A 56,246-nucleotide genomic window follows, 5' to 3' on the forward strand; every position below is an offset into this window, starting at 1 on the left:
GTTGTTAAAGGCCGCGGCCAGCTCGCCGATCTCGTCGCTGCTCGTGACGGGCACGCGCTTGGAAAAGCTGCCTTCGCCAAAGCTGCGGGCGGCGTCTGCCATGCTGCGCAGCGGGCGCACCATGTTGTAGGAAAACACCCACACCATACAGAAGCCTACCGCAAAGGCCGCACAGGCCGCAAACAGAAACATGCGGAAAATGTCCTTGCGGTTGTCCGTCAGGCTGCCCACGGCCACGCTGGCAAAGACCGCGCCAATGGTCTGCTGCCCGCTCGAAAGCGTGGCCTTTACCGGCACGCCCACCACGTAGTAGGGGGCCTCGTAAATGCCGCCAAGCAGCGTTTTGTCGTCATAGCTGCCGGCAAGCGCCTTTTGTATAGTGTCTTTGGGCACCTGGCGGTTCAGGTGCACAACGCCGTCTGTGCCCTGCCCGCAGATTAAGATTTTGCCCTGTTTGTCCGTAATTAAAATATCGCTTGAGTTGATGCGGCATACCGTGGGCAGAAACTGCTCCAGCGCCTCGCGGTCAATCTGCACGCTGCCGCTGCTGTCGGCGGCGGCGCCGCGCGCCACTACCTGTGAAACGCTCGTGGCGTTTTTGCTCAGGGCGGCGCGCTTCTCGTGTTTCCAGTTGCTGCTAAAAAACAGCAGCATCACTAAGCCCAAAATGGCAAAGCTCACCAAGATGGTCAAAAGCGTCATACGCAGATATTTTTTAAACAGGGATTTATGTTTCATTTTATTGCCCAAAGCACTCACTCATTCTCTTTTCAGGTTTTGTCCGCGTCGTCTTTTACTTCAAATTTATACCCAACGCCCCACACGGTTTTCAGTGACCACTGGTCCGACACGCCCTCTAGTTTTTCACGCAGGCGCTTGACGTGCACGTCCACGGTGCGGCTGTCGCCGTAGTAGTCAAAGCCCCACACCTCGTCCAGCAGCTGGTCGCGGGTAAAGACGCGGTTTGGGTTGCTTGCCAGGTGGTAAATCAGCTCCATTTCCTTTGGCGGGGTGTCTATCACCTTTCCGTTTACCTTCAGTTCGTAGTTTGTCAGGTTAATCGAAAGTTTATCGTAGTGCACTTCTTTTACGGCCTGGGTGTTGCTTTTGCCCATGCGCCGCAGCACCGCCTTTATGCGCGCAACCACTTCTTTTGCCTCAAAGGGCTTTACTACGTAGTCATCGGCGCCAAGCTCCAGCCCAAGCACCTTGTCAAAGGTCTCGCCTTTTGCCGTCAGCATAATAATGGGGCACTGGCTTTTTTTGCGGATTTCCCGGCAGACCTGCCAGCCGTCCAGCTCTGGCAGCATAATGTCCAGCATCACGAGGTCGGGGTTTTGTTCGTCAAAAAGCTTGAGTGCCTGCCGGCCGTCGTTTGCAATAACGACCTCAAACCCTTCCTTTTCAATATACAGCCGCAGCAGTTCACAGATATTCTGGTCGTCGTCTACCACCAGAATTTTTCCTTGCGCCATGTTATGACCCTCCTTTTCGATAGGTACATATATCATATTATAAAAGTAACAAATTTGCAAATGATGAATATTCTATGAAATTCCACATTTCAAGCGATATATTCGCTGTAAACGGCGAAGGAATCCCTCTTTTGAGCGGTAAAGAAACGGATATTTTCGCAGAAAGGGGAATTTTTGTGGCACAAAAGGAATCAATGATTTTTTATTATGATTGGATAGACTACTTAGAAATGCTGGGGCAGCCGGCCCTGGCGCTCTCTGTGCTGCAGGCGGTGGTGCGCTTTGCGCAAACCGGCGAAGCCGGGCATTTTGAGCAGCCCGCCGCAGAAATTGTCTTTCAGATGATGAGCAAGCAGACCGGGCGCGACGCCGAAAAGTACCGCCGCATCTGCAAAAAGCGCAGCGACTCTGCCCGCAAAAGCCACCAAAAGCTGCCGCCCGCTGCTTTTGCTGCACCTGCAGCTGACCCTGTACCTGAATCTGACCCTGTACCTAAATCTGACCCTGTACCTAAATCTGACCCTGTACCCGAATCTGTACCCGAATCTGTACCCGAATCTGTACCCGAATCTGACCCTCAGGCAGGCCCCGTGCAGGCGGGGCCAAGCTCCGGCGGGGCACAAAAGACCGCGCCGCTCTCCGCATACCGTGAGGCATTTTTACGGGCCTGTCCGTCGTTTCCGCAGCCGGCGAATACAAAGGAATGGAGCGCCGCCCGCAAGAAGCGCCTTTTAGAAAAGAAGCTGACGCCCGACAAAATGGAGGCGGTTTTTCGCCGTGCCGAGGCGTCGGACTTTCTTTCCGGCAGAAGCGGCAAATGGAGCGGCTGCTCACTCGACTGGCTGTTGTCCCCGCAAAATTGGCAGAAGCTTTTAGAGGGCAACTACGACAACCGCCGCCCCGTGCCTGCAGATAAGGACAAGCCCTCTTTTGACCTTGACGCTTACGAGCGCGACTCGCTGGCTTTTTGGCAGCGGCCCGCTTTCTGAAAAAGCGGCCGAACGCAGGGTAAGACAGCCAAATCCGTGGTTTTTCTTTGCCTTCTTTCTTTTTCCCTAAAAAGAAAGAAGGGGGGCCGCCAAAAGGCAGCCCCCGCAGCGCTCTGCGCTTATTCTTTTTTTCTGTTTTGCAGGCTGTTGAGCAGGCCGCCCGCATCGATAATGCTCTGAATGAACGGCGGAAACGGCTCGGCCTGAAACGATGCGCCGGTGGTCAGGTCCTTGATGACGCCGGTGGCAAAGTCAGCCTGCACTTCGTCGCCGTTTTGAATCGCCTTGGCCGCCGCCTCACACTCCAGAATCGGCAGGCCGATGTTGATAGAGTTACGGTAAAAAATACGCGCAAACGTGCTCGCAATCACGCACGAAACGCCGCTCGCCTGTATCGCGATGGGCGCGTGCTCGCGTGAAGAACCACAGCCAAAGTTTTTGTCGGCCACAATGATGTCGCCGGGCTGCACCGTCTTGACAAATTCTTTATCAATATCTTCCATGCAGTGCTGCGCCAGTTCCTCTTTCGAGGAAGTGTTCAGATACCGCGCAGGAATAATCACGTCGGTGTCGACGTTGTTTCCATATTTGTGTACTTTTCCTTTTACAATCATGTCTGCAGCCTCCTTTTACAGCTTTGCCGGGTCGGTCAGCACGCCGGTAATGGCGCTCGCCGCCGCCACAGCCGGGCTCGCCAGATAAACTTCGCTCTCCACATGGCCCATGCGGCCGACAAAGTTGCGGTTGGTGGTAGAGACCGCGCGCTCGCCCTTGCCCAAAATGCCCATGTAGCCACCCAGGCACGGCCCGCAGGTCGGTGTGCTGACCACGGCCCCCGCCTCGATAAAGGTCTCGATCAGGCCCTCGCGGATGCACTGCAGGTAAATCTTTTGTGTAGCCGGAATGACAATACAGCGAACACCATCGGCCACTTTGCGGCCCTTTAAAAGCGCCGCCGCAGCGCGCATGTCCTCCATGCGGCCGTTGGTGCACGAGCCGATGACCGCCTGGTCAATTTTTACGCCGGCCGCCTCGTCAATGGTGCGGGTGTTGTCCGGCAGGTGCGGAAAGCTGACCGTTGGCCGCAGCGTGGAAAGGTCGATTTCGACCGTGCGCTCGTACACGGCGTCGGGGTCTGCCTGATAAATTTTAATTTCGCGCCCAAAGCGCCCTTTTTCGTACGCCAGGGTCTTGTCATCTACCGGAAAAATGCCGTTTTTCGCGCCGGCCTCAATGGCCATGTTGGCCATACACAGGCGGTCTTCAATAGAGAGCGCCGACACGCCCTCGCCGGTAAACTCCAGCGATTTGTACAGCGCGCCGTCTACCCCGATAGTACCAATCAAGTGCAGAATGACGTCTTTACCACAGACAAAGCCGGTGGGTTTTCCTTTCAGTACGACCTTGATCGCCGCGGGCACTTTAAACCATGCCTTACCCGAAATCATGCCGGCGGCCATGTCGGTGCTGCCCACACCGGTAGAAAACGCGCCCAGCGCGCCATAGGTGCAGGTGTGGCTGTCCGCGCCGATAATGCAGTCGCCCGGGCCGACAAGGCCCTGCTCTGGCAGCAGGGCGTGCTCGATGCCCATTCTGCCCACGTCAAAGAAATTCTTGATATCGTACTTCCCAGCAAAGCCGCGGGTACGGCGGCACTGCTCGGCAGCCTTGATATCCTTATTCGGTACAAAATGGTCCAGCACCAATGCGATGCGTTTGTTGTCAAAGACGCTGTCAGCCCCACAGCCCTCAAACGCATTGATGGCGACCGGGCTGGTGATATCGTTGCCCAGCACCAGGTCCAGATTTGCCTCAATCAGCTGGCCGGGTTTCACGCTGTCAAGCCCGGCGTGCGCCGCCAAGATCTTTTGTGTCATGGTCATTCCCATACAAAATGCCTCCTTACCGAAATGCTTTTCCTGATTATCGCACAATTCGTTTACAAAGAATGTAAAGCGTGTTACAATTTAATGAAAGAATCCCCCGCGGCGCAAAGCCGCACAAACAGGAAACAAACGAAACGAGGTCTTCGCCATGAAATCAAACAGCCTGCATTTTTCCGCACCGGCGGCGGGGTGGTCCGTGCTGGCCAAAGGGCAGCCGCTGCGCACCGTACCGCGTGGGCGTATCATCTACCTGCAGGGGGAGGCCGGCCGCCGCTTCTACTATCTGCAAAAAGGGCGGGTGCGCATCTTTCTCATCTCTGACGAGGGCAGCGAAAAGACCGTGACCGAGCGCGAGCCGGGCAGCATTTTTGGCGAAGCCGCTTTCTTAGACGGCGAGCCGCGCACCACCTGCGCGCGCACCCTCACCGAATGCCAGCTGGCGGTGATTGGGCAGGAAGAGCTGACCGCCCTGTTTCAGCGCGAGCCTGCCTTTGCGCTGCAAATGCTGCAAACCCTGGCAAAGACCGTGCGTATGCTTTCGCAGGAGCTGGACACCATTTCCTTTCTGCCGGCAGACCGGCGCCTGGCCGAGACGCTGCTGGCGCTTGCGTCGCCCGCGGGCAGCGTGGCGAGCTCACAGGAAGACCTGGGCGCCCTTGCGGGGGTCACGCGCATTACAGTAAACCGCGTGCTGCACAGCTTTGCCCAAAAGGGCTGGGTCCGCCTAGGCTACCGCAGCGTGCAGCTGCTGGACCGCGCCGCGCTGGCTGCTTTTTCCCAAAGCGGCTGATGTATCGCTTTTTGTGTACAATCTATTTTATAAATCTTTTTTTACAAAGAATGCAAATACAGAAACGGGGCCCGCGCCGGCCGATTTGGCCGCGGAAAGCCCCGCTTTTTATTTGGCAGCCGCTGTCAGCTTCTGAAAAATCTGATAACTTTTGTCCCAATAGGTTTTATGTGTTTCGTACTTTTTATCGCCGCTTTTTTGCAGCAGGCGCATATTTGCCGTTAAGGTTGTGTTCTTTTGCAGCTGCATCGCCTTTGGCACCGTCATTTTGGCGTGTGAGGTATCCCAGCCGCCCTGCTCCTGAATGTAATTGTAGCCCGTGGTGTCACAGAAAAAGAGCATGTCGCTGTAGTCGCTGAAGTCGCCCATTAGGCGGGTTTCGTTTGCCGCGGCCACCTGCTGATTGGTGTCCGCCATCCCCACGGCGTAGTTGCTCACCTCAATCACGACCTTGCCGTCGCCGTTTTTGTCATCTGCGTACTTTGCAAGCGTAGTCTGCATCGTATTGATGGTTTCCTGGTCTACCTGATATTTTGTAATCAGGCCGATCTGATAATCCGGCTTTGTCTTGCCGAACAAGTCATACAGGAACAGTGACGCCAAAAGAATGGCGGCAATGGCAATCAGCACATGCCATTTGTGATAATACCAGAAATTGGCCCGCTTGTCCTTTGGGGTTTGTGGGTCCCGCTTCAAGTCTTCGCTGTGAATGGTCTCTTCCCCCTGGTGCAGCAGGTACTGTTCGCGCGCCATGGTACTCCCCCTTTTTCCGCTTTATAAAACGTGCATTCATTATAGCATACCAAAAAAGTGGTGTCTATCTGTAAAATGTGAACATTCATGCACAATTTTCCCCCGGCGGGGGTGCGCTTTCGCCGCTTTTTTGGGGGGGCGCTCCTGCGCAGCGCTTTTTCCGGCGTGTCAAACTATCTGCTGTCATCTTCATTCTGTATTTTTCCTGCAGAAAACACAAAAAGGCCCGCAGCCTGTTTTTTAGCCGCGAACCTTTTTGTGTTTTTCTCATTCTTCGTACAGTTCAATTTTCAGGCCGTCCGGGTCATATAGGAAAGCATACTGCTTGCCGGTGGCGCGGTCGAGCTTTGGTCCCTCTGTTTTGCAGCCGCCCGCCCGCATTGTCTTGAGCAGGCACGGCAGGTCCCGCACTAAAAAGGAAACATGCTCAAGCCCCGCGGGGGCCGGCTGGTCGGGCACGAAAAGCTCCAGCACATAGCGCCCGTTCAGGGCAAGCTCCAGCTTTTTTGCGTGCCGATTTTCCGAGTAAGAGGTGCGCATCACCTCCAGTCCCAGGCCCTTTGTGTAAAACGCCAGTGCGGCGGCCTCTTCTTTTGCGACCACGCACACATGGTGAAAGGCCGTAAGGCCAGAGTCGGCTCTGCGGTCCTGTTTTAAGTACGGAATGACTGCTGAAAGTGTCTCTGCGACCAAGTTGGCTTTCTCTGCGATCTGCGGGGCAGGCACGACCATGTCTGGCACGCAGATACACGCAGTGCCCGCGGCGTGCGCCGCCAAGACGCCCCACTCCGAGTCCTCCAGCACCAGCGCCTGCCGCGGGGGCGTGCCCGCTTTGCGGCAGGCGGTCAAAAAGATTTCGGGGTTGGGCTTGCCCGCCTTGATTTCGTCCCCGCACACGGAATCATCAAAGTACCCGCCAAGCCCTGTCATGGCAAGGATCCCGTTTACCCGCTGCCGGTCACTAGAGGTGGCCAGCACCGCTTTGTACCCTGCACTGCTAATATACGTCAAAAGTTCCAGCAGGCCGGGCTTTAGGGGGACGCCCTCGGTGAGAAAGCGCGTTTCCAGCAGGCCGAAAACCTCGGCAACGACCGCGTCAGTCGGAAACGCCGGCCCAAAATGTGCGGGCAGCTCGCGGCGGATAAGCGCCATGTTGTGCCCGATAAGGGTTTTGTAATACGACAGCTCCATGTTGTAGCCGCGCCGGCCGCAGGCCTTCGTGTACGCCTCATAGGTACAGCGCTCTGAGTCAATCATAAGGCCGTCCATATCGAAAATAATTGTTTTGATCATTGCAGGCTCCTGCCTTTGGGCGAGTCAGTCCCCGCCCTGCCGTTTTTCAATGGCGGTCAGTTTATCCAGCCGGCGCTGATGGCGCCCGCCCTCGTACGCGGTGTGCAGAAAAAGGTCTGTCATCATAATCGCCAGCCCCGGGCCGACTACGCGCCCGCCCATGCACAGGATATTGGCGTTGTTGTGTTGCCGCGTCAGCTTTGCGCTGAAGCAGTCAGAGCAGCAGGCTGCCCGCACGCCGTTTACTTTATTGGCCGCCATAGAGATGCCGACCCCCGTGCCGCACAGCAGAATCCCCTTTTCGTATTGGCCGCCGGCAACCGCATTTGCCACCGGCTCTGCAATATCCGGATAATCCACTGACTCTGGCGTATAGCACCCAAAGTCTTTGTACGCAATTTTCTGCTCTGTCAGCCACTTCATTAGTTCCTGTTTTAAGGCCCAGCCGCCGTGGTCACTGCCGATTGCTATCATTGCCGTACCTCCTGTCTACTACAAATCAAATTGTCTTTCCTATAGCTGTTCTAGCTGTTCCCCAGCGGGCGGCCCGCTCTCTGTGTGCCGCACGGTCTGCCAGCACTGTGTGCGAAACACCGCCGCCGCGGCCAGCGAAAGCACCGCCGGTATCAGCATTCCCGCCGCCACGCTGCAGCGCGCTATCAAAAAGCCGATGAGCAGCGGCGCCGCCATAAAGCCCGCGTAGTGCGCGATAAGCACCATAGAGCTGCCCAGCGAGGTCTTTTCCATGCTCCAGTGGCAGGCAATGTCGAGCGTCATGGGCAGAATGGTGCCCTCGGCAAAGCCGGAAACCCCCGTCATGGCCAGCATAACAAGACCGCTGCCAGAAAGTACGCCGGCCAAAACCGCCGCCCCCGCAATCAGGTGCCCCGCGAAAATGACCTGCCGCGGCAGCAGCCCCAGCCGCGGTACCACGAGCCGCGCGGCCGCCACGGTCACCCAAAAGACCGAAAGCGCCACTGCCCCGTACGCCGGGCTTTTCAGGTACTCTGAAAGATAGCGCGTAATCCAAGTGGTAATGCCGATTTGATGGGCGCCGTACAAAAAGGAACAAATCAAAAGCCCGCGCTTGCCCTTTTCCGAAACAAAGGCCCGTATATCCCCGCCGCGGATTTTTTTCTCGGCGGCCGGGCGGGCGCCGGCCCTGCCCGCACCCGAAAGCGCGTGCTCACCCCGCAGGTAGAGCACCGCCGCCACAAGCGACAGGCACCCCACTGCCAAAAGCCTTTGCTGCCAGGCGAGGCCCGCCTTTGCCAGCAGGCTGAGCAGGACCGGCCCCGCCAAGCCCCCAATTCCGTAAATGCCGTGCAATAGATTTACATAAAATGCGGATTTTTCCGGGTACAGGTCTACCATAATGGAAGAACCCAGAGAATCCATAAAGCCAAACAAAATGCCGTACACGCCGTAGCCCGCCAGCAAAAGCGCAAACAGGGGCCTGGTGCCAAAAAGGAAAAAGATAATCGGAATGCCCACGGCGGTCAAGACCAGCACGCGGCTTTTTTCCATGCGGCCCGCCAGCACGCCCGCCAAAAACAGCGCCGCCAGGCTGCCCGCACTTTGAAAGGAACTCATCAGTCCCTGCTGGTACGAGTACAGGTGGTAGTAGGCGATGTATTCACTGAGCAAGACCCCCTGCGTAGTGGCACACACGGCCCCGACAAACATCACGCTGAAAATGCCCAGTAAAAAGGCTCTGCCGTTTTTTCGCTTCATTTTATCCCCCAGTAGTACAAGGAATCCCTTACTTTACGCGGGCCTTGTATTCTTTGAGCAGCTGCTGCCCCAAAGCACCACCCGGGTGAGAGAGCGCAAAGTCCTCTTTTTTAAAGCCTTTCATCTCGCACACAATGGTTGCCAGCGCGTCGCCCACGGCCAGGGCCGAGGTCGAGCTTGTGGTCGGCGCCAGGCCCATGTGGTCAATTTCGCTGCCGGCGTCCACCTTAAGGGCGATGTCGGTGCCCTGTGCCAGGGGGGAGTCTTTGCTTTTGGTAATCGAGATCGTGGTCGGCCCAATGATTTTTAAAGACGGCAGCATATTTAAAATTTCCTTTGACTTGCCGCTGTTGGAAATCATGATCACCACGTCGTCTTTTGTAATCATGCCCATGTCGCCGTGCAGGGACTCACAGCTATGTACGAAAAACGCCGGTACGCCAAGGCTTGCAAAGGTGGCGGCTATTTTTTCGCCGATGTGCCCGGTCTTGCCAAGGCCCGTCACGATAAGCCGGCCCTTGCAGTTTAAAATTGCGTGAACAGCCTGTGCATAAGATTCGTCTACCTGCTGCGACACCTTTTCCAGGGCGTCGGCCTCGGCAGTAATCTTCTTTTTGGCCTGTTCCATCAATTCTTGATCTGAGTAGTTTTTCATGTCTGCCCCTCCTGCAGGTTTTTATTTGTTGACCATGTTGGGCTTTCTTTCTGTCGAAACCGCAACCGCAAAGATAACAACCAGGCCCTTGATTAAGAGCTGTACTTCTGAGGGCATGCCCCACAGCACCAGGCCGTTTGCCAAAATGCCAATGGTCAGGGCGCCTACCAAAGAGCCGCGCACGCCGCCAATACCGCCGCGCTGCGAGGTGCCGCCCAAAACAACCGCTGTGATAACATTCAGCTCATAGCTCTGCCCAACAGAGGGGGAGCCAGAGCCAATGCGCGCCGCCATCACCAAGCCGCCCAGTGCCGTAAACACACCGGCAAACAGAAACACCATGACTTTCAGCCGGTTTACGTTAATGCCGCTCAGGCGGGCCACGGTCTCGTCGCCGCCGACCAGGCGGGTGTATCTGCCAAACAGGGTGTATCTTTCAATAATATAAACAATGACAAACGCCGCCGCCGCGATAATCAGCATCCACGGGCGCTGCCCGAAAATCTGCTTAAAGGGGCTGTTAAAGTTAATCATGGTAATGGAGCCGCCGCTTATCATGGTGACCACTGCGCGGGCAATCGAGAGCATGCCCAGGGTGACTATAAAGGTCGGCACCATCAGCCGGGTGTGAATCAGGCCCATAAACAGGTAGCACACAAGCGAAACACCCAGTGCCGCCAAAATGGCAAACAGCAGGTTGCCTGTGGAAAGGTACACCTTTGCTGCCACCACGCCGCACAGGCTTATCATAGAGCCTACCGACAAGTCAATGCTGCCCAGCAGGATAATAAACGTGCCGCCCAGGGCGCAGATGAGCAGGTCGGTAGAAGAGCCCAGCACGCTGAGCATATTGCTGCCTGTCAAAAACTTGCCGTCGGTCGTAAATACAAACAGCACAAATAAAATAACCAGCGCTGCAAAAGAAACATTCTTTTTAATGAAGCTGACAAAGTCTTTTTGCTTTGTCTGTGTTATGGCTTGGGTTTTTCCCATATCTCAACATCCTTCCCAACAAACTAAACCATTTTGGTTGCCACAAGTTCTTCTGTAAAGGCGTTCCGTTTAAATTCACCAGAGACCATGCCCTTTTTAAAGCAGTAGACCCGGTCGCTCATACCCAAAAGCTCGGGCAGCTCGTCGGAAATGAGCAAAATTCCCTTGCCCTCGTTTTTCAGGTCCTCTAAAATCTTGTAAATCTCGTATTTGGCGCCCACGTCTACGCCGCGGGTCGGGGAGTTGACAATCAAAAACTCTGATTGGTTGACAACCCACTTGGAAATAGCCACTTTCTGCCGGTTGCCGCCGCTCAGGTCTGACACCGGGGTGCTCTCGGACGGGGTCTTAATCAAAAACTTCTGTATCGATTCTTTTGCGATGCCGCGCTCTTTTTTGTGGTCGATGATTCCATTTTTACTTACATTTTTCAGGTTTGCCGCCGAAATATTCATGACTAAATCATAAATCAGGAAAAGGCCCTCTTTGTCGCGGTCTTTGGGGATATAGCCAAAGCCCAGTTTCATGGCCTCCAGCGGGGACTTTACCTTTACCGGCCTACCTTTATAGATCACCTCGCCGCCGGTGGGCAGCTCGTAGCCAAACAGCGCCTTGCCAAAAGCATCAGAGCCGCAGCCGCCCAGGCCCGCAATGCCCACAATTTCGCCCGCGTGCACCTGGATATTGATATCAGAAAAGTCGCCCTCGCGGGTCAGGCTTTTGGTTTCAAGCATCACGTCGGCAATCGAGCTGCTGTCGTCGCTTCTGTACACGGCATCAGAAACATCGCGGCCCACCATGCTGCGGATAATCATGTCGGCGGTCACGTCGCTTACGTTCATGTTAGAAATCAGCTTGCCGTCACGCAGCACGCTGACTCGGTCACACAGGTCGTGCACCTCATCTATAAAGTGAGAAATATAGATAATGGCCATGCCCTTGTCGCGCTGCTCGCGCAAAAGCTTGTACAGGTTGTCTACCGAACTTTTTGAAATCGCCGCGCTGGTTTCATCGACCAGCAGCACCTTTGGGTTTTGTGAAAGGGCGCGGGCAATCTCTACCTGCTTGGTTTTTTCAAAGCCTAGGTCAGAGAGCACTTCTGTTGGTTTTATGTCGTCGTACTGAAAGCGGTGCAAAATCTCGGCGGCGGCGGCGTTCTGCCGTTTCCAGTCGATCAGGCCCGCCTTGTTTTTAAATTGCTTGTCGCAGCCCATAAAGATGTTTTCTGCGACTGTCAGGTTAAACGCGAAATTCGGCTGCTGCATGATAATGGAAATGCCCGCGTTTTCGGCGTCGTCTACATTTTTGGGGTCATAGGGTTTGCCAAAAAGCTCCATGCTGCCGCCGGTACTGTCGTAAATGCCCATGAGTATCTGAAACAGCGTAGACTTGCCGGCGCCGTTTTCCCCCACCAGGCCGTGTATCTCGCCTGCGTGGATTTCTACAACATCGTCATCGGCCCAATCCAGCGCCTTGGTGCCGGGAAAATACTTTTTCATGCCTTTCATTGTCAGCACGACCTTGCCCTTCGCATTCTCCAAGCTTATTCCTCCCATCATTGCGTAATAAAATGGAAAGTTCACCCCCGACAGCCTGATGACATGCCCAGGCCATCGGGAAATGAACTTTTTTTAATGGTCAAAGATCAGCCATCCTCGTTTGGTTTTTTAGTCAAGGGAAAGTTTAAAGGTATAGGTTGACTTCGGGTTCTTTGTCTTTGTAATATTCGTCCAGTCGATTGCCTGCTTGCCGTCGCCGTACTTGTTGCTAAACTTTGCGACGTTGGTCTGGTCTACGCACAGCAGGTCGAGCTGAATTTTCTTTTGGCCGGTGTACGAAATACCGCTTGCCACGTCATAGGCAATGACTGCGCCAAAGGCCGCCTGCAGGTAGTGCCCGCCGGTAGAGAACCATAGCTCTTTTGAGGTCATCGACTTCACAGCGGGGCTCAAAAGGTCCATGCCGCCCACTTTTACGCTGGAAATCTTCTTTTCTTCTTTCAGTACGTTAACAGAGGCCAGCGCAAGGGAGTCGTTGTAGCACCACACGCCGTCAAGGTCCGGGTGGGCCTGGTACAGGTTGCGGAAAGCTTTGTCGCCGTCGTCCCAGTTTTCGCCTGCATACATGTACTGCAGCAGCTTTACTTCGGGGTGCTCTTTCAGGGCCTTGTCCAAGCCGGCCTTGCGGCCTTCTGCAACAGAGGTGCCCTGGTAGCCGCCAATGCCAACCAGCTTTTTGCAGCCGCCCTTAATCAGGGAAGTCGCCATGTCGTAGCCTGCCTGCTGGTCGTTTGGTCCGATAAAGCAAACATAGTCGGTGCCGGCCTTCAGGTCGTCGCCGGGCCAGCGGTCAATGATGACCACCGGGATATTTTTGGCTTTGCAGCTGGCGGTAATGCCTGCGCAGACAGAGGCGTCCTGCGGGCCGAGCACCAGTGCATTGATACCGGAAGAAATCATGTTGTCAACGTCTGTTACCTGCTGTGCCTGGTCGTTGTTGCAGTCTTTTGCGTCTACCTTAAAGCCAATGGCAGTGGCTGCCTGGTTGACATAGGTCAGCGCATTTTTCCAGAATTCATTATTTGCAGTCGGGTACGAGAAACCCACTGTAATGCTGCCGCTCTTTGTGGTCGAGGCTGCTGTGCTGGCGGTGCTGTCTGTCGAGGCCGCCGCGCTGCCCGCCGCGCTGGAGCTGGAGCTGGTGCCGCAGGCTGCACATGCAAGAAGCATGCTGCAAGACAAAACGGCTGCTAAAATCCTTTTCAACGTTTTCATTTTTTCCTCCTTCAGAATCTATTATTCTGAAATACTTTAATGAATTTCGGGTGGGTTGTAGCCAGGTACAATGTAGTTTTCGGTCAGTGGCAGGTCTACCCAAGAGTTGGTCTTCATAGACAGGTAGGCACCTACCAGTACGTCGGTGACCAGTGCGCTCGCTTCTGGGGTAAGGGAGGGCGGCGTGTCGGTTTCGACGCAGTGCAGGAAGTGCTCTAGCATAGATTTGTAGGCCCAGCCGCGCTTCGGGTAAATGGGGACCCAGCGTTTTTGTACATAGCCGTTTGGCTGCATAATGTCCTCAGACCAGAAAAGCTGCGGGTAGCGGTACTGCCGCACGATGTCGGGCAGTTCGTCCTGTTTAAAGTCTTTGTCGGTGTACACGGCAAGCGGCGCGCTCTGGTAGGGGTTGGTAGCCTCGCTGCCGGTAAAGATCGTGCCCTGTGTGCCGTACACTTCAGAGATATTGGAAACAACCGGAGAGTACCGGTCGCCGCTGATAACGCCGGTGGCGCCGTTTTCAAATTCAATGGTAATCCAGAAAGAGTCGTCCAGCGTGGTGTACTCGGCGGGGGTGCCCAGGCGCTTGATAATGCCCATTACGCGCTTTGGTTTGCTGCCCATCAGGAACATCAGCAGATCGGCCCGGTGTGCGCCCAGGTCAAACAGCGCGCCGGCGCCGGCCTCATCTGGATGTGCACGAAATCTGGTAAAGGCCAGTTTTTCGTGGTACAGGTTCCAGCCCTCGTGCAGAGAGGAGCGGCCCATCATTGGTGCACCGATAAAGCCCTCGTCAATCAGCTGGCGGGCAATGCGGTTTTGTTCCCAAAAGCGCTGGTTTGTGCCGGCCATCAAAAAGACCTTTTCCTGTTTTGCCACTTCGACCATTTTCCACGCTTCGTCATGTGTGCAGGCGAAAGGCTTCTCTACAATCACGTGTTTTTTCGCACGCATGGCGTCAATTGCCTGCTGTGCATGCAGGCGGTTTGGCGTTGCCACAATCACGACTTCCACGGCAGGGTCTGCCAGCAGCATCCGGTAATCCGTGTAGGTCTTTTCCGGGCACCACTTTTTGCTCATCTTGTCCAGGAACTCCTGGTTGGTGTCGCACAGGGCCTCAAGCTTTGCGTTGGGCAGTGCGGCAATGGAGGGACAATGGCCGATGTCTGCAATCGAGCCCGCCCCGATAATTCCGATCCCGATCTGTCTCATGTTCTTTTGTTCTCTCCTTTATTGTGGATTATATGAATTAAAAGATAAAGAAATGGCTTAACTGTTTTCGGCGATGCGCCGCTGTACCTGCTCTTTGGTGGGCATGCGGCCAAAGGTGCACCCGCCTGTTTTCTGTATGACCAGCGAAGCGGTGGCGTTGCCGTTGACTGCCGCCTTGGTCATGTCCTCTTCCTTTACGTAAGAAGCCATGAAGCCCGCCCCAAAAGAGTCGCCCGCACCGGTAAAGTCCAGGGAGCCGTCTGGAATTTCGCTGACCGCCGCAAAAGGCCCGATATGCCGAATCGGCTGGCCTTTTTCTTTGTACAGCACCCCTTTCGAGCCAAGGGTCACGACCACGTTGGGGGCGCCCTGTTCTGTCAAGTACAGCGCGGCCTCCTCAGCCGTCCTGCCCGGAATAATGGACTCCAGGTCTTCCGCGCTTGCCTTGATGATGGTGCTGTTCCGGCACAGTGCCGCAATCACTGCCCGGCCGTACACTTCCTCTATGCTGTGCCGCACGTCACTGGTGGCGCCGCCGTATCCGCCAAGGTCAATAAACACGGTTTTGCCCATTTGATGCAGATGCTCTGCCACGTCGAGTTCGACTTCATAGTTCATCGGGCAGATTTTAAAGTACTGCTGCCGCAGATAATCTTCGCACAAATCGGAAAAGCGGATGTTTGGTGCCGACTTCTGGTACTCCACGTATTTTGTTCCGTCGCTGCGGTAGATCAGGTGGTTTGTTGTAGAGTAGGCGTAGGGCATAACGTTGCGCCGGTCGAGCACCTGGGTCTCTTTGTAGACATCGTCCATATCGCCGCCATAGTAGGTGACAATGCCCACCTTTCTGCCCTGCGCCGCCATGACTAAGCTGGAGTAAGCGGCCGGGCTGCCGAGCACCGGGCCGATGACCCGGTTTGGAAACTGGATTGTCTCCTTGATAATGGTGCCGATTACGACAATATCCAGTTGATTCTCCATTGTTTCAGCTCCCATTTTATAGCCTCCTTCAAAAGGGACCGGCTGAAATATTCAGTGAAGTAATTGTTACAGTTAACGTTAAAGAAGACTCTCTAAAAAAAGATAACCTGCTAATGCCGCCAAGTTCTCTCAATGTTGGTAGATACAGGTTATTGTTACAGTTAACGTTAAAGTCTTGCCGTATAGGCGCTCTTTGTTTCTGCCACTATTTTATACTCGCGGGGGCGAATTTGTCAATTAGCACTTATCGCTAAAGATTTCTTTCCTGCGTTATTTAATATATCTAAAAACGTGGAATTTACGATGATTTTTCTGTGCTTGTTTTCTCTCTGCTTCCCACACAGGGCAAGTTTTTTGCAAGAACAAAGCAAAAAAGTATCCTTTGCTGGGGCCATTCCACCGGAATGTTCCCGACCTGCGTTAGGGGCAGACTCCCCGTTTTGGCTTGCAGCCCAAACCTGCGGTTTTTCTTTGCCTTTACCCCCTCGCGCGTTGGACGGCGTCAGGCCGCTGCCGCCCGCAGGGCGAGTAAGCGGGCTGAGGGCGGCTTTCAGCGTGAAAAGCCTGCGGTGTTTCTTTGGAGCCGGCCAAACAGGTCAAGGGCGGCAGCCCTTGCCAGTCTTTGCCTTCTTTCTGCTGGGCAGAAAGAAGGTGCCCGTGTGGGGCGCATAACCCCACGACCTTTTTCCATTACCAAAAAGTTTTATGATCCTTTTCGTAAAAGGCGCCTGCTGCGGCTGTATGAAGATTCCTTTATGAAAGACACGCTTCCCACACAGGGCAAGTTTTTTGCAAGAACAAAGCAAAAAAGTATCCTTTGCTGGGGCCATTCCACCGGAATGTTCCCGACCTGCGTTAGGGACAGACTCCCCGTTTTGGCTTGCAGCCCAAACCTGCTTTACAGAAAAAGGTCTTGGGGCGCCTCCCCAAACCCCGCCCGCTTTCTGAGAAAGCGGCGGAAAGCAGGGTAAGACAGCCAAATCCGTGGTTTTTCTTTGCTTTCTTTCTTTTTCCCCAAAAAGAAAGAAAGGCTTTAGGATGTTTCGCGGATAATGAGAGAAGGTTTCACAAACTCGCGCGCACAGGTATAGTGCGGCTCCACGCCGCCGCGCTCCGCTTTCTCCTTTTCGGTAATCATGCCGTACAGAAGCTCTGCACTGCGCGCACCAAGGCGCAGTTTTGGCACACCGATGGTAGTAAGCCGCGGCTTGACAAAGGACAGAATTTCAATATCGTCGTTGCCGATTAAGGCCACATCATAGGGCAGGCTGTAGCCGCGCTCCTGTATGGCGCAGATGGCCCCGATAGCGATGTAGTCACTGTAGCACATTACCGAAAACGGCGGCTTGTTCTCCTCCAAAATCTGCTTCATGGCCTCGTAGCCGTCCGCCTGATTCACGCAGCCTGAAACCACGCACGCCGGGTCATAGCGCACGCCGTTGTCCTGCAGGGCCTGCTGATATCCCGCCAGGCGCAGCCTCGCCGAAGAGGTCTTTTCCAGAAAATTCAGAAAATAAATCTTTTCATTCCCGTAACCGCACAGGTACTCTGCCGACAGGTACGCCGCCTTGTAGTCATCAATCACCACATAGGTGTCCTGGTCTTTTTCTATATAGCGTTTTACAAGAACATACGGAATATCGTACTGACGCAGCAGGTCACAGCCGCTGCGGTCGCCCGAAACCGGCGTCAGCAGCACGCCGGCGACGTTTAGCCCGCGCAGTTCATTAATCAGCATTTTCTCGCGCTCGGCGTCCTCGTGGCTGTTCATCAGCACGCAGCGGTAACCCACCGCGGCAAAGGTTTCCTCTATGCCGCGGATCATGCGCGCATTAAAGGGGTTGGCGTTGTCCCCCAACACAATGCCGATAAGCTTTGTCTTGCGCTGCCGAAAGCTTTTTGCCACCTGGTTTGGCACATAGCCAATGCCATTCGCATAGTCTAAAATCTGCTTTTTGCGCTGCGGAGAAATGTCCGGGTGGTTATTCAGCGCTTTTGAGACGGTCGTAATACTGACATGCAGTCCCTCTGCAATATCCTTTAGTCTGGCTGCCCGTTTCACGGTTTACTCCCCCTCCATTCTCTGCCTAAGCATGCCGCCCGTGGGCATGCGCTGCTCGGCGCAGCCGCCCTCTTTTTCCATAATCAGCGACGCCAGGCAGTTGCCGCAAAAAGCCGCGTTTGCAATATCCTCTGGGTGTGCGCGCAGGGCGGTAATCACCCCGGCGGCAAAGGCATCGCCCGCGCCGGTGCTGTTCATCTTTACCGCGTTGTCTATCTCATACCGGGGCGAAACCCGCATGGCGCCGCCCGCCTCGCGGTAAACCGCGCCCGCGGGGCCCATGGTCACCACGGCAAAGCGCGGCCCGCGCGAAACAAAATATTCGGTACACTCCTCCATACTCATGCCCGGCATAATGTACTTGAGGTCATCTTTACTGGCCTTAATAATCGTTGCGCAGGCGCACAGGGCATCCATCAGCCGTGCGCCGCGGCGGGTCCGCACGGAAAAATGATTGTACGAAGTAGTGCCCCCAAAGCCGCCCAAGTCCACCATGACCTGCTTTCCGGCGGCGTACAGCTGCTCGCAGATGTGCAGGCTCACCTCGTAATCCATAGGGCATATAAAGAAAAAAGAAGCTTCCCGGTACCCCTGCGGCAGAATATCCGGATAGATGACCGGTGCCTTTTTAAAGTACTCGACCCGGTTGCTGCCGTCTTGCGCATAAATCAGGTGGTTTTCCGTGGTGCGCATATAGCCGGTAAAGCCGGTGGTATCTACGCGCCGCAGCTCGCCCTCTATCTGTTTTGCCCACTCTTCCCCGCAGTAAGTCACCATGCCCACGCGCTCGCCCAGGCGGGCCAAGGCAAGGCTGGTGTAGGCACAGGGGCTGCCCAGCACAGGGCCGACAATCCCATCGGGGTACAGAATGGTTTCTTTTACAATATTGCCTATCACAGCAATGTCCACTTTTGTATCTCTCAAAAAAAGGCCCCCTATACTTTACTGCTTTCTATGCAAACGATAAAGTTATTGTTATCTGCCCAACTATAAATTATTGTAACGCATTTTTCTCAGAGAATCCAGTATTAGGCTGCCTGTTTTTCCAGCTTGTCACTTTTCGCCAAAAAAGCGGCGCAATCCTTGTGCATAAATTCCTATTGACTTTTTATTTGCGGTAAGATACAATGTCTGTGGAAGTAAAGTTAACGTTACAGTTAACGATTCGTTTCACGTTTACTCTTTGTTTTGTTTCATTCGTCCATCATTCTTTGCAGCATTTCACATACTCTCAAGGAGGAAAAAACATGGGAAACAAAAAAATCCGCCTGGCACTGATTGGTGTCGGCAACTGTGCCTGCTCTCTGGTGCAGGGCATTCAGTTCTACAAGACACAGGAAATTGCCGATGAGGTCGGCGGCCTGATGCACTACAACCTGGGCGGCTACGTGCCCTCTGACATTGAGGTCGTTGTCGGCTTTGATGTAGACTCGAAAAAGGTTGGCAAGGATGTCAGCCAAGCCATTTTGGAAAAGCCAAACTGCGCCTACAAAATCTGTGACGTGCCAAACCTTGGCGCGCCCGTGCTGCGCGGCCCGGTGCTTGACGGCGCCCCCGCACATCTGCGCCACTACTATGGCAAAGACTACTTTACAGTAGACGACAGCCAGCAGCCAGTCGACGTGGTAAAAGCCCTGAAAGATTACCAGGTAGACGTTATTTTAATCAACCTGCCCACCGGCTCTCATGATGCGGTTCGCTTCTATGTAGATGCCGCCTGCAAAGCGGGCTGCGGCGTGGTCAACGGTATTCCTGAGCTGATTGCCAGCACACCCGAAAATGCACAGAAGTGCAAAGACGCGGGTATCCCGATCCTGGGCGACGACTGGAAAAGCCAGCTGGGCGCAACCATTGTGCACCGTGCACTTGCCAAGCTGTTTGAAGACCGCGGCGTCAAGATTGTAAAGTCCTATCAGCTGAACTACGCCGGCAACACCGACTTTATCAACCTGGTTATGCGCGGCGAGACCAAGCATGTCACAAAGCACGACGCAATCGAGAGCATTCTGAAAAAAGAAGTGCCGATTGCCCCCGGCTTTGCCTTTGTTGACAACCAAAACGACCAAAAAACCGCTATCATCAGCATTGAGGGCCGCAAATTCGGCGGTGCCCCGGTTCGCCTGAACCTCAAGCTCGACGTTGAAGACAGCCCAGACGCCGGCGGTATCAGCATTGACGCAATCCGCTGCTGCAAGATTGCCAAAGAGCGCGGTATGTCCGGCTCTATCGACGCCCCCAGCTCTTACTTCTTCAAGCATCCGCCGAAGCAGTTCCCCGACGATGTCTGTGAGCAGATGGTCGAGGACTTCATCGCCGGCAAATAATCTTTACATTGCTTACATGTCTTCCTTTTTTCATTTTCATCTATTATAGAAGTTCATATCTTCACTGAAAAGTGCTGCAGCATTGCCGGGAACAATACTGCAGCACTTTCTGTGGAACAAGGAGGCCCCCATGGCAAAACTGGCACCCTCAATATTATCCGCGGATTTTTCCGCTTTGGGCCGCGATATCCGCCTAATAGACGCTTCTCAGGCGGCGTATATTCACATTGATGTAATGGACGGCCTTTTTGTACCGAATCTTTCGTTTGGCATGCCCATTGTCAAGGCCATACGCAAAGACACCACAAAGCCCTTTGATGTACACCTGATGATACAGGAACCCGACACCTACCTTGCCGCTTTTCGTGCGGCCGGCGCGGATATCCTGACCGTGCATGCAGAGGCCTGCGCCCACCTGCACCGCACAGTGCAGGCGATTCGGGCACTTGGGGCAAAGGCCTGCGTCGCCCTAAATCCGGCCACGCCGCTTTCGGCCCTGCGGTATGTGCTGCCCGACCTGGATATGGTGCTGCTAATGACGGTCGAGCCCGGCTTTGGCGGTGCTGCCTATATCCCCGCCATGACACGAAAAATTTCCGACCTGCGCGAAATGATTCAGGGCGCCGGCCTTTCTACGGAAATTGAGGTGGACGGCGGCATTACCCTGCAAAACGCCGCCGAGGTCATTCGCGCCGGTGCAGATGTGCTTGTGGCGGGCTCTGCGGTTTTTCACGACGATATTTCTGCAAACATCAGCCATTTCTATCAGATTTTTCAGGAGGCAGACCATGAATAAACAGCTTTTGCTGCAAAAGGCAAACAAAATCCGCCAGGATATTGTCACCTCTATTCACAGCGCCAAAGCCGGGCACCCCGGCGGCAGCCTGTCTGCAGCGGATATTTTTACGTATTTGTATTTTCAGGAACTGCGCATTGACCCCGCCGCGCCAAAGGACCCCGGCCGCGACCGCTTTGTGCTTTCCAAGGGCCACACCGCCCCGGGGCTGTACAGTGCCCTGGCCGAGCGCGGCTATTTTTCCACTGCGCTGCTGCCCACTCTGCGGCACATCGGCTCTATCCTGCAGGGACACCCCGACATGAAGCATATCCCCGGCGTAGATATGTCGAGCGGCTCTTTGGGGCAGGGCGTTTCCGCTGCGGTGGGCATGGCGCTCTCTGCCAAAATCAGCGGCAGCAGCTACCGTGTGTACACCCTGCTGGGGGACGGCGAAATACAGGAAGGCCAGGTGTGGGAGGCCGCCATGTTTGCCGGCTCTCATCACTTAGACAACCTTGTCGTCATTGTAGACAACAACAACCTGCAAATTGACGGCCCGATTACCGAAGTCAACTCTCCCTACCCGATTGATGCAAAATTTAAGGCTTTCAATTTTTACGTCATCAATGTCACAGACGGCAACGACTTTGACCAGCTGGACACCGCTTTTCAGGAAGCAAAGGCTGTCAAGGGAATGCCGGTTGCCATTATTGCAAAGACCGTAAAGGGCAAGGGCGTTTCCTATATGGAAAACCAGGTGGGCTGGCACGGCAAGGCCCCCAATGACGAGCAGTATCAGCTTGCAATGGACGAGCTTAAAAAGGCAGGTGCACAGTTATGACCGAAAGCAAAAAAATAGCCACCCGTGAAAGTTACGGCAATGCCGTCACCGAGCTGGGTGCGCAGCACCCCGAAATTGTTGTACTGGACGCGGACCTTGCCGCCGCCACCAAGACCGCTATTTTTAAAAAGCGCTTTCCTGAGCGCTTCATCGACTGCGGCATTGCCGAGGCAAATATGATGGGCATAGCGGCGGGGCTTGCCGCAACCGGCAAAGTGCCGTTTGCCAGTTCGTTTGCCATGTTTGCGGCCGGCCGGGCTTTCGAGCAGGTGCGCAATTCCATTGGCTACCCACATTTAAATGTAAAGATCGGCGCGACCCACGCCGGCATTTCCGTTGGCGAAGACGGCGCGACCCACCAGTGCAATGAAGATATCGCGCTGATGCGCAGCATTCCGGGTATGGTCGTTGTCAATCCCGCGGATGATGTCGAGGCGCGCGCCGCGGTAAAGGCCGCCTACCTGCACGAAGGCCCGGTGTACATGCGCTTTGGGCGGCTGGCCGTGCCGGTGATCAACGATGTGCCCGGCTACCAGTTTGTGCTGGGCAAAGGTGTGCCCCTGCGCGAGGGCAAAGATGTAACGCTGATTGCCACCGGTCTGTGTGTTTCTGAAACGCTGGCCGCTGCAGAGGTTCTTTCGGCACAGGGCATTGCCGCGCAGGTCATCAATATCCACACCATTAAGCCCCTGGACCAAGCGCTGGTCCTAAAGGCGGCGGCTAAGACCGGCCTGGTCGTCACCATTGAGGAGCACTCGGTCATCGGCGGCCTGGGCAGTGCTGTCTGCGACTGCCTAAGCCAAAACCTGCCGACCCGCGTATGCAAAATCGGCATGAACGACACGTTTGGCGAGTCTGGGCCGGCCCTCAAATTGCTGGCCAAATACGGGCTGGACGCCGCGGGGATCGCCGCAAAGGTCGCCGCTTTTGTAAAAGAATCACAGTAATTTCCGCAGGCAAAAGAATCAAACATTGTACGGAATTGATATGTAAGAAACATTAGCTCTTCTCCTATGTTCACCGATAAAACCCTGTTCACCCTGTTTTGTTATCCCAAGAAGCCCTGCGCACGGGTGCTTTCCCCACCCCGCGCAGGGCTTTCTGTCGCCGAAGCGGGCGCTGAAACCACAAAAAATCCCGGCAGACACGTTTTGCGTATCTGTCGGGACTTTATTTATTCTGTATGTAATTCTGTACGGAATTGATCTTACACGCGGCCGTAGCTGCAGCTGGTCCAGATAGAAGAAATCTTTACAACATCGCCGGTCTGCGGTGCATGAAGGATCTGGCCGTTGCCCACGTAAATGCCAACGTGGTAAATATTATCAGAGCTGCCGAAGAAGACCAAGTCGCCAACCTGCGGGTTAGAAACCTTTGTGCTCATATTGTACAGGTCCTGTGCAGTGCAGCGGGAAATGCCGTACACATAGCACACAAGGCCGCTGCAGTCAAAGGAATCCGGGCCAGCCGCGCCCCATACATAGGGCTTGCCAAGCTGTGCCTCAGCGAGGCCCAAAACACCGGAAGCAGAGCCGATGGAAGAGTGGCTGCTGCTGGAAGAAGAGCTGGAAGAAGAACTGCCCTTGTTGCTGCTGCCGCTGTTTCCGCTGCTATGGGTTGTTGTTGTGCTGTTGCTGTTGTTAGTGCTGTTGCTGTTGTTATTACTGCTCTGGGTTGTGCTGTTGCCGGTGTTGTTGTTGCTGTTGTTGCTGTTGCCGGCAGTCTGGGTGGTTCCGGTACTCTTGGTGCTCTGGCTGTCAGAGCCGGAAGTACTTGTGGAAGAGCTGGAGGAAGAAGTCTTGGTGCAGCTCTCGATTGCTGCCGCAGCCTTTGCTGCCTGCATATCCAAAGTAGCGTTCTGGTCCTGCAGGTCAATTTCTTCCTGGCCTGCTTCTTTTAAGTAAGCATTGGTTTCTTCCAGTGCGGCAGAAAGCTCAGAGTGCTTGCTGTCATAGCTGGTTTTTGCCGCTACAGCCTTTTGGCGCTGGGTTGCAATAGAGGTCTTTTCAGCCTCGACCGCGGCCTTGTCGGCTTTCAGGCGGTTAATCAGGGTGGTGTCGTGGTCGGTTACGACCGAAACGGCCTCTGCCTTGTCGTACAGGTCAGAAACATCGCCCGCAGAAAGCAGTACCTGCAGGTTGCTTGCGCCGCCTGCCATATACAGGGCGCGCAGGCGCTCTTTCAGCTTGGCGGTATCTGTGGTAATCTCTTTCTGCTTTGCGTTAATGCGGGTCTGTGCCTGCTGCATCTGCTGGTCTAAGTCGGTTACCTGGTTGCTGTAGTCATTCATCTGGGCCTCAATGACATCCAGCTGCGACTGCAGCGTTGTACCATAGGCCTCTTTCTGGCTTTTATCAGAGCGCAGCTGTGCCAGTTTTTGGTTGTTTTCCTGCTGCTGGGCAGCGTAATCAGACTGTTTATTTTTAAGGCTGTCCACACTGTCTGCTGCGAATGACTGTACCGGGGTCAAAGCAACTGCACAAGAAGCAGCTAAAGCGATCGCTAAAATTCGGGTTTTCATATGTACACTTTTCTCCATGCAACATCCTTCTTTCCACTGTAATGGTTACATTGTATTACAACTTCTTGAACAAGTTGTTAACAAAAGCATGATTTATAACATTTTTGTTTTTATTTTTTGCGGTACTTGGGAAATACGCCGATTGATCCTGCAGAATGCAAGCCCTGCCTGCGGCCGTTTCCGCAATTCAGGGTATTCTGTTGACATAAACAGGGTTATTATACCGTACTTTTCCGGCCTTGTCAAACGCTTTGCGCGGTTTTCCGGCAAAAAAGTCCCCCTCAGGCATTGCGCGCAAGGGGGATTTTCTCATTTTATCTGTTCTCTATTTTATTTTGGCGGCGTTCTGCAGGCATTTTTGTATCAAGCCCGTACAGCATTACTTTTCCAGCGGCTTCATCGTTGGGATTTCGGCGGTGGATGATTTGATGGAGTACAATGCCATACTAATCCCTACTTTCATACTATCGGGCTCATTGGCAGCCCTACGATCTTCTACCGTTTCCTACTTTGGGTTTGTCCCCATGGAGTAAGGCGTGGTGTATGTGGTGTAAGTCTCGTTTTTGTTGACCACCCAAATTTTATCAAGATATTATATCACAAATCTGCCGAGTTTACAATAGATTGGAGTTCTTTCAATCTCCACTCACAGAATTTTCTATGTATGAGCTCAATATCCTCTTCTTCGTTGGATGGAAGATAAACATGGACAGTTTGAAATGCTGCCTTTATCTTTCTGGCGTATTCGACTTCGGAGCATCCTTTCCGATGAGGAATCCAGACATACTCTACGCCTCGTTTGCCGCACATATACTCTTTCACGATGCCTGTTGCCTGCGGCCTTTGATACCGTGAGCTTTGGTGGTCTATCGCAAGGCCAAGCTCAGGTATATACAACTCAAGTGGAACGCCAAGAACAGTATCTGTGTTCGTAATCACCCGCACATTCTTCCGACTGGCATACAGCATGACAAGCAGTTGAGGAACGGTCTCATGAAACTCGGCTTCGCAGTATCTACAATCCTGCCCGTCAACAGCTCTGTCCCGTATCTCAGCTTTCCAAGGGTGCCCATGCGGACATTTCCACCAGACGCTCCGTAAGGAGTTGCGAGAGAGCGAAGCTGGGCTCAGTCCTCCGTTTTTCTCGCTGTCCCACTCCTGCGACAGCTCCGGGTCTGTTGTGGAAAGGTCATTGTAACCGGGCTTCACCGCCCTATCTGCGCATACCTGACAGACCGTGCCTTTTACTCTGGACTTCACCAGCGATTTCTACTCAAAGCCGCAGGTCTTGCATTTCCACCAAACATTACGCTGTGACCGCTCATTGACTGTATCCGGCGATAAAGGCAAATTGCGTTCTGACCATTCACCCGCAAGTTCAGGGTGCATAGTAGCAAAGTCATTAATGTGTTGCAGCACCGGACGGCTTTGCCGTGCAGGCGCTAAGCAGCGTCAGGATGCAGAGCGCCGACGCGAGAATGGTTATCATCTTTTTCATGTGTTCCTCCAACATATTTGCGTTATTTCCGCGACACGCGGTACCAGTTCAAAACCGCCGTCAGAGCGTCCGGTGACACATATATTTTATTGCCCATTCAGGCGATTGCTTTTCAGTTTGAGCAATAGCGGTTTGCCGACTGCGGAAGGGTTTCCTGTTCCAGAAGATCAAGATATCCGCTGATGGCGGTCAGCGGCGTGCGCAGATCGTGGGAGATGTTCGTCACCGCCGTCTTCAGCTCCGCGTCTCCGTTTTGCAGTCTGCGGCGCTCGTCCCGGAGTGTGCGGAGCTGCAGGTTTATCTCCGAGACAAGGCGGCGGACGTTTTTGTCGGCGGAGGATATGGAGATCAGCGTGTTGGTATCCGTGGACATTTTCTCGCGCAGTTCTTCCGTCGCCTCTTTCATGCTCCGCCGCAGCGAGAGCAGGCAAAGCAGCAGTACGGCGGCGGCAAGCGCCAACACACCAACCACGATGTAACCCCATACTGCCGCTCTGTATAGCAGGAATGTTTCTTGCGATTTTATCTCTGTCCCAATCCCACCAGCGCAGCGCAAGGAGCTGTGCGACGGTCTCCTCGTCAAAGCGTTTGCGAATGGGCTTTGCCGGTACGCCTCCAACAATGGTGTAGGGCGGCACGTCCTTGGTCACCACAGCCCGCGCGCCGATGATGGCTCCGTCACCGATGGTCACGCCGGAGAGAATCACCGCCTCATAGCCGATCCATACATCGTTTCCAATCACAATGTCGCCCTTGTTGTCCCACGCATCCGTGATGTTTTTCACATCCAGCCCCCACTCCTCAAAGAAGATGGGAAACGTATAAGTAGAAAGTGAACGCATGGTATGGTTGGCGCTGGTAAACAGAAACTTTGCGCCGCAAGCGATGGAACAGAATTTTCCAATCACCAGACGGTCTTGGTTGATGGGGTAATGGTACAGCACATTGTTTTGCTGGAAGTCCACCGGGTCGTTGACAAAATCGTTGTAAATGGTGTAATCGCCGACCTCAATATTGGGGTCTGTGATGACGCTTTTTAAATAAATCGTCTGGCTATCACCAGACCTTGGGTAAGTTTTGTTTTGCGGAATCATCTGCATCTTCTCCATTCATTTTTATTCTGAGACAATTCCGCCTGTCACAATGCAGCGCTTCACCGATATCACCTCTACAGCTTCGTGTTTTTCTCTATCCTTCATCCCGGCAACCCGGAATTAATTGTGTTAAACATCCTCAAATCATCCAGATTGGGTGATTATCCCGAAATACATCAAACGTATTACATTGCCGCACACGCATCAAGGGCCATTCTTAACACGTTTTCCCGAATAGAAGTTTGGCTATCCCAATCTCTGTGATCCCATTCAACTCCGGCCAGATTATCACCGGCATAGAGGATTTGCCCAAACTCCACTTTGTTGTATTGAGCAACCGCCATATATGCAGAGGCTTCCATATCGACTGTGACGCAGCCTTCACCGATACGCTGCTGTATTTTGGCAGGTGTTTCTCTGTAAAATGCGTCTGTTGTCCATGTCTTTGCTTTTATGTAGGGGACACCGTGCTGGGTTAATATGTTCTCGACCACGCCCACACCACGCTCGTCAGCGGCAATCTCTCTTGCAGCTTTGACATAATGATACGAGGTGCCTTCATCTCTGACTGCTGCCGTTGGAATGATGAGGTGGCCGACCGCAATATCCTTTTGCAAAACTCCGCATCCGCCGCAGGCAATATATTTGCGGCATCCCAAGGCCGTCAGCACCTCCATTTGAACCGCAGCTCCCGGAGCACCCACATACGCCACAGCCAATGCTATTTTTTTACCTTTGTATTCCAGCCCATAAATAGGAAGCTTGATGGCTTCCGCTCCAAAATAAGTAATCAGCCTATGGGGATACTCTCCCAGCACTTTTTTAATCGCCTCACCAAAGTTACACACGACACACCTTTTCGCGATATCAATCGGTTTGAAAATGCGAGTGGGTCTAATTACGGCATTTTTATCCTCATCGTATTCCAAAATGGGGAATGTTTCTTTTTTTATCCTATTTTTCTCCCACTATACCAGTTCTATCTTTCAACGATTCTCGCTTGTAATCCCCTTAATATATGAGAAATGATATTCAAGATTTTGCCTTGGCCTTCAAACAGTTATACAGCACATACAGTCCGATCAGCAGGAGCACCGCACCGCCCAAAATCACATACATAGTCCCAATCTCCACTTTATCCCCAAAGAAATAGAGGTTGCAGTCCACGGAATCACGGATTTTTTTCACTACCTCTGCTGGGAAGCCCTGGGCAGCCATTTTCCGATAAGCACCTGCCATAGCATGGTTGCGTAAAAGCGAGGTACCGTAGGTACCGGGGAGGAAGGACAATACCTTTTGCAGTCCTTCTCCAAAATTGGAGATAGGCATATACGCACCGCAGATAAAACCGTAGCCCGCGCTGACGATGGTACCCACCGCCGAGCTTTGTCCGGAGGTGGAAAGCGGCGCGTTGATGAGAGATGACAGTGCCGTACCGAACAGCACCAGCAAGACAACGTCCAGCAGCATCAGCATAACATCGGTAACGGTCATATACCAGCCCACGAAGGCCAAATACCCAAGGCAAACAACAAGCGCCGTCAGGCTGATGATCAGCGTTGCGGTAAAGGTTGCAAAGAAATAGCTCATGGCGAGCGTGCTGCTTTTCACGGGAGCCATGGTCAGGTCGTGTCTTGCTCCGGTGATTTTATCATTGACCATCAGCAGATTGGAGCAGAAAGCGACGGTTACACAGCAGACCGCAAGGATGGACGAAATGAGCTGGCCGCCCACCACGCCGTCGATGAGAGCGCCGTCCACCGCAAAGCCCTCCGGCATGGCGGAGGTAAAAGAATCGTTATAAACCTTACCGAGAAAGGTCACATAGAGCACCAGCAGAATGACCGGCGTAATAAGAGAGGTGAAGAACATCCCCTTATCCTTGAAAAACAGCTTGCAGTTGCGCCTTGTTAAAGCAAAAAGTTCCATCATTTCGCACCTCCCACAAGGGTTTTGCCGGTCACGGCAAGAAACACATCATCCATTTTGCCCTTGGTGACCTCAAAGTTGGTAAATACGCCGGGATTGCCGACTATCAGCTCCGTGGCCTTTGCGGAATTCGGCACGGAGATCCGATAGGCGTCCCGAATGGCTTCATAGGGCAGGCCGAACGCCTTAACGATATCCTCCGATGCGCCGTAAAGCGTGATGAAGTCGCCGGTATACCTGTTTTTGAGCATCAGCGGCGTGCCCTCGGCGGCAATTTTTCCGCTGTCCAGAATCACCACATAGTCCGCGTCGGCGGCTTCTTCCATGTAATGGGTGGTCAAAAACACGGTCATATGCTCCTGCTTTCGCAAATCGGACACCACATCCCACAGGAGCTTTCTGGTCTGGGGGTCAAGCCCGGTGGTGGGCTCGTCCAAAATCAAAATCTTCGGTCGATGCAGCAACGCGCGGGCAATGTCGATGCGTCTGCGCTGACCGCCGGATAGCTTGCCCACCGTGCGCCCCAGCAAATCCTCAAAATCCAGCAGCTTCGCAAGCTCCGAAAGACGCTGTTCAAAGTCTTTACCGGTCATGCCGTAAAGTGCCGCTCGGCTTTGCAGGTTATCCCGCACCGTCAGGGGCTTATCCAGCACGGAGTTTTGAAAAACCACGCCCAGCTCCCGTTTGATGGAATCCATATTTTCGTCCGTGCTTTTTCCGCAGATGCGCACGCTGCCGGAGTCTTTTGGGAGTTGTCCGCACATCACAGAAATGGTGGTGCTTTTTCCCGCGCCGTTGACGCCCAAAAAGGCGAACAGTTCGCCCTCCTTCACGCGAAAGGAAAGATCCTGCACGGCTTTGACCTCGCCGAAGCTCTTATGTAAGTGTTCAATTTCAATGATATTTTCCATATTTCATGTTCTCATTTCTTTGTGTAATAAACCTATGCTCCTGCAATCTCGATTGAGACTCTTGGAGCTGATGGTAATGGCAAGCTCCTCTATTGCAGAAATGGCGCATACGGCACATATAAGAATACCGCCGCCTTGCAGCCCAAGCAGAAAACAAATCAGCGGAAAGCCAAACAGCGTAAGCCCGGCGGCCTTGTTTAAATAGGTATGCAGCGCGGAAAACGTATGGTATTTCACATATCCCACTGCATAACCCATTAGGCGCGAAAGCCCAATCGCCGCCACGCAGATCCACAGCCAAAGCGGGATCGCAACAGGACGAAGGACTATGATTGCAGCTGCGCACAAAAGCAGAATGTCCGCTGCGCTGTCAAGCTTTGCACCAAGTTCACTTTCCTGCTTGAGTACCTTTGCCGCTAATCCGTCCAGTATGTCACTGAGACCGGCACACAGGTAGCAAATCCAGAAGGCAGCCGAAAATGGCGTGGTAAACAGCAGCCCGACTGCAAGGAGCATCCGGCAACAAGTGATACTGTTGGCTACGTATTTCATAGGAAGGCTCCGGCGTGATTTGCGCTTTTCTCCATTGTGTATGTTTTCACCACCTTGCCGTATCTGACGCAGCGGCTTTGCACGCTTGTCGCGGTGATGCCCAGCAGGCCGTCCATTTCACGGGCGACGACCACGCATTTTGCGCGGTTAAAGTGGTCGATGATGTAATCCGCCTCTTTGATTTTGCCGCTTGCTTTGCGGCAAAAGCTGCGCATAGGTGCAGCAAGGCTGAATACCCACACCGGCGTGCAAATGGTCACATGGTCATAGTTAGAAAGGTCAATGTTGATTTCTTCGATGGGCATATCCCACCCATGCATACCAAAACGTCCGCACCACCAGAATCCACAAGTACCATCAGTTTTTTCGGTAGATTTTACTTCGTAAATTTCGGCGCCCGTGCGGTTTGCTTCCTCAAAGGCGGCCTTGCGGGTGTAGCCCATGCGGGAGAAATACACCACAAGGCGGCTGTGATCTGTGGCGATGTTGGAATAGTTCTCGATATGTACGGAAAAATGCTCCTGCTCATAGAAAATGAGCGCCGCGCAGCCGGTAGCCGCCTGCAAAAAGCCGAAAATGAAAAATGCGGTGGACATAAAGTTCAGAGGAAAGATAACGAACTGGATCACGATCCACGCCATCAGCGTCACGCCGAAAATCGTTCCGCAGACGACGCCGGATTTTTTCTTTGCAAACATCAACGCCGCCGCAATCAAATTCGTGATGCCGTTGACGCACAGCAGCGCGATGCCGGGGAAGGTGAAATTTTGAAACAGAATGTCCGCAAAGGGCAATACCTGAAAATATGGGAGCATTCCCTGCATGCCCATGATGCTGCCGTCCGGCGCCGTCAGCATACACGCAGCTCCCCCAACAGCGCCAATGCCGATGAACAGGCACCAAAAGATCAGGATTTTTCTCGCTGTGTTATATCTTGAATGTGCTGTCATACTTACGCTCCCTTTTTGATGGACATACCTACGGCCAGGCCCAAAAGTATACCCAGACTGATACCTGTGGCGATATCTATGATACCGGTTGTGCCAAATACAACACCCATACACATGCCGTCCGTCATGTGATTGTCGGTGACTTTTTTATTGTCTGTCGCCCGCTTGATCTTCACCGTTCGCATCCCGGCTTTTTGCGTGTTCGCGTTTCACCGCGTTTGCCAGAATGATCGCAATGGCAATTCCGATCGCTACCCATGGCAGCGCCGCAGAAATAAATTCTTTCATCTTTTTTTCTCCTATTTTATTGGTATGTATCGCGGGCCCTTTGCGAGCCGCGCTGTATCGCCACTTCTTCCTGGTTCATTTAGGCTATCTCTTTTGTGATATCACCATAAGCTGCAAGCCGTTTTCACCGGCAGCGGAGCCGTTATAGTCACAAAACTTTTTTACAGTGCGCAGTCCGTGTGCTTTCATGATTTCATCTATTTCCGCGCTGTGATACAGCCTTGTGGGATTCCCGTATTCAAAATTCGGCGACCTTACAGCGTCTCCGTAATGAAAATCATTCTGACCATATAGAAGAATGTTGGTATCCTTGTCCCATTCAAAAACGGAAAGTGTCAGGCTTCGTTCACCCGCATCCCACAATTTGCAAGGGTAGTGGGTATCTGCGTAGTCGGCGCTCATAATGTCCATAAAATGCTGACCGCCGGGTTTGAGCGCGCGTGACACAACATCGAAGATTTTCAGGTTTTCTTCCTCATTTTCAAGATACCCGACCGCGCCGTCCGCCATATTGAGAACGACGTCAAATTCTTCCTGAAAGGAAACGTCCCGAATATCCGAGAGAATGAATTCCGCAGGCAGGTTTTCCTTTTCTGCCGCAGAGCGCGCATCGTCGATAAACGCTTTCGTGATGTCCACGCCGACGACGGAATAACCGCGCCGTGCAAATTCCAGAGAATGTCTGCCATATCCACAGGCAAGATCAAGAATTCGCTCGTTTCCGCGAAGTCCCAACTCCCGAATGAGGAACGACACCTCATTTCCCGTGTTTTCCGTCCACGACTGTTTCTTGATATCAAGATTCCAGCAGGTTTTATACCAGTCTGATGGTTCTTTTTTCATATTCAAAACCAAAGATTCTCCTCTCGCATCCTGTTTTTCTCCTGCCAAAGGCAGCGCACCGCTTGTGCGGAAAAATGCTCATAACAGAAATGCTCTATTGGTCTGACTTTTTAGAGCCAATCAGTTTGTTCGCGGAAAAATACAGCATCACAAGAGCCGAACTTAGCAATGCACCACCTAAAATATCCGTGAACCAATGCACTCCGGATACCAGTCGTCCCATAACCATAAGGCCTGTAAAAATACCGCAAAAAGCATTAACGATATTTCTTGCTTTACTGTTTTTGATGAAACAACTAAACTGCATCATAGCGGTTGGCATAACACACATAACAAGCATAGTGGTCGAGGATGGATAAGAAGCCTCTAATAAACCGTTAATCAGGATGGGACGGTAATTTACAATGTTACATTCAAAAAATAAATAGCATGCCAAGACGATGATATAGAAACCGCCTAATACTAAGATGCTGCTGTCTACTTTAAACAGACTTCTTCTTTTAATGAATTGACATAGTCCAAGCATTGCAAATCCCAACATAATTGGTAACGTTAAAAAACTTGCCCAATCAGTAATCGTGTAGAGTGTCATATTGACACCAACCGAATTGTGCACCCATTCATTTACTGTCGCAAATCCAACTGATGATTCCTGCGGTCCGATTGGTTTAACATCAATAAAAATGACCAGTAAAGTAAAGAGGATGAAGGCTATCAGCAGACCTGCTGATATGATAAAACTTTTAGCGTTCTTTGTTTTCATGAAGAAACTCCTCCTAATAATGTATTGGCAAAGTGCCTGTCTATACATTACTTGAAGTAGCTTGGAAAAGTAAGAATTGCTCCTTCACCCTTGTGATACTTTCCGTGTCATTGCCTTTTTATCAGTAATACTCCTTTAATGAGCAAGAAAAAGAAGGTGAACATGGCTGCATAGGGCTGTAGACTGAGCATAAAGATCAAACAGCAGCAAGCGCTTAAAGATAACGAAATAAAGCGCTTGCTTTTTACCCATAACGCAGATGTGCAATTTTGCAGCGCTAATGTCACAATGCCATACAGTATTGTTGCCACCGTTAAAATTATATATAGGGTCTTAATGTACCACATAGTTTCTGTCAAGTTGACAAGGCTAACCTGATAGATAATGTTGTCTGACCGCTGACCAAAAAACGGCAGAAACAGAAACATAGCCACAGCACAATCCAACATTCCAAATACAATATCGTGAACGTGGTACAGTTTTTGATGATTATCTTTTTCAGCCGCTACAAGTAGCTCTTGTCCCGATATTAGATCGTCAATCGTAATGGAAAAATACTCGGCTATGGCTTTGAGAGAATCAATGCTCGGATAGCCACGACCCGACTCCCATTTTGATATGGCAGTTCTTGACACGAATAAAACTTCAGCAAGTTCTTCTTGTGTTAAATTCTTTTGTTTTCGTAATTCTTGTAGCTTTCGACTTAGTTCCATTAAAAGCAATCACCTCCCTTGCGATAAAATTATATGGTTTTTCCTGATAAATACGGTACACCGCTTGTACAGTAAAATGATATAATCTCAGCTATGATAAAGAGATAGTTATCTGTTCTTTTTTAGTGCAATTACGAAAGATACGCTTGTTGATGTCATCAGTATTGCAAGTATGTCAGACATTAGCAATTGCGAAAGTGCCGCCCAAGGAACCGGCTCAAGCGGCCAAGGCTCAATGAAAGTGGCAAGACAGCCCCGAAAAACCCATACTATCGTTAGAAAACAATAAAAGATAATAACTTCCTTATTGCCGCTGAAAGCTTTACTCCCGAAGATCGTTAATAAAAGACTAAGACCAAATAGGAGCAGCGAAAAGCAAAGATTTATGTAATCAATGCCAACGATTAAGTTTTCATATTGCATTGGCAGATAAATCATACCACTGAAACATCACTGGCACGAAGAAATGCCATAGGCCGACTACCATACTCGAAACCACTGTGAAATAATATATGATTTTTCTTGCTTTCATAAAATATTTCTCGCTTTCACATAATACGAACTTGCCAACCGTTTGCAGTTTGCATGTTATGAAACAAACCGCACATTCCTATTCACTGCATATTGGTTGTACCTGCAATCAAGTTTTATTTTTTTGTGCCTAACACCGCATTTTTATAACTGATTGCGATATGACATGGTGCAAAGATGACAGACGATATCATCAGGGGCCAATAGCGGCTTAAAATTCCGCTTATGATAAAGATGCATGACGGGATGATCGATAACGTCAAAGCTCTGAAAATGCTGTTTTTCTTAAAGAATATGATCCAAACCAAACAGTATATCGCAGTCAAAACCGCATCAATGACCAGATACAGGGCGAAGGCTTCATCCGATAAAAAGCCGAACCCACATCCCGGAATGGTAAGTACCATAAAACCAAAGCAACCAAATCTTCCGATCTGTTCAAGAATCTCGACAGCCTTATTGCTCCACAGGTTCTGAAAAACATCTTTGTTCCTTGCAGCAAAGATTATATTGGGGACCATAATTGCCAGCATAATTATAAGACCGTATATATTAATCCATTCCATTGATTGACCCCACGAATTTAATCGTCTTATCTTTTACTGCTTCTACTGATGTTTGAGCTTAGCAAACAAACGCCAGAAAATAAAAATACAATCCAAATCCAAATATTCTCATGATTTACTGCATTATAAATCAGGCAAATCAGACTAAGTATAATCTGTGTTATCGAACAATATAGTCCTACTTTTTGTGATGTTACTTTCTTATTCTTCACTTTCTCCTCCACAAATTCAAATATATTCAGCAAATTGCAAGCTCCATCTGCAAATCATTGGGGTCTGCCGCAAACAGTTCGTTGTTGATCTCGGTCGCATCTTGAAAACCTGCTTTTCTGTAAAATGCAACAGTATCTTCTGCCGAAGCTGCACAAACATAGATTTTATCTGCGCCATGTTCCCGTGCCGCATCCTTGAGCATTTCAACTAACTTTTTCCCTATGCCACGGCTGCGATATTCGTGAGAAACAAACAGTTGATCTAAAAGAACATATCTTCTGCTCTCTCCGAATACTTCTGCATTCACCATACCATAACCAACCAGTGCACCATCATCAAAGCACCCCACTGCGGTTCCTCCGCCTTTGATCGTATTCTCAAAGTGCTCCATATGCCACGGCAGACCGTTAGGCAGCTCATGCTCCTCCCAATTGACCGGCACAAGAATGCGTTTGCCCTCCACGGTTCTCCAGGCGTTCCCAATATACCACTCGGCATCTATCTCTTTAATTCGCTCCGATTCACTTGCTGTCATGATTCGATATTCCATAGCACCCTCTAATCATGCGGCGTCATAATTTCAAGGCAGCTGATGATTCTGCCGCCTGAAGCACCGGAGGAACCGTAGTATTTGCCGCCATACCATAATCTGAACGCGCCATCACTGTATACGATGCAGCATTTTGGCAAATCAATTTTTTCGCCTTTCGGGTATCTCATGCTTTCTGCATAGGTTATTCCGTAATAGTCCAGCGTTTCCCTGATTTTTGACCAGGAAGCAGGGGATTTCCCCATCACGGTCTCTATTTCCGCCAGCGGAACTCCCGCAAGCATAGCAACACAGCAATGTCCACAGCAGCAATTGCTTTCGTGGATTTCTTCGATTGAGTCGATTTTCCTATCGGGTGTTCCCTCGAATAGGGACTGTCGTGATTGATTCGCGACAGCATTTCAATCGGCTCCATGCTGATTTCATATTCTTCTTTCGCTTCCAGCAGCAAGCGTATTTCCTTAGGCACAGGAATTAAATATTTGCCGCTTTCTTTTGGAACGAGCTTGCACTCAAATGAATTGCCAAGAATGGACACCCTGCTTGGAATGTTCCCCTTTAACCCTGTTTTGTCCCACATATTAAACGGAATATCCGCAAATGCACGATCACTCTGTAGGTATATTGACGCGTTAAATTTATATATCATTTTTCTCCGCCTCTCCTCGCTCAAAAAAAACAAATCGTCCTTTCTATTAAATCAAAGTTCCTGATAGGCTCACTTTTTAAGCAGCTGATCTAAGTGCAAGAGATCTGTTTGCAGGAATTCCAAAAAGGTTTTGATATGATACCCGTCCGTTGCAGCATGATGGCAGGTCAGGGACAGCGGCATATAAGTTCGATTACCTTCCATAAAGAACTTTCCGGCTTCCACAGAGGGGAAATAGTATGGTTTATTCTCATAGCTCTGGACAGCAAAATGCTCAAAGCTGACCCAAGGGATGCAGGAAACCGTATACGCATTGGCAGGCGGCGGAGTTTGCGGCTGACTAAGCACGCCGTGAACATCTCCGAACCGCTCCTGATTGGCAAGATAAGCCTGATAGAAGTCCGAAAAGCTGTCGCTGTACTCTGTCCACATCAGCGAAAAGGTGTGATCGTCCTCATGAAAAGAGGCATACAGTGGGGTCAAGGTATCATAATAGCCAAGCTGTCCGTCCTTTTCAGTGACCTTAAACTCCACTTGCCGGTTCAGATTTCTGGTGACCAGCCAAAGATACGCGGGGAAGAATTTGATTCCCCGCTCTTTTGTAAACTCTCTTAATTCAGTCACATCCACATTGACGGTAATGGAGTAACCTGTCGGCGCCATTTTAGAAAAGTAGTAAAACATCTGACCACGCGGCCAGCTTTGTAGATCAATAGGTGTAAAATTCATAATATTCATCCTCTCTTTCTGGAAAAGCATACTTCGGTATGCGATGCATTACAATCAACGCTCCGTAGAGTTATGCGTCAAATTCCAGTCATTGCCCTGCATAATCTGGAGTTGTCAGTATTCGCTCTGTTTCGGAAATATCCTTTTCTATGAGCGGACGCATCGTGTCTTTATACTTGGACAAATCAGCATTACCTAAAGCAGCTAATATCTTTGGAATGTATTCTCGTTTTGTCTGTCCTATTTGCGCAAGTGCTTTGATACATTGCCTTGCTGTAATTGGCTTTTCGTCTGTAATGTGAGATAAAAAGGCAGACATAATCAAATCAAACTTATTTTCATCATCCCACTGAACATTTGCCGCAAGAATGTATAGAGCTCTATTTCTAACGAGTGACTTCGGATGACCCAGCAGGGTGGCAAAATCATCGAAATATTCATACCACTCGTCTGTCTTTTGACTTTCAGATATGATTTTGTCTGAAATTGCACAAGCATATTTATCGTCTTTCGATGTCAATTTTGCTATAATATCCAATTACATCACCTCCACAACTCCAAGTTTGCTGGTTCACAATGTGCTTAAACTTGCCGCTCCTTTTGCTTGCCGCGGGGGCATCCGGCGCAAGCACACAGGAAAAATCCGTGACCTTCTGTGTCGCAAGAAAGCGAGTTAAGGCTTCCTTGGCCTCAGCAAACGCCGCCTCTTTGCTCACGCCCACAGCAGGAACAATGCGTAGAATGCATTCGTTATTATCTTTGACTGTCAGCTGAAAGCGGCTAAGTGAATGTACTTCCTTTAATGCAGCATAGATTGCTAGTGGTGCAATTTGTATACGTTTTCCGTTCTGTTCAAAGCTTGTCACATCATCGGTGCGCCCTTCTATCTCCAACCATGGGGATGGATTGCCTGTTGAACCACTGGTGGTATATACCTGATAGATTCCATTAAGCTTTTTCCCAAGATTGTTGCGACTACTCATGAACTGATTCACATCATCCAGCTTAACTGCGCGATCTGTGACCCATTCATCCCAATTTGCCATCAATTGTGGCTTTGTTACCGGCGGCAAATCACTCAGTTCTGGATTTTCCGGTAAGCCAGCATAGAGCTTGGCGTAATAGGGACTGTGCTCTCTTGCATAGGTAAGCAAATCTGCATATCGTTTGCTGCGCAGAGCATCACGGTCTGATATGTCCATTTTTTGATAATCTTTACACAACTTTAAGGCTTTGAATAATCCGATCGATTTCATTCTTTTCTCATCGTATGCCAATCCCTCGAAATTCGCATTTTTCATGCAGCTCAACACTTTTTCAGTTCTGCAATTGCGCCATAGTGTAAAACATCAAATTCTGCCGGTGCAATGGATCTTAGGAGCTTTTGATGCTCCGCTTCCCACTTTTCAACTTCTTTTTGCGTTAGGGAAGCTCCGATTCCTCGACAAGCTTTCATTCTTCCATTCCAACTATTACGTGTGAAATGAACACATATCGGATATTCTTCATGGTAAACCAATTCAAATTTTCCCTTATAATAATCTGGTATTTCTATTGGATGAATGTATTCTCCTGCACCACTCCACGTTGGGTTGTATTTCAGCACCAGTTCTTCGCTTGCTCCAGCAATTTTATCTTCAAAAGGCAACCATGCCATATATAATACTAGAATACGTCCATCGGGTTTCAGCATACGATAAAAGCTGGCTTGTGTCTGCTCATGATTAAAATACCAAAAGCATTGACATGCTGTAATTACATCAAAAGTGTTATCAGGGAAGTCAATACGTTCCGTAGGGATGCAATAATAGTCTATATCCATACCCTGTGAAAGAATTTTTGCCTGTTCAATCTGATTCACTGAAATATCGGTACCCGTCCATTTTGCACCATAGCTATACATGTTTCTTGGAAGGACCCCTGTTCCTGTTCCAACATCGAGTATCCTTTGACCATCTACACATAAATTTCGTTTCACAATTTTTTCATAAAATTCCTGCGGATATACATCTCGGAACCTTGCATAATCCGTTGAAGTTTTACCCCAGTCAAAGGCTTTACCGCCATCTATATTTTTATCTGTAATGTTCATCTGCTTACCTCAACAATTTCCATGATTATCCGATTATATTATTTCCATTTTTCCCCCTGCCATCTTCCGAGATACCGAAAAACACGTTTTCGATACTGCAAATACTTCTCCCCGAAGGTGTTCGTTAAATAAATTTCCTCCTGCAAAATTTGCAGATGCAGCATCACGATGGCAAAGAGGGTGAAGGCAATTGTGAGCAGATTACAAAACATCAAACAGATACTGATGTACATAAAATCAAAGCCAAGAAAAGCAGGATTGCGGCTAAATGCGTAGATTCCTGTAGAAACGAATTCGGTTTTGTCCTTTTCCGGGATGCCTGCCCGCCAGCTATCCTTCATGGTCAGCACCGCAATCAGGAAAATGAGATTCCCAAGCATTCCGGTTAGAAAACCGGTAAAGCGAGCGTTATCCGGCAGCCAGCTTAGATTCAGTACAATAGAAAGCAGCTGCACCGGCACAATGCAAAGCGTGGCAACAGACATCAACACTTCCACGGTGTGAATACTTTTTTCCTTTCGCGTTCCAATTTGATGGGTACGGATTCCATGCTTTTTCTGCACCAGCAGCTTGCCGAAATAAATCCCGTAAAAAGCAAGCAGCACAAGCACTGCAAGTATTTGAAAAATCGTTTCTCTGTTCATTTCATGCTCCCTATTGTTTGGATTTTGTTCTATTTGCTCTGTGTCAGTTTCAAAAACTTCTTGTCGTTGAATTGTTCATTGGTTAAAAATTCGCCATTGTAAAACATCGCATAAGAAGTACAAGGGGTTGGTACAGCCTGCGCCTGTTCTTTTGTTTCAATGTGAATTGCCTTGAACGGGATATTGTTTTCTGCCGCTGTCTGCTCAACGATTGGGACATACTTGCCATTAAACGGACACTGGTTTGTATAGTACAAAACATAACCTTGTTCTTCGATGTGCGGATGCTTGGCTGCTTCTGTAAATCTTGGAATAGCAGCATTTTCGTCAAATGGGAGATACATCAGGTTGATTCCGGCTTCGGATGTATCTGCGACTCTGAATCCTTTATAAATCAAATGCTTGGGGTCAGAAAGAAAAGGTTTCTTCTTTGCTGACGAAAGAATGCAAAGCCCCGATTTTCCCTTTACCTTACTGTCCTCAATACACTGATTTAGCAAATCATTTGAATAGCCATGCCCTTTGAAGGACCCCGATACCCAGAAGCAGTCAATATACATATAGTTTTCTGCAAGAATAGGAACCCACGCATTTTCGGCAGGAACATACTCAATGAAGCATTTTCCTCTTTCAGCACCTTTCAGAAATACAAGACCGTCATCAAAGCACTGCATCAGCCAGTCTTTTTTTGATGATACCTGAATATCTTTGTTGCCCGAAATCGCACAGCAAATATGTTCTTTTTCAATATTGCTCCTGGTGACTTGTATATACTCCATTTTTCTTCCTCCCGTTGACTTCTTTTTCTATATCTTCTTAATGAACTTGGCCGGATTTCCGCCCACCAATGTATCAGGGGCAACATCTTTGGTCACAACAGCTCCGGCCGCAACAACTGCTCCTTCTCCAATCGTAACACCCGGACAGATGACTGCTTTGGCACAAATCCATGCCCGCTTTTTAATCCTGACTGGCTTGTTGATGAGTATTTCATGCTTTTTGAAATCATGATTTGATGTGAGTATCGTCACCTGCGGTCCAAACAGCACATCATCCTCTATGGTAATGCCACCGAGAGACATAACATCCAAGCCTTCGTTGATCATCACACGCTCACCAATGGAAACAGGGTGGCCGCGATCAATCTGGAATGGCGGCGTAATGCGGGAACTTTTTGGCAATTTTTCTTCCAATAGTTCCTCGGTAAGTTCTCTGACTCTGACGTCATCCGGTTGCAGTGCATTGATTTTCTGACACAGGATTCGGCTGCGCATGGTTTCTGGCCATAGTATTTCTTTAAACTCTGCTGAATTTACTGTATCAATCGGTTCTCCTAACTTTGCCCTTTCGTAAATATCCATCTGCTAATTTTCTTCTTTCACAATTATGATATCATCTTGTCAACGCATGTTTTAGCACTGTGGTTTTTTGCTTCTACCCTAATCAGATAAATCATATATGCAAGCAACACAATCGTCTGAATTGTTACAAGTACGATTTCCATATTGGAATCGACATCATTCCCTATCCAGCTACAAAAATCATGTAAAAAGTGTAAAAAAATACAAGGATAAATGCTCTCTAAACGTATGAAAATAATAGCCATAATCACACCATAAAACAATGCAAAGAATATCTGTAATATGGTCGTACCCAAAGAGGCTCCTCCAAGCACATTCATCAAATGTGTTCCCCCAAAAAGTAATGCTGAAACAATAACAGCCTTCTTTTCACTTCGATTTTCATACCAGTTTTTAAGGATAATGCCCCTAAAGTATGTTTCTTCAGCAAATCCAATTCCTAATGTCAAAACCAGGTTTGAAAAGAACAAACTCCTATTTGAAGAACTCGCACCATTTATGCACCCTGAAAGAGCAACCAAAATCAAGGGTAATAAAAACAGAAGACTTCTAAGAGCATTCCATTTTGGTCTTGCATAACCTATACAACTGACATTTTTATTTTTTACAAGAAAAAACAAAATTGCTATCATCGCAGATGCCCAGATGAAGATACTTTGAGTCCATTTGGCCTCGGCTCCTTCCATTCCCTGAATTACCACGATTGAACCCTGAATAAAAAAGAAAAAAATAATTGTCAGCATTGCACAGAATGTTTCATATATAAGTCTTTTTGTAGTTTTCATTTTAATACATCTCCTCATGATTGCGCTAGCAGAGGGTTTCATCATATCGTAATCTGCTCGCCCAATCCGACCAATGGCATTCACAGCCCTTTCCCTTAATAGAGTTTCATCGATGTCAAGATTTTAATTTTCTTTGCGAATGCTTGCTTCAAAGCTTTTTTCTGTTAGCGCCAACAATATTTCGATACAATTTGGCACTCACCGCAAACAGCGCCGCAGCAATAACAAGCATTAAAATTTTTCCCTCCACTTTTGCGCTCAGGAAAAACACCAGTACAGCAAGCAGCAGTTCCAAAATCATATTCACAAAAATCCCCAACAGCGATGTCACGCCCTGCTTGATGACCTCGATCTCATTCTCCCATTCAAAATTCGGAAATTTCTTGCCCGCCCACATGCCGAAGGTCGTTGAAAACGCTATCGCGGCAAACAGAACAATGAGATACATCAAAAACATCACAACATCTAACTTCAAGGCAACCGTAAAGCAAATATCACAAATTAACGCTGCCGGAACCAAAAGCAGCAGATTAAACGCCATTTTCCCTTTGAAAATCATGCTTTCTTCAATGGGAAGGCTTTTCATAATCCAGACATTTTTTCCTTCCAGTGACCATGATACGCAGGTTGTACAAGTCATGGTAAGTATCATGGCAACGCCAAAGGGAATTGCTGCCACAAACCCCTGCGGCATCACACCAATTCCCATTGTTTCTAATGCTTTGTCTATCCCAACAAATGCACATACAATCGAAACCGCCACTGCCATGAACATCCCCATCCCCACATTCATTAAATACGCAATCGATGAGGTAAAGCGTTTCAGTTCCTTTATGACAATCGCATGCAAAATCGTGTGGGACTGCATTTTTCTGACCTTATAGTTTGATTTACCGCTGCTCGTCATCAGCGCCGTGTTGATCGCTTTATATTTGATTGAAACAACCACAACGAACACGAAATACAGTCCAACAGATATCCCCAAAAACAGAAGCATCGAAAGAAAACGATTCTCATTGACCGCCTGCTCAAACAAAATCGACAGCGGATACAATTTGTGAATCTGCACTTCCATCATTTCGCCCAGATCTTCGATTCTCTGGAAAAACTCCGCGTTGCTTCCAGAACCATTCAGCACAAAGCTAAGGCTCATGGCTGCAGCAATCAAAAGTAGAATCAAAACTGCCTGCACGAACACCTTAAAACGAAATCGTGATCCCACTGCTGCAATCAGTGCACCAAGTGCAGCCGCAATCGTCATAGGCAGTAGCGGCGTAAAGCAGGCGCCAATCAACCAGATTACATAGGTAAGTACGCCGGGCTTTTCAAAAATCGCATAACCCACACACATAGGAAGCATAACACACAGGCTGAAAATCAAGTTGTTGATATACATATAGAGAAACTTTGATGTAATTACCACCTGTGTCGAAACCGGAAATGCCATCAACATATCATAATCTCGAAATGCAAATAGAAATCCATTTGTTTTAATAAATGTAAACACAAGTACAATCACTGCGCTGATGGCCAGCGAATAGCCCGGAATCACATACGCCATCTTTAGGTATCCATAGCCATACGCAATGAGAAAGCTATATCCCACCAACATCAGCGCGACAATCGCAAGCGCAATATACACGCCAATCGTCCGATGCCGCTTCTTTGGGTCTTTCTCGTAACGGAGCGCCTGAAGGGCAGACTGGTTCCTGTATTGTGCCAATAAAAGCACCCCTAATTTACCTGACATCCTCCGCCACCTCCATGAACACATCTTCCAGCGACTGGTCTTTGGTCAGTTCTTCCATCGTTCCGGCTGCGACAATCTTTCCCTGTTTGATGATTGCAATTTTGTTGCACAGCTTCTGCGCAACCTCCAGCACATGGGTCGAGAAGAAAATGCTGCAGCCCCCGGCGCACAACTCCCGCATCACATTTTTTAGATCCAGTGACGCTTTCGGGTCCAGCCCCACAAACGGTTCGTCCAGCACCATCAGCTTCGGTTTATGGATCAGTGCCGAGATGATGGCCACCTTCTGCTTCATTCCATGCGAATAAGACGAAATCAAATCCCCAAGCGCTGGCGTAATTTCAAATAAATCCCCATACTTTTTAATTCGTTCTTCTCGGACGGTTCCGTCAATCCCAAAGATATCCGCCACAAAATTCAAATACTGTATCCCTGTCAAATGCTCGTATAAATCCGGATTATCCGGAATATATGCCGTTTCCCGCTTACATTCTACCGGCTCCGTCTTCATCGAATGACCATTGATGAAGATATCGCCTTCCTCAAACTCCATCACGCCCACGACTGCGCGGATCGTCGTACTCTTACCTGCACCGTTATGGCCGATAAATCCGTAGATATCACCGTCCTCGACTGTCAACGTCACGTGGTCGGCTGCGCGTTTTCCCCCTGGATATGTTTTTGAAAAATCCTTAATTTCCAGCATGGGCTTCTCCTCTACAATTTCGATCTTTCGTTCCCGACAAATCGCATACCATCAAATATTCTGTTTGAATTTTTCTAATCCTATAATCCATATATAAACCTTTCCACGCAGCAAATTCTGCGGCTGTTTGCTGTTTTTCATTCTTTCTCATACATAGACAATTGGGAGGTCTCTTACAGTTTATACTGCATAAAATTACCATTATGAACAAATCCGTATGCAGTGTATAATTTAACTCCCATATCAGAAGCAGTAATTTGAATAGTCCCACATCCCTGCATCCTTGCCTCATCGATAACTCTGTTCAAAAGTTCTTTCGCAATGCCCATTCTTCTATAATCTGGATTTGTATACATACTTGATAAAAGTCCCATTTTCCCACTTTGACATCTATAATATGGTGGTTTCTCAACAATGGACATTCCGCTTGTGCCTATTATCACGCCATCTTCTATCGCAAGCCATGACACAAATGAACCATCTTTCATATGTTTGTCATAGTAATCCATTAGAGCAGGTCTTAAATCAAAATCTTCTTTTGCGCCCTCTTCTCTAAGATGGTTTATTCTTATATTTATAAAGGTTCCAAGTTCATTTTCTGTCAGTTTCTTGAATTCCATCTTCATGATTCTCTTCCTCACAAATTCAGGTTGTGCCTACAGCACGCTTATTTCCTCTGCAACTTCTTGAATTGATTTTCCATCGGTAACTATTTTGATACTAGTGAGTCTTTGATAAAGCGGTAACCTTGCGATACTTCTGTCCAGCACATCCGCTGTTCGGATACCGTTTTTAACATCCTTCAAAATTCTTTCTGCAAGGGTTTCTTTTGTGGCGGTCAGTGACACAATTTTTACTTCACAATTTGCGACATCCACTCGGTTGATAATCGTGTCGATAATTTCCTGCTCGTGCATTACCCAGCAAAATATGATGTTATCATAGGCAGAACAATGAACAAAACTGTTCAGCAGGTAGCAGATATTATTCATTACCATGTCTTTCGTTTCTTCCGTTACGCAAAATGGACTGGCATCCCAGCACCAATCACCGTCAAGAAATACCGCATCGGGTAATTTTTCCTTGAGGCATTGTGCAACTGCGGTTTTCCCCACACCCATTGGGCCGCCAATCAAAAACAGCTTTTTCATGGTCCTCTCCCCATTCCTTCCAGCTTGCTGTGCTGCTTTGATCTATGCTTTTATCTGCCCAGCGGCGCGTCCGGCACGGTGACGGTCAGGCGCTGACAGGGATAGTCAAAGGCCGTCAGCTCCTCAGCCGGGGCAAAACCCATGGCTTTATAAAACGCGCGGGCCTCCGCGCCCGTGGGATCGCCCTCACGATAGGTCACAACGGATAGCTCTGCTCCCACAGGCAGCTGCGCCGCCGCCGTTTCCACCAGCTTTTGCGCAAGACCGCGCCTGCGGTATTCGGGCGACACGGCAAGGAAGTACAGCTCCCGCCGCTCCCTGGAATAGAGCAGCGCGGCAGCAATTTCTTCTCCGCTGCGAAAGAGCCACGCTTCGCCGCGCTCTATGCGCTCGGCAAGCTGCTTTTCGTATTCCGCTTCATTCAAACCGGGGAAGTGCTCCCGGGTAGCAGAAACCAGTGCCATCCAAGCCGGAATGGCCTGCGCTGTTGCCCGTTCCGGGATTCGAAGTGCCTGCTGCTCCAGCGGCATACCCATGAGCAGGCTCACGCCGCGCTTGATTTCCGACCGATTTTCAAAGTACGTCTCTCTGTCCTCATGCAAAATCGCGCTGCCGACCCCGTGGGTCAGATAGAGAGCGGCGACCTGCGGCGCAAGGGGCGGCTGCACGCCGTAATAATCGCTTTGAATCTCCACCACCTGCTTAAGATACGGCTCGATGAGCGTAAGCGTATGCTCCCGGATGGCCCAACGCACCGTGCGGTGCATTTTATCCGCATATTTTTCCCGGAAGGCAGCGGTCTCCCGCTCCATGTACTCGAAAAAATCCTGCATAACACGGCAGGGATTTCGTCTGCCGTGCTTGACAATGCGGGCAAAGTCCGCCTCATATCCGGCAAAAAAACGATCCAGCACCTGATCGAAGGCGTCGTCCTTGTTTTTGAAATAATAATAAAACAGCCCAATCTCCGCGCCAGCCTGCTTCATGATCGCGCGAACCGAGGCGCCGTCAAAGCCCTGCTCCATAAAACAGCTTTGCGCCGCGGCAAGGATATCCTCCCGTTTGTTTCCTTCCATACCCGCTTTTCTGCCCATATTGCGTAACCTCCCCATAATTGAATAACGCTCAATTATTATTATACTCATGTTTTAGACAGATGCAATAGGATTATTGAATAACGCTCAATTTATGGGCAAAAAAATTTAACGCCCTTTTCGGTTAAAGCATGGACACGATGGATATCATCAGGCAGCACGAAAGTCGCTGTAAAAGCCAAAGAGAAGCATCAAAAGGCAAAGCCGATAGCCACTGAGCGGTTATCGGCTTTGCGTCATTCTTTTGTTCTGCAATAGATTTCAATAGCGGCAGCCATAAATGCGGCAGTTCCTTCTCCGCTTTTGTCAATATTTTGGGTAAACCGTTCATCACCAACGTACATCAGTCCAAGGCAGGACAAAATCTCTCTTGTACAATTATAAAAATTGGAGTTAATATAGCCCTGCCATTTTTTCACTAAGGCTTGTGCTTCCTTGCTGTCAGGCTGAAGATTGCGGCACTCGCCGAATTCCTGCAGAATCGCTTGGCCCTCACCGGATAAAACGTTCCACTGTGCGTCAACATAGCTGCCGGCCTTTTGCTCGCTTTCGGCATAAGCCGCAGTATCACCCCAACGTGCCTTGACCTCAGCGGCATATTTTTTCTTGGTTGCTTCCATTTCTGTCATGTCAAATTGCTTAAAACTCATATCCTTTTCTCCTTTTAGCGTGTTGTCCACCAGGTGAATCAAAGCGTCCAGACGAGTTCGCTTCTGCAACAGCAGTTCCCGCTGTTTGGTCAAGGCGTCTCTCCTGTCGTAATGCGGATTAGACATCATGTCTTTAATATCATCCAGACTAAATTCCAGCTCTCTGAAAAACAGAATCTGCTGCAATGTCTCCAGCGTTTCATTATTATAAAGACGGTAGCCAGCCGATGTAACTTCGCTTGGCTTTAACAAACCGATTTCATCATAATAATGCAGGGTGCGTACCGTGACACCGGTCAGCTTTGATACTTCATTGATTTTCAATCCCAAAAATCCTCCGCTTCCTTCAAAATGTCCGTGGCAGGCATGATCGTTGCGTCAAATACGGATTTTCCGGTTTTTTTCAAATAGTGCTTGACCAAAGCATAACCGCAGGCATATCCTCCGCAATAAGGCATACCAATGGGCTTGCCTCCACGCATCGCCATAATTTCATCTCCGTAAAGGAACGACGACAGCCTGTTGAAGTCAGCCTCCATCAGATTCTCTTTGATCATAGGCTTGATCAAAGCTTTCAGTGTTTCAGCACTGGTTTCGGCCACCCATTTCCCGATTTTATCTTCCCCATACATGGCGGCGGCAAAATTCTCCGCAAGCCCCTCAGACACGATCATATCTGCAAGGGTAACGGAAGGACTCCATTTCATAAACTGCCAGCGCACATTGTGATTTGTTTCATGCGCCAATGCAACCGGCAGCATTTGCATTGATTTATCATTGGGGATGATCGTACCGGTAATGAATCCCGGAATGCCGCCGTCACCGCAATAATCGCCTGTCATTGCAGACATTGGATTTTGAGTATCATTCAGGATAACAGTAAAAACGTAGTCCTGTTTAGGCAATGAAATGCCGTGACGTTCAAAGCCCTCAAGGGAGTCTCGAATGCTTTTTTCACAGGCGTCCCAAAACTGCTCGTCACTGATTCTTGTAATTTCTGCATCGCGTTCAGCGGTAATTTGTGAAGGGCGATAGTCGCCGCCCATTCCGGCAGCTGCTACCACATCGTAGCCGCCTTCGGTTTCTGCTTTCAGTGGGATGCCTACACATTGCCACTTAAATTCAAATGGCTTCATGAGCTCATAACGGTAAATGTTTTCTTTTTCCTCATTTGTTGCAGCGATCATTTTGCGATAGATCTTATCAGATCGGATTGCTCTTATATTCATAACCAAAATCCTCGTTTCGTTTTTGTGTTGTGTTCGAACTACAATTACACCGTACACTATTACGGAACGTAAGAGTCAAGGCTTTTTTTTGAAAACAAATCCAAAAAAACAGAGCCTGCCTTATTCTGTTATCTTTCTTTTGCCGGAAAAGCTTTTGAAAACGATTTTGAATACGCAGACAGCGTTTGCCTGCTCAGCATGAAATCCTTCATCTTTTCCTGATGGATGCTTGAACATGCAGTTAAGTGCCGCGCATTTTTCATGCGTATCTTCAATAAACAACACCTTGCCGTCTCCGATGACGCTGGAAAAATAGTAGCCGGAATTGCATGGCGTTTCCGGAAAACGATAAAACAACAGACGCTGTTTGTAAGCCTCCGTTGAAAAAAGTGTTATTGAGCGACCTGCTGTTAGCTTTGTTGCTCTACCTCTAATGGCCTTTCTTCCGGAAGAACAGTCGCCCGTTCCGCTTTCAGCTGACGATGCAGAAGAATTGCCATAAATACAGTTATGCCAGCGGAAAGAACGTCCGCAATGGGCTGTGCAAAGAGAATACCGTTAAGTCCCAGCCATTGCGGAAGAAGCAGAATCACAGGAATAAAACAAATGCCCCGTCTGCAAGCGCCCAGGAAGAAGCCTTCTTTGGCTTTTCCCATGACAAGAAAGAGGAACGAATAGACGGTATAGAAACCAAAGAGAAGGAAGGTTGCTCCGTTGGCGCGCAGAGCCACTTTCCCGATTTCAATCATTTGCAGATCATCTTTTGTAAAGGCAGACACAATTCCGCCTGAGAAAAGGACTGCGGCCAGGCCAAAGATCAGGCAAAAAATAGTTGACCATACAATGTATGTTTTAATCGCTTGATTCAAACGGTCGAATTTTTTCGCTCCGTAACTGTATCTGGCAATCGGCTGGAATCCCTTCAGGAAGCCGAAAACGACAAGCGTACCCATGGACAGGATCTTCGTCACAGGCCCCATGGCGGCCAGCGCGGAACCGCCATAGTCTTTTGCCGCGCTGTTGATCATGGAAATGGAGAGGCTGGTCAGCAGCTGGAAGATCAAAGTTGGAATTCCGATTTTCAAAATCTCAGGCATAACATCTTTCGTACAGCTGTACTCCTTGATGCTGAAGTTGAAAATGCTTCTTTTCTTGAAAATGTAAATCAGATAGACGCAGGTGGATACCATCTGCGACGCAGCGGTATCGATAGCCGCACCGGTAATCCCCATGTTCCATGTATAAATGAAAATTGGATCCAAGATCACATTCAGAATAGCACCAGCCAGCAATGCGCACATCGCTGTTTTTGCGGCGCCCTCACTGGACACGATGTTGTTCATAGTCACGTTGAATACATTGAAGATTGAGAAAATGATATAAATGCTTGTGTAAGAAATCGCATAGGGCATCATTTCTTCCAGCGCACCCAACCTGCGAAGAATCGGCTTCAGGAAGATCACAGAGCAAAGAATTACGAATGCTCCCATGATAACGCTGCTATAAAGCGCTGTACTGGCAACCTTGTTCGCGGTCTTTTTGTCTCCGCGCCCGAGCAGCCTTGACAGATATGCCGCAGCACCGTTTCCAAACAGCAGTCCAAGACCGACGACGATTTGTCCAAGCGGATAGGCCACGGTAATGGCTCCCATCTGATTGGTTCCAAGTCCTCCTACAAAATAGGCGTCAACCAGATTGTATAGGGCGTTGATCAGCATGCCTATCATTGTGGGAAGTCCCAAAGCCAAAAGGGCTTTCGGAATGGGGGCGCTCCCCAGCAGTTCTAGTTTCGTGTTTTTTTGATCCATTTTGTTCTCCTCTCATGCTTTGCAAGATAAATTATAGTAGTTGTCAAGTGGGAAAGGAGAAAATATGGCCACCATAGATTTAATCGTGCAGGGAATGCTAAAGGATCAGGATTTAAGCGCGTATGACATTCAAAAGCTGGTAGAATATCGAAACATTTCAAAACGGGTGAAGGTAAGTACACCTGCAATCTATAAGAAGGTGCTTCAGCTTGAAGAAAAAGGATTGATCGAAGGAACTGCCGTCAAGGAAGGTAAGATGCCGGAGAAGGCTGTCTATTCTCTCACCGAGGCGGGAAAAAAGAATTTGAGGTACTTATGCTGGAAATCGCGGAAAAGCCGATTTATATTTTCCTGGACTTCAATGCGGTCATCGTCAATCTGGATAAACTGACGCCGGAATTGAGAACTCGCTGTCTTGATTGCATCGAGCATGGCGTGAAGGAACTGAAATCCTATCTGGAAGACAACATCGCTCTGAAAGAGGACGCTTCTGACATCCCGGAAACAGGCTTGGCTGTTTTGCAGCAGCAGTATATTTTAGTGCAGGCCATTGAAACGTGGCTTATCTCGCTGCAGCCGAATGACGAATAAAAAGGCCTGTCAGCATCCGGGCCTGGCACTGACAGTTTTTTGCCTATAAATTGAGCAATATTCAATAATTCTGTTGCTTTTATAAAAAATCTAAGTATAATAGTAATTGAGCATTATTCAATTATCCGAGGTTGAAGCGATTTTCTTGTCAGTGGCTGACCGTCACCGTGCCGGACGCGCGGCTGGGCAAATGAACGGCGAAATCAAATCAGAACAACAAACCGGAAATTGTAGAGCAAGATTGTTTATATAGCACGAAAAGGAGGTGTTTTGCAAGAATGCGTGATACAAAAAAACGATTTGAAGATTTTATAATTTAACGCAAAACAGGAGCCATCCTCTGAACGCAGCAGATCATGCAGGAAAGTAAATTTATGGAGAACAGATAGGATGAATTATCACGCGGAAGTACTGGATGTTAGTTTAGTACAAAAGAAAATGCTCAAAGAATATACAGCAGTAAGCGTCCGGAAAAGATTCCTTGGCTTGTTGAAAATCTATACGATTTCCATCCCAGAAAATCAGATAGAAGAAACCGTAAAAAGGTTTCAGAACAATTTGGGGAATGCCTTACATAAGGAATGGTATATTACATCCCATACCGATCATCAGGCGATTGTGTTGTTTCGAGAAAAGTCGTTTAGACTCAATACCGAAGGAATCCAGCCCGTTCATTATCAGTTGCTAAACACAGAGGGTGCTGCCGATAAGCAGAACTGGGATAATATGATTGCATACGCAAGATCACTGGGGGTACCGGATGACCAGTGTGATTTTTTGCCGGATGATTATAAAACACAGCAATACGATTCTTAAGCATGGATTCCTGCCGTAAAAACGAATAAAGTAGGATATTGTTATCATCCGTACTGTAAAACCAGAAAATGAAATGAAAGAAGAAAAAGAACTATGGCTTACTTATTAAAAGAAATTACGATTCATACAGACAACTCAGAGGGTGGAATGAGCAAGATGGGTGAGGTCTGGCAAGACATCGTCAGCGGAAAACTTCCATTGATGTTTGATAGTGCCGGAGCTTTTCAGCAGGGCTTGTCTCCTATCTCCAAATATGCAAACTATGAATCAGATGAAACGGGTGCCTACGACCTGACAATCTTCACCGCAACAGAGGATTTCTTTGCGCGGATGCAGGAAAGAGTACAGGCCGGCGAATACCGCGCCTACGATTTTGATGGTTCGAGCATTCAGGAAGCCGCAAATAAAGCGTGGAATCAGGTCTGGGAAGAAAAAAGAAGCGGTCAGCTCTGCCGTGCTTTTACAACGGACTACGAAAGTACGGTACCGGGTGACTACGCAAAGGATGGCAAGGCGCATTGCTATTTATACATTGCGGTAAAATCGTGCTGACAGCGCGCCGTTTTATACGATAGAAAGCTCATGCCGCAGAGGCTAAAAGGAGATAAAACGATGGAAAGAAAAAAATCAGAACTGTTCGGTGTGCTCGGCCGAATTCTGGCGTATGTCATCGTAATAAGCGTGTTTGAGAGTATCTATGCTTCTCGCGGCGGTCAGGCGTGGCGTATCATACCTTCTGCCGTCATTCTGGGGCTGCTTTTGGCAGGTATGGCAAAGGGCAGAGATTTTGAACGGCTTGGCTTTGCTGTCCATACGCCGATGCCGTGGCGAAAGGCGCTGTTTTTACTGCCGATGATCGTCGTCTCCACGGCAAATCTATGGCATGGAGCCGTTCTGCGCTACGCGCCGCTTGATACGGTCTGGTACATCATTGCTATGCTGTGTATCGGATTTATTGAGGAAATTCTGTTTCGCGGCTATCTGCTGCAGCTGCTTTTGAAGCGCTCCACGCGCCTTGCTATTCTGATTTCTAGTTTGACCTTTGCGCTGGGACATATCGTCAATCTCGCAAACGGCGCGGAGCTTGTACCCACCCTATTGCAGCTTGTCTATGCACTGGCGATCGGCTTGATGCTCTCGGTGTTCGTGGTGAAAACCGGGCATCTGCTGCCGTGCTGCCTGTTTCACGGCGTGTTCAACGCACTGGCGGCATTCAGCAAGGAAGCCGGACAAACTGTGGGCTACCAGATTGCCGTTTGTGCAGTCATCAGCCTGCTCTCGGTGGGATATGCGGTTTATCTGTGGAGACGAAAACTGCCGGAACTAACAGCAGAGATGGCAACAAAAGAATCGCTAATTTGAATGTGAGGAGGTAACATAGCGTTATGATAGAAACCGAAAGATTGTTTTTGCGTGAAATGCGTGAAAACGACTATAACGCGCTGTATGCGGTACTTGCTGATTCCGATATCATGCGCCATTACCCCTATACATTTGATGAAACTCGTGTCCGTGGTTGGATTGTCAAAAATATCGAGCGGTACCACATATTTGGTTTTGGCTTATGGGCGGTTGTATTGAAGTCCGACGGAAAGATGATCGGTGACTGCGGATTAACGATTCAGAATATTAACGGAGTGTACAGCCCCGAAATCGGATATCATATCCGCAAGGACTGTCAACGAAAAGGTTATGCAAAGGAAGCGGCTGCTTCCGTCCGTGACTGGACATTTTCTAATACTCCGTTCCGGTTTGTGTATTCCTATATGAAATCTGCGAATACGGCTTCCTCCTTTACAGCACACTCCATTGGGATGAGAAAAGTCGATGAATTCCTTGACGAGGAAAATGACATCACGGAGGTGTACGGTATAGCCAGAGCGGAATGGGAAGCATTAAGCCGATAAACCCTGATTTTATCGAGATGATTGAGAAAAACATGGTTATAGCAAACAGGTGAGGTATGGGAATGACAAAAGAAATTGATCCACAAGAAACAAAACGTGCAGCGGCTTTTGATCTATGGATGCACGCCCCGAATTCCATGGTGACTTTCTTTAAGACACTGGATGTAACACCATTGGTACGCTTAAGCCGCAAGCACAACCTGAAATTCAATATGCTGCTCTGCTGGTGCATTGGCAAGGCAGCCTCCGATGTGACAGAGTTCTATTTGCTCCCGGTCGGAGAAAAATTGATGCAGTATGACCAAATTGCCGTCAACACAATCGTCATGAACAAGGCTGGTGAGGTTAGCTCCTGCGATATTCCGTTCAGCGATGACCGGACACAGTTTAATCAGGATTACCTGAAACTTACAAAGCAGGTCGCCGAGAGCTGTGAAAACCATGATCTAACGGACAGTATGGTCATCGGCACTTCCGCCATTACTAACGTGGAAATCGACGGAGCTGTCGGGATGTATAGCGGCATCTACAATAACCCTTTTATGATCTGGGGCAAATATCGGCGTCGCAGATTCAAAGCCGTCTTGCCCGTGTCCTTTCAGTTCCATCACACACAAATGGACGGTGCTCACGCGGGAAAATTTTTGAAGCGCCTGCAAGATGAAATACATGATTTGAGGGTATAAATGAGGTATCAAAGAAATTCAAACAATCAATTCACAGAATGGTTTGTTGACAAAATAGAAAAAGAATATCCTGATGATGTGGATCTGGTGCTGGGCTGTTCCTCCCTTCAGGCTCCCGGATATGAGGACGACACGCGTCCTGACATTTTTGTACCGGCCACAAAACGGGGTTACGAGCTGGCATCATTATTCTTAATTGGTCGATGCAAATATGACATCTACCCCCGGTCATGGGATGAAATTGAACAGTATGTTGCGCTTGAACACTATGATACCATGCTGTTTGCCGATTCTACACTTCTCTATGCCCGAAATGAAAATATTGTCCTGAGGTATCAGGACTGTTTGTCGAGACTGGAGTCTAACAGAAATAATCCGGACATCACAATGCGTGCAGCAGTTCACGACTATAACCAGGCACTTGACGTATTCAAAGCGTGCTGCCTCGAAACAGACTTGTCAGCCGTTATGATGTGTGGCGGTTATGTATGCGATTTTCTTGTTCATTCGCTGGCTTCAATAAACGGCACTTACATACCGAAGTCGTTTACAGGACAATATGAGTTCATTTTGAGTTGCAAAAAACGTCCCGATGGCTTTGAGCAGCTTTGGTATGCGGTAAACAATTCTCACGATGCAGGTGAAATTAAGCAGCTCTGCTCGCAGCTTTTGGCAAATATGAAAGTGTTTCTTGGGCAAAACGAAACCAATGATACATCCCCGGATACCGATGGACTTGCCCGTTGGTATGAGGAAATGACAGAGGATTTCAATCGCATTCGTGGATTTGCCGGGAGAGGTGAATTCATGAATGTACGCGGATGGGCAAGCAAGCTCCAATGGGAGCTGAACAATGCGCATAATGATTTTGGGCTGCGTAAATTTTCTCTGTTATCTTCTTTTGATAAAAACAAGATGGATGACTTTTTACACGCCGTGGACGACTGCGAAAATTACATTGAAGAAACTATAACAAGAGGCGGCGCTTCACTGCGGCGTTATGCGGATGTAGCGGATTACATCAAGAACCACAGGTAGCCTCGCATTTTGTGATAATGCTTTTCTAAGCAGTTGAAGATATGTGCCAAAATATATTGATGAAAAGTGATGATCGTATGGTGGATTATTATAAGATGCTGTTCAAGCGGAAATCATTTCATCTGTTCCGTGAGACCGATGTAATTTCCGAGAATGAGCTTCGTGAGCTTGAGAGTTTTGTCAGGACAGCGAGGCCTCTGGATGAGAGTATTCGCACAGAGATTCAGATTGTGCCGGAAAGCGAAACGACTTGTACCCGAGGCGCACAGTACTGCATTTTGTTTTACAGTGAACCGCGTGAAAATTATCTGCGCAATATCGGCTACATAGGAGAGCAGATTGATCTTTATCTTGCTTTCAAAGACATCGGGGCCTTGTGGTTCGGCATCGGGCGGCCAAAGCAGGCGGCCCCGGAGGGCATGGAGTTTGTCATTATGATGGCAATTTCTAAAATGCCTGCCGAAAAGTTTCGCCGGGATCTGTTCAAAGCGAAACGAAAACCGGTGTCTGAAATCTGGGAGGGCGAGCTTCTCCCCCTTGCCGATATCATCCGTTTTGCACCCAGCGCCTGCAATACGCAGCCCTGGATCGTTGCGCATGAGGACAACAAGCTCCTGATCTACCTTTACAGGAAGCCCGGGAAACGAGGCATTATGCCTGCCGGCAAAGTGAGCTTCTATAACAGGATCGACATCGGCATTTTTCTGTTTTTCCTTGAAACCTGCCTTGTGCATGAAGGATATCATTATGAAGCCAAACAATACCTATATGATAATAAAAACTCTTTCGAGCGTGAACTTGCTGCGGGGTATTTGTTGGAAGAATAACGAATGAAAATTTGTGGAGGTATATATGATTAAGGTTAAAATTGTTGAAAAAAATGCCTTTTTAGTATGTGGGAAAAAAATATGGATAACAGGACAACACAATGAGGAATTTGGTGAATTTTGGGATAAGTCACACAAAACCGGTTTGGTCGATTTGCTAAAGGAAATTTCAAATCCTAAAGAAATGGAACCGGCTGTTATGGGAATTTCAAGAGTAGAAAAAGATCCGAATAATAGAGCGTTTTATTTTTATATTTGCTCTGAAACAGAG

At 49.4% G+C, this 56,246-nt stretch carries 63 protein-coding genes and 3 pseudogenes (2 of these 66 cut by a window edge); 16 read left to right on the plus strand and 50 right to left on the minus strand.

The window, feature by feature from the left end; all coding sequences use genetic code 11:
- Together LKE53_09310 and LKE53_09315 are read right to left on the minus strand one after the other, a co-directional pair.
- Positions 1-738, minus strand: the beginning of a protein-coding gene (locus LKE53_09310) for a HAMP domain-containing histidine kinase (GenBank protein ID MCH3972938.1). Its footprint begins 906 nt before the window's first position; 738 of the gene's 1,644 nt are visible here — the first part of the coding sequence; its start codon is at positions 736-738; the stop codon falls past the left edge of the window.
- Between the two features lie 32 nt (positions 739-770).
- Positions 771-1,475: a response regulator transcription factor gene (locus LKE53_09315; protein ID MCH3972939.1), complete on the minus strand. Its 705-nt coding sequence runs from the start codon at positions 1,473-1,475 to the stop codon at positions 771-773.
- Positions 1,476-1,669: 194 nt separating this feature from the next.
- On the opposite strand from LKE53_09315, the gene LKE53_09320 reads away from it, so the two are divergent.
- Positions 1,670-2,464, plus strand: a complete 795-nt coding sequence (locus LKE53_09320; protein ID MCH3972940.1) for a DUF6291 domain-containing protein — start codon at positions 1,670-1,672, stop codon at positions 2,462-2,464.
- A gap of 119 nt (positions 2,465-2,583) precedes the next feature.
- On the opposite strand, the gene leuD is transcribed toward LKE53_09320, so the two are convergent.
- Complete coding sequence (gene leuD, locus LKE53_09325) at positions 2,584-3,078, minus strand: 3-isopropylmalate dehydratase small subunit (GenBank protein ID MCH3972941.1); 495 nt, start codon at positions 3,076-3,078, stop codon at positions 2,584-2,586.
- A 15-nt stretch (positions 3,079-3,093) separates the two neighbouring features.
- The gene (gene leuC / locus LKE53_09330) at positions 3,094-4,353 is read right to left on the minus strand and encodes a 3-isopropylmalate dehydratase large subunit (GenBank protein MCH3972942.1); all 1,260 of its coding nucleotides are present in this window, start codon (positions 4,351-4,353) and stop codon (positions 3,094-3,096) included.
- Between the two features lie 145 nt (positions 4,354-4,498).
- On the opposite strand from leuC, the gene LKE53_09335 reads away from it, so the two are divergent.
- Positions 4,499-5,140 (plus strand): Crp/Fnr family transcriptional regulator, encoded by a 642-nt coding sequence (locus LKE53_09335; protein ID MCH3972943.1) that lies wholly within the window; start codon positions 4,499-4,501, stop codon positions 5,138-5,140.
- Positions 5,141-5,248: 108 nt separating this feature from the next.
- On the opposite strand, the gene LKE53_09340 is transcribed toward LKE53_09335, so the two are convergent.
- The 12 genes from LKE53_09340 to LKE53_09395 all read right to left on the minus strand — a co-directional run bounded on the left by LKE53_09340 (position 5,249) and on the right by LKE53_09395 (position 18,521).
- A complete protein-coding gene (locus LKE53_09340) occupies positions 5,249-5,893 on the minus strand; it encodes a hypothetical protein (protein MCH3972944.1) in 645 nt (214 codons plus the stop codon).
- A 267-nt stretch (positions 5,894-6,160) separates the two neighbouring features.
- Positions 6,161-7,186: an HAD-IA family hydrolase gene (locus tag LKE53_09345; protein ID MCH3972945.1), complete on the minus strand. Its 1,026-nt coding sequence runs from the start codon at positions 7,184-7,186 to the stop codon at positions 6,161-6,163.
- A 24-nt stretch (positions 7,187-7,210) separates the two neighbouring features.
- Positions 7,211-7,660 carry a ribose 5-phosphate isomerase B gene (gene rpiB, locus LKE53_09350; protein ID MCH3972946.1) on the minus strand — a complete coding sequence of 150 codons (450 nt, stop codon included), beginning with the start codon at positions 7,658-7,660 and terminating at the stop codon, positions 7,211-7,213.
- Positions 7,661-7,699: 39 nt separating this feature from the next.
- On the minus strand, positions 7,700-8,920 hold the full coding sequence (locus LKE53_09355; GenBank protein MCH3972947.1) for an MFS transporter: 1,221 nt from the start codon (positions 8,918-8,920) through the stop codon (positions 7,700-7,702).
- A 28-nt stretch (positions 8,921-8,948) separates the two neighbouring features.
- On the minus strand, positions 8,949-9,575 hold the full coding sequence (locus LKE53_09360; GenBank protein MCH3972948.1) for an SIS domain-containing protein: 627 nt from the start codon (positions 9,573-9,575) through the stop codon (positions 8,949-8,951).
- Positions 9,576-9,596: 21 nt separating this feature from the next.
- Positions 9,597-10,568: an ABC transporter permease gene (locus LKE53_09365; protein ID MCH3972949.1), complete on the minus strand. Its 972-nt coding sequence runs from the start codon at positions 10,566-10,568 to the stop codon at positions 9,597-9,599.
- 23 nt (positions 10,569-10,591) lie between these two features.
- Positions 10,592-12,109 carry a sugar ABC transporter ATP-binding protein gene (locus LKE53_09370; protein ID MCH3972950.1) on the minus strand — a complete coding sequence of 506 codons (1,518 nt, stop codon included), beginning with the start codon at positions 12,107-12,109 and terminating at the stop codon, positions 10,592-10,594.
- Between the two features lie 126 nt (positions 12,110-12,235).
- Positions 12,236-13,342 carry a substrate-binding domain-containing protein gene (locus tag LKE53_09375; GenBank protein ID MCH3972951.1) on the minus strand — a complete coding sequence of 369 codons (1,107 nt, stop codon included), beginning with the start codon at positions 13,340-13,342 and terminating at the stop codon, positions 12,236-12,238.
- 36 nt (positions 13,343-13,378) lie between these two features.
- Positions 13,379-14,554 (minus strand): Gfo/Idh/MocA family oxidoreductase, encoded by a 1,176-nt coding sequence (locus LKE53_09380; GenBank protein MCH3972952.1) that lies wholly within the window; start codon positions 14,552-14,554, stop codon positions 13,379-13,381.
- A gap of 57 nt (positions 14,555-14,611) precedes the next feature.
- On the minus strand, positions 14,612-15,550 hold the full coding sequence (locus tag LKE53_09385) for a carbohydrate kinase family protein (protein ID MCH3972953.1): 939 nt from the start codon (positions 15,548-15,550) through the stop codon (positions 14,612-14,614).
- A 1,018-nt stretch (positions 15,551-16,568) separates the two neighbouring features.
- Entirely contained in the window at positions 16,569-17,597 is a 1,029-nt protein-coding gene (locus tag LKE53_09390) for a LacI family transcriptional regulator (protein MCH3972954.1), read from the minus strand.
- A gap of 3 nt (positions 17,598-17,600) precedes the next feature.
- Positions 17,601-18,521 (minus strand): carbohydrate kinase family protein, encoded by a 921-nt coding sequence (locus LKE53_09395; GenBank protein ID MCH3972955.1) that lies wholly within the window; start codon positions 18,519-18,521, stop codon positions 17,601-17,603.
- A gap of 323 nt (positions 18,522-18,844) precedes the next feature.
- Between LKE53_09395 and LKE53_09400 the strand changes: the two genes are divergently transcribed.
- The 4 genes from LKE53_09400 (at position 18,845) to LKE53_09415 (ending at position 22,487) form a co-directional block, all read left to right on the plus strand.
- Entirely contained in the window at positions 18,845-19,921 is a 1,077-nt protein-coding gene (locus LKE53_09400) for an inositol-3-phosphate synthase (GenBank protein MCH3972956.1), read from the plus strand.
- Between the two features lie 130 nt (positions 19,922-20,051).
- A complete protein-coding gene (gene rpe / locus LKE53_09405; protein ID MCH3972957.1) occupies positions 20,052-20,717 on the plus strand; it encodes a ribulose-phosphate 3-epimerase in 666 nt (221 codons plus the stop codon).
- Entirely contained in the window at positions 20,710-21,540 is an 831-nt protein-coding gene (locus tag LKE53_09410; protein MCH3972958.1) for a transketolase, read from the plus strand. Before rpe ends, LKE53_09410 begins: the two co-directional genes overlap by 8 nt.
- Positions 21,537-22,487, plus strand: coding sequence for a transketolase family protein (locus LKE53_09415; GenBank protein ID MCH3972959.1), 951 nt, complete (start codon positions 21,537-21,539; stop codon positions 22,485-22,487). The genes LKE53_09410 and LKE53_09415 overlap by 4 nt, the downstream gene beginning before the upstream one ends.
- A gap of 260 nt (positions 22,488-22,747) precedes the next feature.
- On the opposite strand, the gene LKE53_09420 is transcribed toward LKE53_09415, so the two are convergent.
- Positions 22,748-24,079: an NlpC/P60 family protein gene (locus LKE53_09420; protein MCH3972960.1), complete on the minus strand. Its 1,332-nt coding sequence runs from the start codon at positions 24,077-24,079 to the stop codon at positions 22,748-22,750.
- A gap of 70 nt (positions 24,080-24,149) precedes the next feature.
- Between LKE53_09420 and LKE53_09425 the strand changes: the two genes are divergently transcribed.
- Positions 24,150-24,485 (plus strand): hypothetical protein, encoded by a 336-nt coding sequence (locus LKE53_09425; protein MCH3972961.1) that lies wholly within the window; start codon positions 24,150-24,152, stop codon positions 24,483-24,485.
- 173 nt (positions 24,486-24,658) lie between these two features.
- Here the strand turns inward: LKE53_09425 and LKE53_09430 are convergent, their stop codons facing one another.
- From LKE53_09430 to LKE53_09590, 33 genes and pseudogenes are all read right to left on the minus strand, one after another.
- Positions 24,659-25,321 (minus strand): zinc-ribbon domain-containing protein, encoded by a 663-nt coding sequence (locus LKE53_09430; protein MCH3972962.1) that lies wholly within the window; start codon positions 25,319-25,321, stop codon positions 24,659-24,661.
- A 350-nt stretch (positions 25,322-25,671) separates the two neighbouring features.
- Positions 25,672-25,932 carry a hypothetical protein gene (locus tag LKE53_09435; protein MCH3972963.1) on the minus strand — a complete coding sequence of 87 codons (261 nt, stop codon included), beginning with the start codon at positions 25,930-25,932 and terminating at the stop codon, positions 25,672-25,674.
- A gap of 97 nt (positions 25,933-26,029) precedes the next feature.
- Positions 26,030-26,653, minus strand: a pseudogene (locus tag LKE53_09440) (CatB-related O-acetyltransferase).
- Positions 26,654-26,838: 185 nt separating this feature from the next.
- Positions 26,839-27,582, minus strand: a complete 744-nt coding sequence (locus LKE53_09445; GenBank protein MCH3972964.1) for a nucleoside phosphorylase — start codon at positions 27,580-27,582, stop codon at positions 26,839-26,841.
- A 103-nt stretch (positions 27,583-27,685) separates the two neighbouring features.
- A complete protein-coding gene (locus LKE53_09450; GenBank protein ID MCH3972965.1) occupies positions 27,686-28,585 on the minus strand; it encodes an ABC transporter permease in 900 nt (299 codons plus the stop codon).
- Positions 28,582-29,493 (minus strand): ABC transporter ATP-binding protein, encoded by a 912-nt coding sequence (locus tag LKE53_09455; protein MCH3972966.1) that lies wholly within the window; start codon positions 29,491-29,493, stop codon positions 28,582-28,584. The genes LKE53_09450 and LKE53_09455 overlap by 4 nt, the downstream gene beginning before the upstream one ends.
- Before the next feature lie 3 nt (positions 29,494-29,496).
- Positions 29,497-30,045 carry a CDP-alcohol phosphatidyltransferase family protein gene (locus LKE53_09460; protein MCH3972967.1) on the minus strand — a complete coding sequence of 183 codons (549 nt, stop codon included), beginning with the start codon at positions 30,043-30,045 and terminating at the stop codon, positions 29,497-29,499.
- Entirely contained in the window at positions 30,042-30,995 is a 954-nt protein-coding gene (locus tag LKE53_09465; protein MCH3972968.1) for a hypothetical protein, read from the minus strand. Before LKE53_09465 ends, LKE53_09460 begins: the two co-directional genes overlap by 4 nt.
- A gap of 2 nt (positions 30,996-30,997) precedes the next feature.
- Complete coding sequence (locus tag LKE53_09470) at positions 30,998-31,171, minus strand: hypothetical protein (protein ID MCH3972969.1); 174 nt, start codon at positions 31,169-31,171, stop codon at positions 30,998-31,000.
- Complete coding sequence (locus LKE53_09475) at positions 31,143-31,283, minus strand: hypothetical protein (GenBank protein ID MCH3972970.1); 141 nt, start codon at positions 31,281-31,283, stop codon at positions 31,143-31,145. Before LKE53_09475 ends, LKE53_09470 begins: the two co-directional genes overlap by 29 nt.
- Positions 31,284-31,367: 84 nt before the next feature.
- Positions 31,368-32,126 (minus strand): class I SAM-dependent methyltransferase, encoded by a 759-nt coding sequence (locus LKE53_09480; GenBank protein MCH3972971.1) that lies wholly within the window; start codon positions 32,124-32,126, stop codon positions 31,368-31,370.
- Between the two features lie 94 nt (positions 32,127-32,220).
- Positions 32,221-32,889, minus strand: coding sequence for a phosphatase PAP2 family protein (locus tag LKE53_09485; protein MCH3972972.1), 669 nt, complete (start codon positions 32,887-32,889; stop codon positions 32,221-32,223).
- Between the two features lie 107 nt (positions 32,890-32,996).
- Positions 32,997-33,602, minus strand: a complete 606-nt coding sequence (locus tag LKE53_09490) for a helix-turn-helix domain-containing protein (protein MCH3972973.1) — start codon at positions 33,600-33,602, stop codon at positions 32,997-32,999.
- Positions 33,603-34,249: 647 nt separating this feature from the next.
- On the minus strand, positions 34,250-34,699 hold the full coding sequence (locus LKE53_09495; protein ID MCH3972974.1) for a hypothetical protein: 450 nt from the start codon (positions 34,697-34,699) through the stop codon (positions 34,250-34,252).
- Positions 34,700-34,937: 238 nt separating this feature from the next.
- Positions 34,938-35,462: a GNAT family N-acetyltransferase gene (locus LKE53_09500; GenBank protein MCH3972975.1), complete on the minus strand. Its 525-nt coding sequence runs from the start codon at positions 35,460-35,462 to the stop codon at positions 34,938-34,940.
- Between the two features lie 8 nt (positions 35,463-35,470).
- A complete protein-coding gene (locus LKE53_09505; GenBank protein ID MCH3972976.1) occupies positions 35,471-35,746 on the minus strand; it encodes a hypothetical protein in 276 nt (91 codons plus the stop codon).
- Positions 35,716-36,111 carry a DUF1905 domain-containing protein gene (locus LKE53_09510; GenBank protein MCH3972977.1) on the minus strand — a complete coding sequence of 132 codons (396 nt, stop codon included), beginning with the start codon at positions 36,109-36,111 and terminating at the stop codon, positions 35,716-35,718. Before LKE53_09510 ends, LKE53_09505 begins: the two co-directional genes overlap by 31 nt.
- A 69-nt stretch (positions 36,112-36,180) precedes the next feature.
- On the minus strand, positions 36,181-36,840 hold the full coding sequence (locus LKE53_09515) for a chloramphenicol acetyltransferase (protein ID MCH3972978.1): 660 nt from the start codon (positions 36,838-36,840) through the stop codon (positions 36,181-36,183).
- A gap of 88 nt (positions 36,841-36,928) precedes the next feature.
- On the minus strand, positions 36,929-37,378 hold the full coding sequence (locus LKE53_09520; GenBank protein ID MCH3972979.1) for a SufBD protein: 450 nt from the start codon (positions 37,376-37,378) through the stop codon (positions 36,929-36,931).
- Positions 37,341-38,096 carry a hypothetical protein gene (locus LKE53_09525; protein MCH3972980.1) on the minus strand — a complete coding sequence of 252 codons (756 nt, stop codon included), beginning with the start codon at positions 38,094-38,096 and terminating at the stop codon, positions 37,341-37,343. The genes LKE53_09520 and LKE53_09525 overlap by 38 nt, the downstream gene beginning before the upstream one ends.
- Before the next feature lie 50 nt (positions 38,097-38,146).
- Positions 38,147-38,932 (minus strand): methyltransferase domain-containing protein, encoded by a 786-nt coding sequence (locus LKE53_09530; GenBank protein ID MCH3972981.1) that lies wholly within the window; start codon positions 38,930-38,932, stop codon positions 38,147-38,149.
- Between the two features lie 38 nt (positions 38,933-38,970).
- Positions 38,971-39,495 carry an isoprenylcysteine carboxylmethyltransferase family protein gene (locus LKE53_09535; protein MCH3972982.1) on the minus strand — a complete coding sequence of 175 codons (525 nt, stop codon included), beginning with the start codon at positions 39,493-39,495 and terminating at the stop codon, positions 38,971-38,973.
- A gap of 110 nt (positions 39,496-39,605) precedes the next feature.
- Complete coding sequence (locus LKE53_09540) at positions 39,606-40,355, minus strand: YoaP domain-containing protein (GenBank protein MCH3972983.1); 750 nt, start codon at positions 40,353-40,355, stop codon at positions 39,606-39,608.
- A 54-nt stretch (positions 40,356-40,409) separates the two neighbouring features.
- A pseudogene (locus tag LKE53_09545) lies at positions 40,410-40,526 on the minus strand (sugar O-acetyltransferase).
- Positions 40,527-40,960: 434 nt separating this feature from the next.
- The gene (locus tag LKE53_09550) at positions 40,961-41,722 is read right to left on the minus strand and encodes a CPBP family intramembrane metalloprotease (protein ID MCH3972984.1); all 762 of its coding nucleotides are present in this window, start codon (positions 41,720-41,722) and stop codon (positions 40,961-40,963) included.
- 148 nt (positions 41,723-41,870) lie between these two features.
- Positions 41,871-43,472, minus strand: a complete 1,602-nt coding sequence (locus LKE53_09555) for a hypothetical protein (protein MCH3972985.1) — start codon at positions 43,470-43,472, stop codon at positions 41,871-41,873.
- Positions 43,462-44,178, minus strand: a complete 717-nt coding sequence (locus LKE53_09560) for an ABC transporter ATP-binding protein (protein MCH3972986.1) — start codon at positions 44,176-44,178, stop codon at positions 43,462-43,464. Before LKE53_09560 ends, LKE53_09555 begins: the two co-directional genes overlap by 11 nt.
- 173 nt (positions 44,179-44,351) lie before the next feature.
- Positions 44,352-44,804: a GNAT family N-acetyltransferase gene (locus tag LKE53_09565; GenBank protein ID MCH3972987.1), complete on the minus strand. Its 453-nt coding sequence runs from the start codon at positions 44,802-44,804 to the stop codon at positions 44,352-44,354.
- A 30-nt stretch (positions 44,805-44,834) separates the two neighbouring features.
- Positions 44,835-45,329 (minus strand): AAA family ATPase, encoded by a 495-nt coding sequence (locus tag LKE53_09570; GenBank protein MCH3972988.1) that lies wholly within the window; start codon positions 45,327-45,329, stop codon positions 44,835-44,837.
- A 50-nt stretch (positions 45,330-45,379) separates the two neighbouring features.
- On the minus strand, positions 45,380-46,423 hold the full coding sequence (locus LKE53_09575; protein MCH3972989.1) for a GNAT family N-acetyltransferase: 1,044 nt from the start codon (positions 46,421-46,423) through the stop codon (positions 45,380-45,382).
- Between the two features lie 236 nt (positions 46,424-46,659).
- Positions 46,660-47,397 carry a MerR family transcriptional regulator gene (locus tag LKE53_09580; protein MCH3972990.1) on the minus strand — a complete coding sequence of 246 codons (738 nt, stop codon included), beginning with the start codon at positions 47,395-47,397 and terminating at the stop codon, positions 46,660-46,662.
- Positions 47,394-48,302 (minus strand): DUF2268 domain-containing protein, encoded by a 909-nt coding sequence (locus LKE53_09585; GenBank protein ID MCH3972991.1) that lies wholly within the window; start codon positions 48,300-48,302, stop codon positions 47,394-47,396. Before LKE53_09585 ends, LKE53_09580 begins: the two co-directional genes overlap by 4 nt.
- Before the next feature lie 410 nt (positions 48,303-48,712).
- On the minus strand, positions 48,713-50,110 hold the full coding sequence (locus tag LKE53_09590) for an MATE family efflux transporter (protein MCH3972992.1): 1,398 nt from the start codon (positions 50,108-50,110) through the stop codon (positions 48,713-48,715).
- A gap of 64 nt (positions 50,111-50,174) precedes the next feature.
- Here LKE53_09590 and LKE53_09595 point away from each other — a divergent pair.
- The 9 genes and pseudogenes from LKE53_09595 to LKE53_09635 form a co-directional block, all read left to right on the plus strand.
- Positions 50,175-50,701: pseudogene (locus LKE53_09595) on the plus strand (PadR family transcriptional regulator).
- Between the two features lie 390 nt (positions 50,702-51,091).
- Complete coding sequence (locus LKE53_09600) at positions 51,092-51,517, plus strand: hypothetical protein (protein MCH3972993.1); 426 nt, start codon at positions 51,092-51,094, stop codon at positions 51,515-51,517.
- A gap of 93 nt (positions 51,518-51,610) precedes the next feature.
- Positions 51,611-52,069, plus strand: coding sequence for an AraC family transcriptional regulator (locus LKE53_09605; GenBank protein ID MCH3972994.1), 459 nt, complete (start codon positions 51,611-51,613; stop codon positions 52,067-52,069).
- Positions 52,070-52,129: 60 nt separating this feature from the next.
- Positions 52,130-52,879, plus strand: a complete 750-nt coding sequence (locus LKE53_09610) for a CPBP family intramembrane metalloprotease (GenBank protein ID MCH3972995.1) — start codon at positions 52,130-52,132, stop codon at positions 52,877-52,879.
- Positions 52,880-52,902: 23 nt separating this feature from the next.
- Complete coding sequence (locus LKE53_09615) at positions 52,903-53,424, plus strand: GNAT family N-acetyltransferase (GenBank protein ID MCH3972996.1); 522 nt, start codon at positions 52,903-52,905, stop codon at positions 53,422-53,424.
- 62 nt (positions 53,425-53,486) lie between these two features.
- Entirely contained in the window at positions 53,487-54,110 is a 624-nt protein-coding gene (locus LKE53_09620) for a CatA-like O-acetyltransferase, family 2 (protein ID MCH3972997.1), read from the plus strand.
- Complete coding sequence (locus tag LKE53_09625) at positions 54,111-55,148, plus strand: hypothetical protein (protein MCH3972998.1); 1,038 nt, start codon at positions 54,111-54,113, stop codon at positions 55,146-55,148.
- 41 nt (positions 55,149-55,189) lie between these two features.
- Positions 55,190-55,975 (plus strand): nitroreductase, encoded by a 786-nt coding sequence (locus LKE53_09630; GenBank protein ID MCH3972999.1) that lies wholly within the window; start codon positions 55,190-55,192, stop codon positions 55,973-55,975.
- Positions 55,976-56,000: 25 nt separating this feature from the next.
- Positions 56,001-56,246 carry the 5' portion of an effector binding domain-containing protein gene (locus LKE53_09635; protein ID MCH3973000.1) on the plus strand. Its footprint extends 261 nt past the window's final position, so only the first 246 of its 507 coding nucleotides appear in the window; it begins with the start codon at positions 56,001-56,003; the stop codon falls past the right edge of the window.

The sequence above is a fragment of the Oscillospiraceae bacterium genome (assembly GCA_022483045.1).
Classification (GTDB): domain Bacteria; phylum Bacillota; class Clostridia; order Oscillospirales; family Acutalibacteraceae; genus Caproicibacterium.

What these genes read in the sequence shown, in the direction of transcription:
- LKE53_09315 (MCH3972939.1), bottom strand. Translation starts at nt 1,475, where the DNA reads ATGGCGCAAGGAAAAATTCTGGTGGTAGACGACGACCAGAATATCTGT.
- LKE53_09320 (MCH3972940.1), top strand. Translation starts at nt 1,670, where the DNA reads ATGATTTTTTATTATGATTGGATAGACTACTTAGAAATGCTGGGGCAG.
- leuD (MCH3972941.1), bottom strand. Translation starts at nt 3,078, where the DNA reads ATGATTGTAAAAGGAAAAGTACACAAATATGGAAACAACGTCGACACC.
- leuC (MCH3972942.1), bottom strand. Translation starts at nt 4,353, where the DNA reads ATGGGAATGACCATGACACAAAAGATCTTGGCGGCGCACGCCGGGCTT.
- LKE53_09335 (MCH3972943.1), top strand. Translation starts at nt 4,499, where the DNA reads ATGAAATCAAACAGCCTGCATTTTTCCGCACCGGCGGCGGGGTGGTCC.
- LKE53_09340 (MCH3972944.1), bottom strand. Translation starts at nt 5,893, where the DNA reads ATGGCGCGCGAACAGTACCTGCTGCACCAGGGGGAAGAGACCATTCAC.
- LKE53_09345 (MCH3972945.1), bottom strand. Translation starts at nt 7,186, where the DNA reads ATGATCAAAACAATTATTTTCGATATGGACGGCCTTATGATTGACTCA.
- rpiB (MCH3972946.1), bottom strand. Translation starts at nt 7,660, where the DNA reads ATGATAGCAATCGGCAGTGACCACGGCGGCTGGGCCTTAAAACAGGAA.
- LKE53_09355 (MCH3972947.1), bottom strand. Translation starts at nt 8,920, where the DNA reads ATGAAGCGAAAAAACGGCAGAGCCTTTTTACTGGGCATTTTCAGCGTG.
- LKE53_09360 (MCH3972948.1), bottom strand. Translation starts at nt 9,575, where the DNA reads ATGAAAAACTACTCAGATCAAGAATTGATGGAACAGGCCAAAAAGAAG.
- LKE53_09365 (MCH3972949.1), bottom strand. Translation starts at nt 10,568, where the DNA reads ATGGGAAAAACCCAAGCCATAACACAGACAAAGCAAAAAGACTTTGTC.
- LKE53_09375 (MCH3972951.1), bottom strand. Translation starts at nt 13,342, where the DNA reads ATGAAAACGTTGAAAAGGATTTTAGCAGCCGTTTTGTCTTGCAGCATG.
- LKE53_09380 (MCH3972952.1), bottom strand. Translation starts at nt 14,554, where the DNA reads ATGAGACAGATCGGGATCGGAATTATCGGGGCGGGCTCGATTGCAGAC.
- LKE53_09385 (MCH3972953.1), bottom strand. Translation starts at nt 15,550, where the DNA reads ATGGGAGCTGAAACAATGGAGAATCAACTGGATATTGTCGTAATCGGC.
- LKE53_09400 (MCH3972956.1), top strand. Translation starts at nt 18,845, where the DNA reads ATGGGAAACAAAAAAATCCGCCTGGCACTGATTGGTGTCGGCAACTGT.
- rpe (MCH3972957.1), top strand. Translation starts at nt 20,052, where the DNA reads ATGGCAAAACTGGCACCCTCAATATTATCCGCGGATTTTTCCGCTTTG.
- LKE53_09410 (MCH3972958.1), top strand. Translation starts at nt 20,710, where the DNA reads ATGAATAAACAGCTTTTGCTGCAAAAGGCAAACAAAATCCGCCAGGAT.
- LKE53_09415 (MCH3972959.1), top strand. Translation starts at nt 21,537, where the DNA reads ATGACCGAAAGCAAAAAAATAGCCACCCGTGAAAGTTACGGCAATGCC.
- LKE53_09420 (MCH3972960.1), bottom strand. Translation starts at nt 24,079, where the DNA reads ATGGAGAAAAGTGTACATATGAAAACCCGAATTTTAGCGATCGCTTTA.
- LKE53_09425 (MCH3972961.1), top strand. Translation starts at nt 24,150, where the DNA reads ATGATTTATAACATTTTTGTTTTTATTTTTTGCGGTACTTGGGAAATA.
- LKE53_09435 (MCH3972963.1), bottom strand. Translation starts at nt 25,932, where the DNA reads ATGTCCACGGATACCAACACGCTGATCTCCATATCCTCCGCCGACAAA.
- LKE53_09450 (MCH3972965.1), bottom strand. Translation starts at nt 28,585, where the DNA reads ATGATGGAACTTTTTGCTTTAACAAGGCGCAACTGCAAGCTGTTTTTC.
- LKE53_09455 (MCH3972966.1), bottom strand. Translation starts at nt 29,493, where the DNA reads ATGGAAAATATCATTGAAATTGAACACTTACATAAGAGCTTCGGCGAG.
- LKE53_09460 (MCH3972967.1), bottom strand. Translation starts at nt 30,045, where the DNA reads ATGAAATACGTAGCCAACAGTATCACTTGTTGCCGGATGCTCCTTGCA.
- LKE53_09465 (MCH3972968.1), bottom strand. Translation starts at nt 30,995, where the DNA reads ATGACAGCACATTCAAGATATAACACAGCGAGAAAAATCCTGATCTTT.
- LKE53_09475 (MCH3972970.1), bottom strand. Translation starts at nt 31,283, where the DNA reads ATGAAAGAATTTATTTCTGCGGCGCTGCCATGGGTAGCGATCGGAATT.
- LKE53_09480 (MCH3972971.1), bottom strand. Translation starts at nt 32,126, where the DNA reads ATGAAAAAAGAACCATCAGACTGGTATAAAACCTGCTGGAATCTTGAT.
- LKE53_09485 (MCH3972972.1), bottom strand. Translation starts at nt 32,889, where the DNA reads ATGAAAACAAAGAACGCTAAAAGTTTTATCATATCAGCAGGTCTGCTG.
- LKE53_09490 (MCH3972973.1), bottom strand. Translation starts at nt 33,602, where the DNA reads ATGGAACTAAGTCGAAAGCTACAAGAATTACGAAAACAAAAGAATTTA.
- LKE53_09495 (MCH3972974.1), bottom strand. Translation starts at nt 34,699, where the DNA reads ATGGAATGGATTAATATATACGGTCTTATAATTATGCTGGCAATTATG.
- LKE53_09500 (MCH3972975.1), bottom strand. Translation starts at nt 35,462, where the DNA reads ATGGAATATCGAATCATGACAGCAAGTGAATCGGAGCGAATTAAAGAG.
- LKE53_09505 (MCH3972976.1), bottom strand. Translation starts at nt 35,746, where the DNA reads ATGCTTGCGGGAGTTCCGCTGGCGGAAATAGAGACCGTGATGGGGAAA.
- LKE53_09510 (MCH3972977.1), bottom strand. Translation starts at nt 36,111, where the DNA reads ATGATATATAAATTTAACGCGTCAATATACCTACAGAGTGATCGTGCA.
- LKE53_09515 (MCH3972978.1), bottom strand. Translation starts at nt 36,840, where the DNA reads ATGAATTTTACACCTATTGATCTACAAAGCTGGCCGCGTGGTCAGATG.
- LKE53_09525 (MCH3972980.1), bottom strand. Translation starts at nt 38,096, where the DNA reads ATGAAATCGATCGGATTATTCAAAGCCTTAAAGTTGTGTAAAGATTAT.
- LKE53_09530 (MCH3972981.1), bottom strand. Translation starts at nt 38,932, where the DNA reads ATGAACATTACAGATAAAAATATAGATGGCGGTAAAGCCTTTGACTGG.
- LKE53_09540 (MCH3972983.1), bottom strand. Translation starts at nt 40,355, where the DNA reads ATGGAGTATATACAAGTCACCAGGAGCAATATTGAAAAAGAACATATT.
- LKE53_09550 (MCH3972984.1), bottom strand. Translation starts at nt 41,722, where the DNA reads ATGAAAACTACAAAAAGACTTATATATGAAACATTCTGTGCAATGCTG.
- LKE53_09555 (MCH3972985.1), bottom strand. Translation starts at nt 43,472, where the DNA reads ATGTCAGGTAAATTAGGGGTGCTTTTATTGGCACAATACAGGAACCAG.
- LKE53_09560 (MCH3972986.1), bottom strand. Translation starts at nt 44,178, where the DNA reads ATGCTGGAAATTAAGGATTTTTCAAAAACATATCCAGGGGGAAAACGC.
- LKE53_09565 (MCH3972987.1), bottom strand. Translation starts at nt 44,804, where the DNA reads ATGAAGATGGAATTCAAGAAACTGACAGAAAATGAACTTGGAACCTTT.
- LKE53_09570 (MCH3972988.1), bottom strand. Translation starts at nt 45,329, where the DNA reads ATGAAAAAGCTGTTTTTGATTGGCGGCCCAATGGGTGTGGGGAAAACC.
- LKE53_09575 (MCH3972989.1), bottom strand. Translation starts at nt 46,423, where the DNA reads ATGGGCAGAAAAGCGGGTATGGAAGGAAACAAACGGGAGGATATCCTT.
- LKE53_09585 (MCH3972991.1), bottom strand. Translation starts at nt 48,302, where the DNA reads ATGAATATAAGAGCAATCCGATCTGATAAGATCTATCGCAAAATGATC.
- LKE53_09590 (MCH3972992.1), bottom strand. Translation starts at nt 50,110, where the DNA reads ATGGATCAAAAAAACACGAAACTAGAACTGCTGGGGAGCGCCCCCATT.
- LKE53_09600 (MCH3972993.1), top strand. Translation starts at nt 51,092, where the DNA reads ATGAATTATCACGCGGAAGTACTGGATGTTAGTTTAGTACAAAAGAAA.
- LKE53_09605 (MCH3972994.1), top strand. Translation starts at nt 51,611, where the DNA reads ATGGCTTACTTATTAAAAGAAATTACGATTCATACAGACAACTCAGAG.
- LKE53_09610 (MCH3972995.1), top strand. Translation starts at nt 52,130, where the DNA reads ATGGAAAGAAAAAAATCAGAACTGTTCGGTGTGCTCGGCCGAATTCTG.
- LKE53_09615 (MCH3972996.1), top strand. Translation starts at nt 52,903, where the DNA reads ATGATAGAAACCGAAAGATTGTTTTTGCGTGAAATGCGTGAAAACGAC.
- LKE53_09620 (MCH3972997.1), top strand. Translation starts at nt 53,487, where the DNA reads ATGACAAAAGAAATTGATCCACAAGAAACAAAACGTGCAGCGGCTTTT.
- LKE53_09625 (MCH3972998.1), top strand. Translation starts at nt 54,111, where the DNA reads ATGAGGTATCAAAGAAATTCAAACAATCAATTCACAGAATGGTTTGTT.
- LKE53_09630 (MCH3972999.1), top strand. Translation starts at nt 55,190, where the DNA reads ATGTGCCAAAATATATTGATGAAAAGTGATGATCGTATGGTGGATTAT.